Annotated in this window: 66 protein-coding genes and 6 tRNA genes (2 of these 72 cut by a window edge); 8 read left to right on the top strand and 64 right to left on the bottom strand. The window is 42.3% G+C overall.

The window, feature by feature from the left end:
* Both QK890_RS19350 and QK890_RS19345 read right to left on the bottom strand, forming a co-directional pair.
* Positions 1-1,265, bottom strand: partial view of a urocanate hydratase gene (locus QK890_RS19350; protein WP_367627510.1) — the 5' portion only. 718 nt of this gene lie to the left of the window's left edge; only the first 1,265 of its 1,983 coding nucleotides appear in the window; it begins with the start codon at positions 1,263-1,265; the stop codon falls past the left edge of the window.
* Positions 1,266-1,413: 148 nt separating this feature from the next.
* Positions 1,414-2,046: a DUF6563 family protein gene (locus QK890_RS19345; RefSeq protein WP_005811333.1), complete on the bottom strand. Its 633-nt coding sequence runs from the start codon at positions 2,044-2,046 to the stop codon at positions 1,414-1,416.
* Positions 2,047-2,215: 169 nt separating this feature from the next.
* On the opposite strand from QK890_RS19345, the gene QK890_RS19340 reads away from it, so the two are divergent.
* On the top strand, positions 2,216-2,437 hold the full coding sequence (locus QK890_RS19340) for a hypothetical protein (protein WP_234222207.1): 222 nt from the start codon (positions 2,216-2,218) through the stop codon (positions 2,435-2,437).
* 168 nt (positions 2,438-2,605) lie between these two features.
* On the top strand, positions 2,606-4,420 hold the full coding sequence (locus QK890_RS19335; RefSeq protein WP_367627509.1) for a hypothetical protein: 1,815 nt from the start codon (positions 2,606-2,608) through the stop codon (positions 4,418-4,420).
* Positions 4,421-4,453: 33 nt separating this feature from the next.
* Here QK890_RS19335 and QK890_RS19330 read toward each other — a convergent pair whose 3' ends face one another.
* The 38 genes from QK890_RS19330 to QK890_RS19145 all read right to left on the bottom strand — a co-directional run bounded on the left by QK890_RS19330 (position 4,454) and on the right by QK890_RS19145 (position 25,213).
* Positions 4,454-4,993, bottom strand: coding sequence for a hypothetical protein (locus QK890_RS19330; RefSeq protein WP_005782234.1), 540 nt, complete (start codon positions 4,991-4,993; stop codon positions 4,454-4,456).
* Positions 4,994-5,099: 106 nt separating this feature from the next.
* The gene (locus QK890_RS19325; protein ID WP_032531568.1) at positions 5,100-5,507 is read right to left on the bottom strand and encodes a hypothetical protein; all 408 of its coding nucleotides are present in this window, start codon (positions 5,505-5,507) and stop codon (positions 5,100-5,102) included.
* A 137-nt stretch (positions 5,508-5,644) separates the two neighbouring features.
* Positions 5,645-6,130, bottom strand: a complete 486-nt coding sequence (rplQ, locus tag QK890_RS19320) for a 50S ribosomal protein L17 (RefSeq protein WP_005811343.1) — start codon at positions 6,128-6,130, stop codon at positions 5,645-5,647.
* A 3-nt stretch (positions 6,131-6,133) separates the two neighbouring features.
* Positions 6,134-7,126: a DNA-directed RNA polymerase subunit alpha gene (locus QK890_RS19315; RefSeq protein WP_005782229.1), complete on the bottom strand. Its 993-nt coding sequence runs from the start codon at positions 7,124-7,126 to the stop codon at positions 6,134-6,136.
* A gap of 11 nt (positions 7,127-7,137) precedes the next feature.
* Positions 7,138-7,743, bottom strand: coding sequence for a 30S ribosomal protein S4 (gene rpsD / locus QK890_RS19310; RefSeq protein ID WP_005782227.1), 606 nt, complete (start codon positions 7,741-7,743; stop codon positions 7,138-7,140).
* Between the two features lie 119 nt (positions 7,744-7,862).
* Positions 7,863-8,252, bottom strand: a complete 390-nt coding sequence (rpsK, locus tag QK890_RS19305) for a 30S ribosomal protein S11 (RefSeq protein WP_004296327.1) — start codon at positions 8,250-8,252, stop codon at positions 7,863-7,865.
* 11 nt (positions 8,253-8,263) lie between these two features.
* The gene (gene rpsM / locus QK890_RS19300; protein ID WP_002558050.1) at positions 8,264-8,644 is read right to left on the bottom strand and encodes a 30S ribosomal protein S13; all 381 of its coding nucleotides are present in this window, start codon (positions 8,642-8,644) and stop codon (positions 8,264-8,266) included.
* 33 nt (positions 8,645-8,677) lie between these two features.
* The gene (gene ykgO / locus QK890_RS19295; protein ID WP_002558051.1) at positions 8,678-8,794 is read right to left on the bottom strand and encodes a type B 50S ribosomal protein L36; all 117 of its coding nucleotides are present in this window, start codon (positions 8,792-8,794) and stop codon (positions 8,678-8,680) included.
* 8 nt (positions 8,795-8,802) lie between these two features.
* On the bottom strand, positions 8,803-9,021 hold the full coding sequence (gene infA / locus QK890_RS19290) for a translation initiation factor IF-1 (RefSeq protein ID WP_002558052.1): 219 nt from the start codon (positions 9,019-9,021) through the stop codon (positions 8,803-8,805).
* A 3-nt stretch (positions 9,022-9,024) separates the two neighbouring features.
* The gene (gene map, locus QK890_RS19285; protein ID WP_005782225.1) at positions 9,025-9,822 is read right to left on the bottom strand and encodes a type I methionyl aminopeptidase; all 798 of its coding nucleotides are present in this window, start codon (positions 9,820-9,822) and stop codon (positions 9,025-9,027) included.
* A gap of 14 nt (positions 9,823-9,836) precedes the next feature.
* Positions 9,837-11,183 (bottom strand): preprotein translocase subunit SecY, encoded by a 1,347-nt coding sequence (secY, locus tag QK890_RS19280; protein WP_005782223.1) that lies wholly within the window; start codon positions 11,181-11,183, stop codon positions 9,837-9,839.
* 4 nt (positions 11,184-11,187) lie between these two features.
* On the bottom strand, positions 11,188-11,634 hold the full coding sequence (gene rplO, locus QK890_RS19275; protein WP_005782221.1) for a 50S ribosomal protein L15: 447 nt from the start codon (positions 11,632-11,634) through the stop codon (positions 11,188-11,190).
* A gap of 30 nt (positions 11,635-11,664) precedes the next feature.
* Positions 11,665-11,841, bottom strand: a complete 177-nt coding sequence (gene rpmD / locus QK890_RS19270; protein WP_005782220.1) for a 50S ribosomal protein L30 — start codon at positions 11,839-11,841, stop codon at positions 11,665-11,667.
* Positions 11,842-11,851: 10 nt separating this feature from the next.
* The gene (gene rpsE / locus QK890_RS19265; RefSeq protein ID WP_005782218.1) at positions 11,852-12,370 is read right to left on the bottom strand and encodes a 30S ribosomal protein S5; all 519 of its coding nucleotides are present in this window, start codon (positions 12,368-12,370) and stop codon (positions 11,852-11,854) included.
* A gap of 5 nt (positions 12,371-12,375) precedes the next feature.
* Entirely contained in the window at positions 12,376-12,720 is a 345-nt protein-coding gene (gene rplR / locus QK890_RS19260) for a 50S ribosomal protein L18 (RefSeq protein ID WP_005782216.1), read from the bottom strand.
* A gap of 21 nt (positions 12,721-12,741) precedes the next feature.
* Positions 12,742-13,311 carry a 50S ribosomal protein L6 gene (gene rplF / locus QK890_RS19255; protein WP_005782214.1) on the bottom strand — a complete coding sequence of 190 codons (570 nt, stop codon included), beginning with the start codon at positions 13,309-13,311 and terminating at the stop codon, positions 12,742-12,744.
* A gap of 15 nt (positions 13,312-13,326) precedes the next feature.
* Complete coding sequence (gene rpsH / locus QK890_RS19250) at positions 13,327-13,722, bottom strand: 30S ribosomal protein S8 (protein ID WP_005782213.1); 396 nt, start codon at positions 13,720-13,722, stop codon at positions 13,327-13,329.
* Positions 13,723-13,776: 54 nt separating this feature from the next.
* On the bottom strand, positions 13,777-14,076 hold the full coding sequence (gene rpsN, locus QK890_RS19245; RefSeq protein ID WP_005782211.1) for a 30S ribosomal protein S14: 300 nt from the start codon (positions 14,074-14,076) through the stop codon (positions 13,777-13,779).
* A 6-nt stretch (positions 14,077-14,082) separates the two neighbouring features.
* Entirely contained in the window at positions 14,083-14,640 is a 558-nt protein-coding gene (gene rplE / locus QK890_RS19240) for a 50S ribosomal protein L5 (protein WP_005782210.1), read from the bottom strand.
* Positions 14,640-14,960 (bottom strand): 50S ribosomal protein L24, encoded by a 321-nt coding sequence (gene rplX / locus QK890_RS19235; protein WP_005791554.1) that lies wholly within the window; start codon positions 14,958-14,960, stop codon positions 14,640-14,642. The genes rplE and rplX overlap by 1 nt, the downstream gene beginning before the upstream one ends.
* Positions 14,961-14,980: 20 nt before the next feature.
* Complete coding sequence (rplN, locus tag QK890_RS19230) at positions 14,981-15,346, bottom strand: 50S ribosomal protein L14 (RefSeq protein WP_004296340.1); 366 nt, start codon at positions 15,344-15,346, stop codon at positions 14,981-14,983.
* Positions 15,347-15,348: 2 nt separating this feature from the next.
* Entirely contained in the window at positions 15,349-15,618 is a 270-nt protein-coding gene (rpsQ, locus tag QK890_RS19225; RefSeq protein ID WP_005782206.1) for a 30S ribosomal protein S17, read from the bottom strand.
* Positions 15,615-15,812: a 50S ribosomal protein L29 gene (rpmC, locus tag QK890_RS19220; protein WP_005782204.1), complete on the bottom strand. Its 198-nt coding sequence runs from the start codon at positions 15,810-15,812 to the stop codon at positions 15,615-15,617. Before rpmC ends, rpsQ begins: the two co-directional genes overlap by 4 nt.
* 5 nt (positions 15,813-15,817) lie before the next feature.
* Entirely contained in the window at positions 15,818-16,252 is a 435-nt protein-coding gene (gene rplP / locus QK890_RS19215; RefSeq protein WP_005791549.1) for a 50S ribosomal protein L16, read from the bottom strand.
* A gap of 23 nt (positions 16,253-16,275) precedes the next feature.
* Positions 16,276-17,010, bottom strand: coding sequence for a 30S ribosomal protein S3 (rpsC, locus tag QK890_RS19210; RefSeq protein WP_005782201.1), 735 nt, complete (start codon positions 17,008-17,010; stop codon positions 16,276-16,278).
* Between the two features lie 5 nt (positions 17,011-17,015).
* Complete coding sequence (gene rplV / locus QK890_RS19205) at positions 17,016-17,426, bottom strand: 50S ribosomal protein L22 (RefSeq protein ID WP_004291236.1); 411 nt, start codon at positions 17,424-17,426, stop codon at positions 17,016-17,018.
* A 35-nt stretch (positions 17,427-17,461) separates the two neighbouring features.
* The gene (gene rpsS, locus QK890_RS19200) at positions 17,462-17,731 is read right to left on the bottom strand and encodes a 30S ribosomal protein S19 (RefSeq protein WP_005782197.1); all 270 of its coding nucleotides are present in this window, start codon (positions 17,729-17,731) and stop codon (positions 17,462-17,464) included.
* Positions 17,732-17,751: 20 nt separating this feature from the next.
* A complete protein-coding gene (gene rplB, locus QK890_RS19195) occupies positions 17,752-18,576 on the bottom strand; it encodes a 50S ribosomal protein L2 (protein WP_005782195.1) in 825 nt (274 codons plus the stop codon).
* Between the two features lie 5 nt (positions 18,577-18,581).
* Positions 18,582-18,872 carry a 50S ribosomal protein L23 gene (gene rplW / locus QK890_RS19190; RefSeq protein ID WP_005782193.1) on the bottom strand — a complete coding sequence of 97 codons (291 nt, stop codon included), beginning with the start codon at positions 18,870-18,872 and terminating at the stop codon, positions 18,582-18,584.
* Positions 18,873-18,888: 16 nt separating this feature from the next.
* Complete coding sequence (gene rplD / locus QK890_RS19185) at positions 18,889-19,515, bottom strand: 50S ribosomal protein L4 (protein ID WP_005782191.1); 627 nt, start codon at positions 19,513-19,515, stop codon at positions 18,889-18,891.
* On the bottom strand, positions 19,515-20,132 hold the full coding sequence (gene rplC / locus QK890_RS19180) for a 50S ribosomal protein L3 (protein ID WP_005782189.1): 618 nt from the start codon (positions 20,130-20,132) through the stop codon (positions 19,515-19,517). Before rplC ends, rplD begins: the two co-directional genes overlap by 1 nt.
* 18 nt (positions 20,133-20,150) lie before the next feature.
* Positions 20,151-20,456, bottom strand: a complete 306-nt coding sequence (gene rpsJ, locus QK890_RS19175) for a 30S ribosomal protein S10 (RefSeq protein WP_005782187.1) — start codon at positions 20,454-20,456, stop codon at positions 20,151-20,153.
* An 82-nt stretch (positions 20,457-20,538) separates the two neighbouring features.
* A complete protein-coding gene (gene fusA / locus QK890_RS19170) occupies positions 20,539-22,656 on the bottom strand; it encodes an elongation factor G (protein ID WP_005782185.1) in 2,118 nt (705 codons plus the stop codon).
* Positions 22,657-22,710: 54 nt separating this feature from the next.
* Positions 22,711-23,187, bottom strand: a complete 477-nt coding sequence (gene rpsG / locus QK890_RS19165; protein ID WP_005782183.1) for a 30S ribosomal protein S7 — start codon at positions 23,185-23,187, stop codon at positions 22,711-22,713.
* Between the two features lie 160 nt (positions 23,188-23,347).
* Entirely contained in the window at positions 23,348-23,749 is a 402-nt protein-coding gene (gene rpsL, locus QK890_RS19160; protein ID WP_005675419.1) for a 30S ribosomal protein S12, read from the bottom strand.
* 251 nt (positions 23,750-24,000) lie between these two features.
* Positions 24,001-24,306, bottom strand: a complete 306-nt coding sequence (locus QK890_RS19155) for a DUF3467 domain-containing protein (protein ID WP_005811382.1) — start codon at positions 24,304-24,306, stop codon at positions 24,001-24,003.
* 338 nt (positions 24,307-24,644) lie between these two features.
* Entirely contained in the window at positions 24,645-24,905 is a 261-nt protein-coding gene (locus tag QK890_RS19150) for a YtxH domain-containing protein (RefSeq protein WP_005782178.1), read from the bottom strand.
* 62 nt (positions 24,906-24,967) lie between these two features.
* Positions 24,968-25,213 (bottom strand): GlsB/YeaQ/YmgE family stress response membrane protein, encoded by a 246-nt coding sequence (locus QK890_RS19145; protein WP_005782176.1) that lies wholly within the window; start codon positions 25,211-25,213, stop codon positions 24,968-24,970.
* Between the two features lie 191 nt (positions 25,214-25,404).
* Here QK890_RS19145 and QK890_RS19140 point away from each other — a divergent pair, with 191 nt between their 5' ends.
* Both QK890_RS19140 and QK890_RS19135 read left to right on the top strand, forming a co-directional pair.
* Positions 25,405-25,974, top strand: a complete 570-nt coding sequence (locus tag QK890_RS19140; RefSeq protein WP_367627508.1) for a Crp/Fnr family transcriptional regulator — start codon at positions 25,405-25,407, stop codon at positions 25,972-25,974.
* Positions 25,975-26,043: 69 nt separating this feature from the next.
* On the top strand, positions 26,044-27,180 hold the full coding sequence (locus QK890_RS19135; protein ID WP_032531570.1) for an acyltransferase: 1,137 nt from the start codon (positions 26,044-26,046) through the stop codon (positions 27,178-27,180).
* A gap of 70 nt (positions 27,181-27,250) precedes the next feature.
* Here the strand turns inward: QK890_RS19135 and rpoC are convergent, their stop codons facing one another.
* The 17 genes from rpoC to rpsU form a co-directional block, all read right to left on the bottom strand.
* Positions 27,251-31,534, bottom strand: coding sequence for a DNA-directed RNA polymerase subunit beta' (gene rpoC / locus QK890_RS19130; protein ID WP_005782170.1), 4,284 nt, complete (start codon positions 31,532-31,534; stop codon positions 27,251-27,253).
* Between the two features lie 146 nt (positions 31,535-31,680).
* Positions 31,681-35,493 carry a DNA-directed RNA polymerase subunit beta gene (rpoB, locus tag QK890_RS19125; RefSeq protein ID WP_044300964.1) on the bottom strand — a complete coding sequence of 1,271 codons (3,813 nt, stop codon included), beginning with the start codon at positions 35,491-35,493 and terminating at the stop codon, positions 31,681-31,683.
* 104 nt (positions 35,494-35,597) lie between these two features.
* On the bottom strand, positions 35,598-35,972 hold the full coding sequence (rplL, locus tag QK890_RS19120) for a 50S ribosomal protein L7/L12 (RefSeq protein WP_005782165.1): 375 nt from the start codon (positions 35,970-35,972) through the stop codon (positions 35,598-35,600).
* Between the two features lie 48 nt (positions 35,973-36,020).
* Positions 36,021-36,533 carry a 50S ribosomal protein L10 gene (gene rplJ / locus QK890_RS19115; RefSeq protein WP_005782163.1) on the bottom strand — a complete coding sequence of 171 codons (513 nt, stop codon included), beginning with the start codon at positions 36,531-36,533 and terminating at the stop codon, positions 36,021-36,023.
* Between the two features lie 15 nt (positions 36,534-36,548).
* Positions 36,549-37,247 carry a 50S ribosomal protein L1 gene (gene rplA / locus QK890_RS19110; protein ID WP_005782161.1) on the bottom strand — a complete coding sequence of 233 codons (699 nt, stop codon included), beginning with the start codon at positions 37,245-37,247 and terminating at the stop codon, positions 36,549-36,551.
* A 15-nt stretch (positions 37,248-37,262) separates the two neighbouring features.
* Positions 37,263-37,706 (bottom strand): 50S ribosomal protein L11, encoded by a 444-nt coding sequence (rplK, locus tag QK890_RS19105; RefSeq protein WP_004291286.1) that lies wholly within the window; start codon positions 37,704-37,706, stop codon positions 37,263-37,265.
* 60 nt (positions 37,707-37,766) lie between these two features.
* Positions 37,767-38,309 carry a transcription termination/antitermination protein NusG gene (gene nusG, locus QK890_RS19100; protein WP_005782159.1) on the bottom strand — a complete coding sequence of 181 codons (543 nt, stop codon included), beginning with the start codon at positions 38,307-38,309 and terminating at the stop codon, positions 37,767-37,769.
* A 16-nt stretch (positions 38,310-38,325) separates the two neighbouring features.
* Positions 38,326-38,517: a preprotein translocase subunit SecE gene (secE, locus tag QK890_RS19095; protein ID WP_005782157.1), complete on the bottom strand. Its 192-nt coding sequence runs from the start codon at positions 38,515-38,517 to the stop codon at positions 38,326-38,328.
* Between the two features lie 14 nt (positions 38,518-38,531).
* Positions 38,532-38,604 (bottom strand) — tRNA-Trp (locus tag QK890_RS19090).
* Positions 38,605-38,657: 53 nt separating this feature from the next.
* Entirely contained in the window at positions 38,658-39,842 is a 1,185-nt protein-coding gene (gene tuf / locus QK890_RS19085; RefSeq protein WP_005782155.1) for an elongation factor Tu, read from the bottom strand.
* 50 nt (positions 39,843-39,892) lie between these two features.
* Positions 39,893-39,964 (bottom strand) — tRNA-Thr (locus tag QK890_RS19080).
* A 13-nt stretch (positions 39,965-39,977) separates the two neighbouring features.
* A tRNA-Gly gene (locus QK890_RS19075) sits at positions 39,978-40,050 on the bottom strand.
* 32 nt (positions 40,051-40,082) lie between these two features.
* Positions 40,083-40,165 (bottom strand) — tRNA-Tyr (locus QK890_RS19070).
* Positions 40,166-40,236: 71 nt separating this feature from the next.
* A tRNA-Thr gene (locus QK890_RS19065) sits at positions 40,237-40,310 on the bottom strand.
* Between the two features lie 98 nt (positions 40,311-40,408).
* Complete coding sequence (raiA, locus tag QK890_RS19060; RefSeq protein WP_005782154.1) at positions 40,409-40,708, bottom strand: ribosome-associated translation inhibitor RaiA; 300 nt, start codon at positions 40,706-40,708, stop codon at positions 40,409-40,411.
* Positions 40,709-40,722: 14 nt separating this feature from the next.
* A complete protein-coding gene (gene xerC / locus QK890_RS19055) occupies positions 40,723-41,604 on the bottom strand; it encodes a tyrosine recombinase XerC (protein ID WP_032539200.1) in 882 nt (293 codons plus the stop codon).
* Between the two features lie 73 nt (positions 41,605-41,677).
* On the bottom strand, positions 41,678-41,869 hold the full coding sequence (rpsU, locus tag QK890_RS19050) for a 30S ribosomal protein S21 (RefSeq protein WP_005782152.1): 192 nt from the start codon (positions 41,867-41,869) through the stop codon (positions 41,678-41,680).
* A 172-nt stretch (positions 41,870-42,041) separates the two neighbouring features.
* On the opposite strand from rpsU, the gene QK890_RS19045 reads away from it, so the two are divergent.
* Together QK890_RS19045 and QK890_RS19040 are read left to right on the top strand one after the other, a co-directional pair.
* A complete protein-coding gene (locus tag QK890_RS19045) occupies positions 42,042-43,820 on the top strand; it encodes an aminopeptidase P family protein (protein WP_032539199.1) in 1,779 nt (592 codons plus the stop codon).
* Positions 43,821-43,934: 114 nt separating this feature from the next.
* A complete protein-coding gene (locus tag QK890_RS19040) occupies positions 43,935-44,447 on the top strand; it encodes a gamma carbonic anhydrase family protein (RefSeq protein WP_005782150.1) in 513 nt (170 codons plus the stop codon).
* Between the two features lie 80 nt (positions 44,448-44,527).
* Here the strand turns inward: QK890_RS19040 and QK890_RS19035 are convergent, their stop codons facing one another.
* Both QK890_RS19035 and gltX read right to left on the bottom strand, forming a co-directional pair.
* Positions 44,528-45,748, bottom strand: a complete 1,221-nt coding sequence (locus QK890_RS19035; RefSeq protein WP_005782149.1) for a 3-deoxy-D-manno-octulosonic acid transferase — start codon at positions 45,746-45,748, stop codon at positions 44,528-44,530.
* Between the two features lie 12 nt (positions 45,749-45,760).
* A complete protein-coding gene (gene gltX / locus QK890_RS19030; RefSeq protein ID WP_022012302.1) occupies positions 45,761-47,278 on the bottom strand; it encodes a glutamate--tRNA ligase in 1,518 nt (505 codons plus the stop codon).
* 94 nt (positions 47,279-47,372) lie between these two features.
* Between gltX and QK890_RS19025 the strand changes: the two genes are divergently transcribed.
* Positions 47,373-49,430, top strand: coding sequence for an HD family phosphohydrolase (locus tag QK890_RS19025; RefSeq protein WP_005822149.1), 2,058 nt, complete (start codon positions 47,373-47,375; stop codon positions 49,428-49,430).
* Here the strand turns inward: QK890_RS19025 and QK890_RS19020 are convergent.
* The 4 genes from QK890_RS19020 to QK890_RS19005 all read right to left on the bottom strand — a co-directional run bounded on the left by QK890_RS19020 (position 49,405) and on the right by QK890_RS19005 (position 54,944).
* Positions 49,405-49,878 carry a low molecular weight protein-tyrosine-phosphatase gene (locus tag QK890_RS19020; protein WP_005782146.1) on the bottom strand — a complete coding sequence of 158 codons (474 nt, stop codon included), beginning with the start codon at positions 49,876-49,878 and terminating at the stop codon, positions 49,405-49,407. The two genes, QK890_RS19025 and QK890_RS19020, sit on opposite strands and share 26 nt — an antisense overlap.
* A gap of 112 nt (positions 49,879-49,990) precedes the next feature.
* On the bottom strand, positions 49,991-51,790 hold the full coding sequence (locus tag QK890_RS19015; protein WP_032539197.1) for a DUF4091 domain-containing protein: 1,800 nt from the start codon (positions 51,788-51,790) through the stop codon (positions 49,991-49,993).
* 40 nt (positions 51,791-51,830) lie between these two features.
* Entirely contained in the window at positions 51,831-54,290 is a 2,460-nt protein-coding gene (gene priA, locus QK890_RS19010; RefSeq protein WP_032536191.1) for a primosomal protein N', read from the bottom strand.
* 75 nt (positions 54,291-54,365) lie between these two features.
* Positions 54,366-54,944, bottom strand: a complete 579-nt coding sequence (locus tag QK890_RS19005; RefSeq protein ID WP_005782143.1) for a porin family protein — start codon at positions 54,942-54,944, stop codon at positions 54,366-54,368.
* 340 nt (positions 54,945-55,284) lie between these two features.
* Here QK890_RS19005 and QK890_RS19000 point away from each other — a divergent pair.
* Positions 55,285-55,372, top strand: a tRNA-Ser gene (locus QK890_RS19000).
* A gap of 97 nt (positions 55,373-55,469) precedes the next feature.
* Here the strand turns inward: QK890_RS19000 and QK890_RS18995 are convergent.
* Positions 55,470-56,111 carry the 3' portion of a 6-bladed beta-propeller gene (locus QK890_RS18995; protein ID WP_032539196.1) on the bottom strand. It continues 519 nt past the right edge of the window, so 642 of the gene's 1,161 nt are visible here — the last part of the coding sequence; its start codon lies beyond the right edge, outside the window; its stop codon occupies positions 55,470-55,472.

Below are 56,111 nucleotides of genomic sequence, written 5' to 3'. Positions count from 1 at the left end.
ATGAAGCCGTCTTTTTCATCCACTCCATTCCGTGAAATCTCTTTGACCCCGGCATCATAGATGGCTTTCATAAAAGAGTTACCGTAATCGAAAAAGTAAGTACCACGGGAAACAAGTTTCTTTATCACCGCAAAATGACGGTGCAGGGATTCGTTGACCAATCGGCGGAACGTTTCAGGAGATTCGTGCAACAACCGGGTACGATCTTCAAATGTGACTCCGGCGGGGCAATACCCTCCTTCGTAGACGGCATGACAAGAAGTCTGATCGGACAAAAGATCGATCGGAATATCTTCCTGGGCGGCATATTCAAGCAGGTCAACTACATTACCATGATAGGCCACAGAACAAGGTTCGTGCCGTTCGGCAGCACTCAATGCCATCCGGAAAGCTGCATGAAGATCAGTAGTGATATACCCCACCCATCCTTGATTGTAGCGGGTCTCGATGCGGGAACGATCCACTTCGGCTATAATTGAAACAGCACCGGCTATTTCGGCTGCCTTGGGTTGTGCACCGCTCATACCTCCCAAACCGGAAGAGACAAACAAATGTCCGCTCAGATCCTTATCTTGAGGAATACCCAACTTGAGCCGACCGGCATTCAGCAATGTATTGAATGTACCATGCACGATGCCCTGCGGACCGATATACATCCATCCACCGGCCGTCATCTGCCCATAATTGGCAACTCCCATCTGAGCTGCTTCGTGCCAATCATGCTGATTGTCGAACATGCCTACCATCATCGAGTTGGTAATGATAATACGGGGTGCATCCGGACGGGAATGGAAAAGCCCCAACGGATGTCCGGACTCAATGACAAGGGTCTGTTCACGGGTCATCACTTCAAGGTATTGCTTTATCAACCGATATTGCATCCAGTTCTGACACACCTGCCCGGTCTCACCATAAGTAACAAGTTCGTAGGGATAAAGAGCAATATCAAAACAGAGATTATTGTCAATCATCACCTGAAAAGCTTTGCCCTCAATACAGTTCCCCCGGTATTCATCAATGGGTTTAGCCTTGAGATCACCGACCGGACGAAAACGGTATCCATAAATACGTCCGCGTGTTCGTAACTCCTCCAGAAACTCAGGAGCCAGTTTTTCGTGCAAGTCTACAGGGATATAACGTAATGCATTCTTCAAGGCCGTGGCGGTCTGCGCCGGAGAAAGGGTATATCCACGGTCGGGTGCCCGGCGAATGCCTTCTACGAATGCCGGATATTCGGGCAACTGATTGCTGAGAGTCATTTTCATAATAAATGGAATTAAGGATTGCAAACTGTCAGCGTTACAATTTGATAACTCTTCGCAATATAGAAAAAAGGAAAGAATCTACAAAGATTTCGGTAGGTTTATTAACAAAAGGTTAGAAGAATAAAAGAAACCGGATAGCTAACGGCCGCTATTTCTCTTCTGCCTTCAACAGACGCAGATATTTATCGGTGACTTTGGCCGATTCGCTATTTTCATTCAGATAGGCAGTCTTCCAGTCCGGATGGCCTTCGAGCAACTCCTCCATCCTCTCTTTCCCGACAAATCCCACTTTATTGGTTTCAGGATCTATCTCATAATATACCCGTTTGGATATTAAAGCGGAAGCGGCAATGGCATCACCAAATTTACCGCCGAGCATTACATCCATTGTAGCATCGCTACCTGCGGCCACAGAACCAAGGGGAATGGCACTAAAATAGATATGATCTCCTATACGCAGGGCGGGAGCATACCAACCTCCGAAACGAAACTTTTTATAACGCAACCGTTTACAATTGATGTAAAGGGAGGTATCTGCCTGTACAGCATAACAACGGGACTTCAGATATTTGCACATGGAGTCGTCTGACCCGACACTGATCTTATAATCAGCGCCACCGGTCATCAGAATATGATTCTTTGTACGTCTTTCCACTTTCAGCGAAGTAACCGTATCTCCTTCACAAGCGAGCAGCCCTTTCAGATTTGAATATACGACATTCTGCGCAGTAACTTCCATCACCAGCCAACTCATCAACAGCAGGAAACACAATTTCTTCATAAACGCACCTTATTAAAGATTTTCACGGCGGAAAGGTACACCTTTTAACGAACCGGAGCAAGTTTTCAGAAGAAAAGTTTAAGAAAAAGGAGAGAAACACTTGACTTTTGCTTAGCAATGTCGTATCTTTACTGACAGAATCATAAAGTACGTTCAATTTATATTAGGGATGAAAAAGGGAGGCCGTTGCTTCCCTTTTTTTATGATTCGCCTTGTAAAACCCGACTTGAAAAACTTATATGAAACATGGACAGAGGCTCTATCTATCTTGAAGCAAGGCTCTTCAGAAGTGAAACACCGGCTCTGTTCCATTCAAAGCAAGGCTCTCCGCCCTCTCTTCCCGGTAGCAACGGACCGCAATGCCGATAGCATCCGGAGAGAACGTGGGTAGATAAGTGAACTTCTCCGGGAGGAACAGGAAAAACACTGAAGATTAGACCGGAAACCGACTCTTACGTTAATAATCAGTAAATCTGCTCTTGACAAAAACAAGCTCCGGGCAAGAGAATGGCGTACTCACACTAAATATATTATTTTTGCATTCAAACAACAGGAGAACATGGAACAATTGAATCTCATCATAGACACTTATCAACGAATCATCCTTGAATCGGAATCACAACTGGCAAAAGTTAAACGACGCATCTATCGTATCGGTACACTACGGTTGATACTTTTTGCAGCCGGAGTTGCGGGTATTATCTACTTCTGGAGTGAAGGCAGACTGGTGATCAGCGGCATCGCGGCAATCACCTTTATCCCTTTCCTGCTGCTGGTGAAACTGCATAACCGTTTGTTCCGCCAGAAAGATTATCTTGAAAAGAAGATAGAAATCAACCGCCAAGAACTGCAGGCCATTGCATACGATACGTCTGCTTTCGACAACGGAAAGGAGTTTATCGATCCGGCACATCTTTATACCTATGACCTGGATATTTTTGGTGAGCATTCACTCTTTCAGTATATAAACCGTACCGCTACGCAACCGGGCAAAAAGAGACTGGCCGAATGGATGAACACACACTTGAAAAATAAAGCAGAAATAGAGAAACGACAAGAGGCTGTAAAGGAACTGGCTCCGGAATTGGAAATGCGTCAGCACTTCCGTATACTCGGGTTGCTGCATAAAGGCAAAACGGCCGATGAAGAAGAGATCAGGAACTGGGCAACAAGCCCGGAATATTACCGAAAAAAATGGTATTTCCGGACCTTAGCCATCCTTGTTCCGTTGGCCAATGCCGTCTGCCTCGGACTGGCTATAGCCGGTGTCATCTCGTTCACCACATGGGGAATTGTCTTCGCAGGTATAGGTCTCCTCAGCTCCTCTTTCTCAAAAGGTGTCAGCCAGATGCAGTCCGTATACGGCAAAAAGATGCAGATACTGACAACTTATGCACACCTGATTCATATAATCGAGGAAAAAGAGATGGAAAGCAGCGCACTGAAGCGGGTGAAAGGACTGGTGGGAGGTGAAAAGCAAACAGCTTCGCAAGCAGTGAAACGCCTCACTGCCTTGATGAACGCCCTGGACCAACGGAATAATATGCTAATGCAATTTGTCCTGAACGGACTCTTCTTCTGGGAATTGCGTCAGGTAATGAAGATAGAAACCTGGAAAGAAAGTTTCGCAGCCAACCTCCCGCATTGGCTTGAAGCAATCGGAGAAATGGACGCCTATTGCTCATTGGCCACTTTCGCCTACAATCACCCCGGATATGTATTTCCAGAAATCGCGTCCAAACCATTCTGTATGGAGGCCGAAGCACTGGGACATCCGTTGATGGATCGAGATAAATGTGTACGCAATGATATTCAGATTGCAAAACGACCTTTCTTTGTTATTATCACAGGAGCAAATATGGCAGGAAAAAGCACCTATCTGAGAACCATAGGGGTAAGCTATCTGCTGGCGTGTATAGGGGCCCCTGTCTGGGCGGAAAAGATGAAGCTATATCCGGCACAGCTTATCACAAGTCTACGCACAACCGACTCTTTGACAGAAAATGAATCATACTTCTTTGCAGAGTTGAAACGACTGAAACTTATTATCGATAAACTAAACTCGGGAGAAGAACTTTTCATTATACTCGACGAGATTCTAAAGGGAACGAATTCCATGGACAAACAAAAAGGGTCTTTCGCATTGATCAAACAGTTTATGGCTCTGCAAGCAAATGGGATCATAGCCACTCACGACCTCTTGCTCGGTTCACTTATCGATTTATTTCCTGAAGACATCCACAACTATTGTTTTGAAGCGGACATCACTAACAACGAACTTACTTTCTCATACAAACTCAGAGACGGCGTAGCACAGAATATGAATGCTTGTTTCCTGATGAAGAAAATGGGGATAGCCGTCATCAACGACTGATCCCCATGATATATTGAAACTTGAATTAAAGGATCAATGCCCTTTGATCTTAGTCAAAAAAGCTGCGATGGAAGCTGCTTCACCATTAGTGAAATAACGCACGGAAGTTATCGGGTTATAAGTATAGGGCACAAACTGGAACAGTTGTACGGCAGCAAACTTCTTATCTTCAGAAAGCATTACGTCTAAACGCAAATTTCCACTGGTACCTCCTTTAGCTGTGGACTGCAAAGAGAAATCACCCGACTTCACCATATCTGTCAATTCATCCAGATGCTTCAGATCAAAAAAGATGCTCTGCTCTTTGGCGACACTACCTGTCGGTAAATAAACAATCTCTTTGGATTTCCAGAACAGCCGGAAGACTCCAACCAGGAATAAGGCAGTGCCGAGCACCATAAGCCCCATACTGACAGTAGACGAACGGTCTTCCATTTCGAAGGTAGACACAAACGCGATCACTCCCGCCAATAACATGACGCAAGAGAAGATAAGTCCTGAAATACTGGTACGTTTTGCAATATCTGGGTGTGAAGATGCAAAAATAGTTGCATCAATAGCTTGGGTTGTCATAATATCTAAGTTTAAATTATTAGTGGATAATAGCTGAAAATAGTACCATACCTATTTTTAGCAGGTACAGTAAATCAAAAAATAATAGAACTAATAAATTAAACTCCTATACGATAATGCGCCTTAGAGCGAAAACATAGTATTCGCTTACTGGATGACAACAATAAGAAGTAGTGGTATCATAGAGTTTTCCCCAATGCTGAGACAAGGCAGCATCCCGGTCTGCCAACCTTTGGGCAAGACCTTTTAAAGAGAAAACATATTCGGCTGCTTGAATGCGCTGTATACGTGACATCGCAATTTGATGAACCTGAATACCTGCTCCGGCCAATTCGGCATCAGGAAAGTAGGGAGCCTGGGGACTGCTAACAGTTTCGTGCGTATCTCCTTTAAGCACTGACATAGCCATATAGGTATCTTGTTCCGCCTGTTCTCCTGCGAAATAGTTGTTGGCTACACAATGAAGCGCTACAGCGAACAACATGAACAATATAATTTTAATGAACTTTGCCATATCTACCTGCAAATATAACAGATTATTCAGTCAAACTGTTCATCTCCAAATCATTTTAAAGTATCTTTAGTAAAATCAACAAAAAAGGCCACTCTTTCGGAGCAGCCTTTTTTATATCTATAAGAATAATTGTTGAATTATTCTGCTGATTCAGCTTTCGGTTCTTCAGTAGCAGGAGCTTCAGCAGCAGGAGCAGCTTCAGTAGCTTTCTTTGAACGACGAGTACGAGTAGCTTTCTTAGCAACTTTCTCTTTAGCCATGTTTTCGTTGTAGTCAACGAGTTCGATGAAGCACATTTCAGCATTGTCACCCAAACGGTTTCCTGTCTTGATGATGCGAGTGTAACCACCCGGACGGTCAGCAATCTTCACAGAGATTTCTTTGAACAATTCTGTTACAGCAAATTTATCCTGCAAGTTGCTAAATACAACACGACGAGAGTTTGTTGTGTCTTCTTTAGACTTTGTGATCAAAGGCTCAACGAATTTCTTCAAAGCTTTTGCCTTTGCTACAGTCGTAGTGATTCTTTTGTGCTTGATCAAAGAACAAGCCATGTTAGATAACATAGCACTTCTGTGAGAAGCAGTACGACCTAAATGATTGAATTTTTTATTATGTCTCATTTTTTATTCTTTATCTAATTTATATTTAGAAATATCAGTTCCAAACGACAGATTCAGACTTTCCAGCAAATCATCAAGCTCGGTAAGCGATTTCTTTCCGAAATTTCTGAATTTCAGCAAGTCAGTTTTGTTGAACTGTACCAAGTCGCCCAATGTTTCAACATCAGCTGCCTTCAAACAATTGAGGGCACGTACTGACAGATCCATATCGACAAGCTTAGTCTTCAACAGCTGACGCATATGCAATACTTCTTCATCGAACTCTTCGTTACCATCAACGTCATTACTTTCAAGAGTAATCTTTTCGTCAGAGAATAACATGAAGTGATAAATCAGAATTTTAGCAGCTTCTTTCAGAGCTTCTTTCGGGTGAATGGAACCGTCGGTAGTAATTTCAAGTACCAACTTCTCGTAGTCAGTCTTCTGCTCAACGCGGAAGTTTTCTACAGCGTACTTAACGTTACGTATCGGCGTATAGATTGAATCGATTGGAATTACATTAACATCGGTACAATATTCGCGGTTTTCATCAGCGGGGACGTAACCACGACCTTTGTTAATCGTAATGTCAATCTGCATAGTTGCTTTAGAATCTAAATGACAAATAACTAATTCCGGATTTAACACTTCAAATCCAGTCAAATACTTACCTATGTCACCTGCTTTAAATTCACTAGAATTCTCGATAGTGATGCTCACTTTTTCGCTCTCGAATTCTTCAACTACTTGCTTGAATCTCACTTGTTTCAGATTCAAGATAATGTTGGTAACATCCTCTTTTACTCCAGGAACACTAGAAAATTCGTGCTCAACACCTTCTATGCGGATAGTGGTGATAGCAAAACCTTCTAATGAAGAAAGGAGGATACGGCGCAAAGCATTACCAACGGTAATACCAAAACCGGGTTCCAAGGGACGAAATTCGAATTTACCGAATTTGGCATCCGCTTCCAACATTAATACTTTATCAGGTTTTTGAAATGCTAATATCGCCATGAAATTAATTATTATTTAGAATACAATTCAACAATCAAATGCTCTTTAATGTTTTCAGGAATGTCTGCTCTTTCAGGAATGTGCAACAATTTGCCTACCTTTGAAGCTTCATCCCATTCCAACCAAGCATATTTGCTGTGATTGAAACCAGCGAGAGAATTAGCAATTACTTCCAAAGATTTAGATCTTTCACGAACGCCAATCAACTGACCCGGTTTAACTGCGTATGAAGGAATGTTCACTACCTGTCCGTCAACCGTAATGTGTCTGTGGCTTACCAACTGACGAGCAGCTGCACGTGTAGGAGCAATACCCAAACGGAACACAAGGTTGTCAAGACGACCTTCAAGCATCTGGAGAAGTACCTCACCGGTAATACCTTTAGCTGTAGCTGCCTTTTCGAACAAATTGCGGAATTGTTTTTCTAATACTCCATAAGTATATTTAGCTTTCTGTTTCTCACGAAGCTGAATACCATATTCGGAAGTTTTTCTTTTTCTTGAATTTCCGTGCTGTCCGGGAGGATAGTTTTTCTTCGACAAAACTTTATCAGCTCCAAAGATACCTTCACCGAATTTACGGGCTATTCTTGATTTTGGTCCAGTATATCTAGCCATTTCTTTTTAAATATTTAATTGTTTATTCATGAACTCAATTTGTTGCAGCCGCGATTACAGAGAAGAAATTAATGCAATCCAAAAACAAAATCAAGTATCATTTTTATTAAAGGTAAATCTTAAACTCTACGTCTTTTCGGAGGACGACAGCCGTTATGCGGAAGCGGAGTTACGTCAATAATTTCTGTAACCTCAATACCTGCACCATGAATCGTTCTGATAGCAGACTCGCGTCCGTTACCCGGACCTTTAACATATGCTTTTACCTTTCTCAGGCCAAGATCAAATGCAATTTTAGCACAATCCTGGGCAGCCATCTGAGCTGCATAAGGAGTATTCTTTTTAGAACCTCTAAATCCCATCTTTCCTGCAGACGACCAAGAGATAATCTGCCCTTCACTATTTGCAAGAGAAACAATAATATTGTTGAAAGATGAATGAACATGCAATTGTCCATTAGCATCTACCTTAACATTTCTCTTCTTAGCTGCGACTGTTTTTTTTGCCATATCAACAATTATTATTTAGTAGCTTTTTTCTTATTTGCAACGGTTTTCTTTCTACCCTTACGAGTACGTGCATTGTTTTTAGTGCTCTGACCTCTTACAGGCAGACCAATACGGTGACGTACACCACGGTAGCAACCAATATCCATTAATCGCTTAATGTTCAATTGTACTTCAGAACGAAGATCGCCTTCAACTTTATACTCTGCACCGATGATCTCACGAATCTTTGCAGCCTGATCATCTGTCCAGTCTTTCACCTTCAGATCTTTGTCCACACCAGCTTTATCTAAAATTTTTGCTGAACTACTACGACCTATTCCATATACATAGGTCAACGCAATCTCACCTCTCTTATTTTGAGGTAAATCTACACCAACTATTCTTATAGCCATATACTAAATTATTTTTTTTGCAAAAATAATAAATTATCCTTGACGTTGTTTATACTTAGGATTTTTCTTGTTAATAACATACAAACGGCCATTACGTCTAACGATCTTACATTCTGGCGTACGTTTCTTTAATGATGCTCTTACTTTCATATCTTATTTTATTTATATCTAAATACAATTCTTCCTTTCGATAAGTCGTAAGGAGACATTTCGACTCTTACTTTATCACCCGGCAAGATCTTAATGTAATGCATTCTCATCTTACCGGAAATATGAGCAGTAATCTCATGTCCGTTTTCTAATTCAACACGAAACATTGCATTAGACAATGCTTCAACTATAACTCCATCTTGTTCTATTGCAGATTGCTTTGCCATATATTATATCGCTTTATCTCCTAAAACTTCTTCTATGAATTTAAATGATGACAGAATATCAGCCTCGCCTGCACCTACCGCAATGGTATGCTCAAAGTGTGCGGCACATTTCCGATCTCTTGTTCTCACTGTCCATCCATCACGTTCCATAATCACTTGTCGGTCACCTTGCGTAATCATCGGCTCAATTGCAATACAAAGACCTTTTTTCAAAAGTGTTCCGTATCCTCTTTTACCATAATTCGGAACTTGAGGATCTTCGTGCATGTCTTTACCAATCCCGTGACCAACAAACTCACGCACTACACCATAAGAATGGGATTCACAATAGTGCTGGATAGCATATCCTATATCACCGATTCTCTTCCCTTGTACAGCATTCTGAATACCAATATACAACGCCTCTTTAGTCACCTTCAACAATTGACGAACTTCTTCGTCCACCTCACCAACACAAAAGGTATAAGCCGAATCACCACAGAAACCATTCATGTATGTCCCACAATCCACCGAAACAATATCACCGTCTTTCAACACGATATCTCCCGGAATTCCATGCACGACCTCTTCATTAACCGATGTGCATAATGAAGCTGGAAACGGATCTCCATATTGATTAGGAAAGCCTTTAAAAGTAGGGACAGCACCATGATCTCTGATAAACTCTTCCGCTACCTTATCCAGTTCTTTTGTGGTAACTCCCGGTTTCACTAATTTGGCAACTTCAGCCAACGTTCTCCCAACAAGCAAATTACTCTGACGGAGCAGCTCTATTTCATCTTCTGTTTTAAGAAATATCATTTCTACTCAAAGAATTAATATGCAGCTACACTACTACCAGTGCGTCCTTTGATACGACCTGACTTCAACAAGCCATCATAATGTCTCATCAACAAATGACTTTCAACCTGTTGCAGCGTATCTAAAACAACACCTACAAGAATTAACAGAGACGTACCACCGAAGAATTGAGCAAACTCAGCCTTCACACCAAAGATGCCGGCAAATGCGGGCATAATAGCAATGAAAGCCAAAAAGAAAGAACCCGGCAAAGTAATACGTGACATGATGTCATCGATATACTCAGCAGTTTTCTTACCTGGCTTAATTCCCGGAATGAAACCATTATTTCTCTTCATATCCTCGGCCATTTGAGTCGGGTTAATGGTTATCGCAGTATAGAAATACGTAAATAAGATAATCATTACTGCAAAAACAAAATTATACCAGAAACTCGTATGGTCAGTAAATGCATGTACGAAACCACTTACATTGTTCGTGTTAGAAAAGCCAATGAAAGTGATCGGAATAAACATGATTGCCTGAGCAAAAATGATAGGCATCACACCAGCAGCATTCACTTTTAAAGGAATGTACTGTCTTGCACCGCCGTACTGTTTATTACCGACAATTCTTTTTGCATACTGTACAGGAATTTTTCTTGTGCCTTGTACCAAAAGAATTGCTCCTGCAATTACTATCAGCAGGAATACTATTTCAAATAAGAACATGATTAAACCACCAGTCTTATCAGTCATACGGGAAATCAACTCCTGGAACAATGACTGCGGAAGACGAGCAATAATACCAATCAAAATGATAAATGAAATACCATTACCAATACCTTTATCCGTGATTCTTTCACCAAGCCACAGGATAAACATACTTCCAGCTGCCAAAATAATGGTAGAAGTAACCATGAAAAGAGTCCAATCTAATGAAGCATTTAAGGAAGGTCCAGCCTGCATTTTAAGATTGAGCAAATAAGAAGGGGCCTGAACCAATAAAATAGCAATCGTCAAATAACGAGTATATTGATTCATCTTTCTTCTGCCGCTTTCTCCTTCTCGCTGAAGTTTCTGGAAATACGGCACAGCGATTCCCAACAACTGAATAACGATTGATGCAGAGATATAAGGCATAATTCCTAATGCAAAAATAGACGCATTAGAAAATGCTCCTCCTGAGAACATGTTTAATAAGGCTAAAAGGCCCTCGCTTGTTTGTTGGTGCAATTGTGTCAGCATACCCGGGTTGATTCCAGGCAGCACAACGTACGAACCGAAACGGTAAATCGCCACAAACAATATGGTAATGAGGATCCGTTGTCTCAGATCCTCAATTTTCCATATATTCTTTAATGTTTCAATAGCTTTTCTCATTGAATCAGAGTTTTACTACATTTCCACCAGCAGCCTCAATAGCAGCAACAGCACTCTTAGAGAATGCATGAGCTTCTACACTCAGCTTAGCAGTCAAAGTTCCGTTACCCAATACTTTTACCAACTGGCTTGAAGAAATGAATCCAGCTTCAATAAAGTCATTAACTCCTATTTTTTCCAACTTCTTAGCTTCAGCCAATTTCTGGATTGTTTCTAAGTTAATAGCTTTATATTCCACTCTATTAATGTTCTTAAAACCAAATTTAGGTACTCGACGTTGAAGAGGCATCTGACCACCTTCAAAACCGATTTTTTTAGAGTATCCAGATCTTGATTTAGCACCTTTATGACCTCTTGTAGAAGTACCTCCTAAGCCAGAACCCGGACCACGTCCGATTCTTTTTCTTGTTTTAGTAGAGCCTTCTGCAGGTTTTAAATTACTTAAGTTCATATTGTAATTCGTTTTATATTCAACAAATAATTACTTAACAATGGCAACCAAGTGTTTAACCTTATCTACCATTCCAAGAATTGAAGGAGTGCTTTCGTGTTCAACCACACGGTTCAATTTGCGAAGTCCCAGTGCATCAAGAGTTCTTTTCTGATCAGCCGGAGCACCAATTCTACTTTTAACTTGTTTGATCTTTATAATTGACATATCTCCCTCCTTATCCTCTAAATACTTTTTCAACACTAATTCCTCTGTTTTGAGCAATCATTCTTGCATCACGCATTTCGCCCAAAGCCATGATAGTAGCCTTCACGAGGTTATGCGGATTTGAAGAACCTTTTGATTTAGCCAAAACGTCAGTTACACCAACACTTTCCAATACGGCACGCATAGCACCACCGGCTACAACGCCAGTACCATGAGAAGCAGGTTTGATGAATACCTCAGCACCACCAAACTTAGCTGTCTGTTCGTGAGGAACAGTACCTTTCAGTACAGGTACTCTTGTCAGGTTTTTCTTAGCCGACTCAACACCTTTAGCGATAGCTGCTGTTACTTCACCAGCTTTACCAAGTCCCCAACCGATAATACCTTCTTCGTTACCTACAACTACAATTGCAGAGAAACTAAAAGTTCTACCACCTTTGGTTACTTTAGTAACACGATTAATAGCAACTAATCTGTCTTTCAGTTCTATATCGTTAGTAATCTTAACTCTATTATTAACTCCTGCCATAATGATTAAAATTTAAGTCCACCGTTACGAGCAGCATCAGCTACTTCTTTTACTCTCCCATGATACAAGTAACCATTACGGTCGAAAACAACAGTCGTAATACCTGCTTCCTGAGCCTTTTTTGCAATCATCTCACCTACTTTAGCAGCAACTTCTTTCTTAGGCAACTTCTCAGTCATACCCAGTGAAGAGGCAGCAGCCAATGTCTTACCTGACAAATCGTCGATAATCTGGACATAGATTTGCTTGTTACTTCTAAATACACTCATACGCGGACGTGCAGCAGTACCTGACACTTTATTGCGTACTCTATATTTGATCTTAATTCGTCTTTCTATTTTTGTTGTCATAATAATACAAATTTACGTAAATTACTTAGCACCGGCTGATTTACCAGACTTTCTGCGAATTACCTCGCCAACAAACTTAATACCTTTACCTTTATACGGTTCGGGCTTACGGAAAGAACGTATCTTAGAGCAAACTTGACCAAGCAATTGTTTGTCACAAGACTCTAAAAGAATAAGAGGATTCTTATTTCTTTCTGACTTTGTCTCTACTTTGACTTCAGGAGGCAACTGTATAAAGATATTGTGTGTATATCCTAATGCTAATTCAATGATATTTCCTTGATTAGAAGCACGGTAACCAACACCAACAAGCTCCAATTCTTTCTTATATCCTTCAGAGACACCAACAACCATGTTGTGTACTAATGAACGATACAAACCGTGAAATGCATGTTTCTGCTTGGGATTATCCAGCATTGCATTTTCGTTTTCAGTTAAAGTGATGTGTCCATCTTCAATAGCAATATTGATAGCCGGGTTCACATACTGGCTAAGTTCACCTTTGGGTCCTTTAACAGTAACCACTTCACCGTTCAGAGTAACTGTTACTCCAGCGGGAATACTAATGGGTAATTTTCCTATTCTTGACATTGCTTTTTCCTCCTATTAATATACATAACACAATACTTCACCACCGATCTTGAGTTCAGCAGCTTCTTTGTTTGTCATTACACCTTTGGAAGTAGATATTATAGCAATACCCAAACCATTAATAACACGCGGCATATCTTTGTAACCAGTATACTGACGCATACCCGGAGAAGATATTCTTTCAAGTTTTTTGATTGCGTTAACTTTGTTAACTGAATCATACTTCAAGGCAACTTTAATTGTTCCTTGAGGACCGTCTTCTACAAACTTATAATTAAGAATGTAGCCTTTTTCAAAAAGAATCTTAGTGATTTCTTTTTTCAAATTTGAAGCAGGAACTTCTACAACTCTGTGCTTTGCATTAATTGCGTTCCTTAACCTCGTCAAATAATCTGCTATTGGATCAGTCATATAAAAAATAATTAAATTAATCAGGACTACCCTGACAATATTTAAACAATATATTTACCAGCTTGCTTTCTTTACACCTGGGATCAGCCCATTAGATGCCATTTCACGGAACTGGATTCTTGAAACACCGAACTGACGGATATATCCTTTAGGACGACCAGTCAATTTACAGCGATTGTGCATACGAATCGGATTAGAATTCTTAGGAAGCTCCTGTAATTTCTGTGCAGCTTCGAAAGCTTCAGCAGGATCTCCGGTTCTCACAATCTGCTTCAAGGCAGCTCTCTTTTCGGCATATTTGGCTACTAATTTAGCACGCTTTACTTCGCGTGCTTTCATTGATTCCTTTGCCATAATTTATCAGTCTTTTTTAGCGTTTTTAAACGGTAAACCGAATTCTTTCAATAAGGCATAACCTTCTTCATCTGTTTGCGCAGAGGTTACAAAGGTAATATTCATTCCGAGAATTCTGGTAATACTATCGATATTAATTTCAGGGAAAATGATTTGTTCCTGAATACCAAGGGTATAGTTACCCTTACCATCGAACTTAGTTTCAATACCTTTGAAGTCACGGATACGCGGCAGAGCCACGCGAACCAATTTTTCCAGGAATTCGTACATTCTTTCACGACGCAGAGTTACCATAACTCCGATCGGCATTTTCTTACGCAACTTAAAGTTAGCGATATCTTTACGCGAAATAGTAGCTACGGCCTTCTGACCGGTGATAGCTGTCATTTCGTTGATTGCCACTTCGATAATCTTCTTGTCAGCAACAGCCATACCCAAACCCTGATTGATAACAATCTTCTTAAGTACGGGTACCTGCATTGTAGAAGAATACTGGAATTGTGACTTTAATGCAGGAGCAATGCGCTCTGCATATTCTTTCTTAAGGCTTGCAGTATTACTCATTACTTAATCTCCTCTCCTGATTTTTTAGAATAACGCACTAAAGTTCCTTCAGAACTTACTTTTCTACCAACACGCGTTGCTTTACCAGTTTTTGGATCAACCGGATTCAAGTTTGAAATGTGGATAGGAGCTTCCTGCTTAACTATACCACCCTGCGGGTTCTTTGCATTCGGTTTTGTGCTTTTAGATACCATGTTGATACCTTCAACTATTGCACGTCCTTCTTTAACAAGAACCTTCAATACACGACCAGTTTTACCTTTGTCTTCACCAGCATTTACGTAAACTGTATCGCCTTTTTTAATATGTAATTTACTCATTACTTAAATCTTTTACAAAATTAAAGTACCTCAGGCGCAAGTGACACAACTTTCATGTTTGTAGCACGAAGTTCTCTTGCTACAGGACCGAAAATACGACTACCTCTAATTTCACCTGCATTATTCAACAACACGCAAGCATTATCATCAAAACGTATATAAGAACCATCGGGACGACGGATTTCTTTCTTAGTACGTACGATCAAAGCTTTTGACACTGCACCCTTTTTAACATCACTTGAAGGGATGACGCTCTTTACAGAAACGACAATAACATCCCCCACTGAAGCGTAGCGACGACCTGTTCCGCCCAATACACGGATACACAGGGCTTCTTTAGCTCCACTGTTGTCACATACTGTAAGTCTGGATTCTACTTGTATCATAATTACTTAGCTCTTTCAATTATTTCTACTAATCTCCATCTTTTAGTCTTGCTCAAAGGACGAGTTTCCATGATGCGTACAGTATCACCTACATTGCATTCATTCTTTTCATCGTGAGCATGGTACTTCTTCGTTTTGCTAACGAACTTACCATATATAGGGTGTTTTTCCTTGAACTTAGCAGCAACTGTAACGGTTTTATCCATTTTATTGCTCAGCACAACCCCTGTTCTTTCTTTTCTTAAATTTCTTGCTTCCATCAAGCTGATCATTTATTGTTAAGTTCTCTTTGGCGTAACTCTGTTCTCATACGCGCAATCGTCCTGCGTAATTGTTTGATCTGCGCAGGATTTTCCAAAGGAGAAATAGAATGATTGATAACCATTTGGTTGTAATTAACCACTTCTGCTTCTACTCTTTCTACCAAATCATTGGTAGACATTTCTTTAATTTCTGCAATTTTCATAAACCTTACGCATTTTGATTTTGAATATCATAATCACGTCTCACGACAAACTTCGTAGTAATCGGAAGTTTCTGAGCTGCCAAACGCAATGCTTCTTTCGCGATCTCGTAAGATACTCCTTCAGCTTCAATAATAATTCTACCTGGTGTAACCGGAGCCACGAATCCTTCGGGGCTACCCTTACCTTTACCCATACGTACATCAGCAGGTTTTCTAGTAATCGGTTTATCCGGGAAAATACGAATCCAAATCTGTCCCTGACGTTGCATATATCTTGTCACTGCAATACGAGCAGCTTCAATCTGTCGGCCTGTGATCCATTTAGTTTCTAAAGCCTTAATACCAAAAGAACCAAAAGCGAGCTGGTTGCCTCTTTGTGCATTACCTTTAGCGCGACCTTTTTGTTGTCTTCTGAATTTTGTCTTTTTCGGTTGTAACATAGTTTCCTAAAATTCAAATTCGTTTAGCGATTATTTTTCTTTCTTTTGAAGTTCTTTCCGCCGCCGTTGTTTCCACCATTGTTTCCACGACCACTTTCTTTGCTTTGTGTAAAGTTCGGAGCCAATTCTCTCTTACCAAAAACTTCACCTCTACAAATCCAAACTTTAATACCGAGAAGACCTACTTTTGTCAATGCTTCAGCATGGCAATAGTCGATATCTGCTCTGAAAGTGTGTAACGGAGTTCTTCCTTCCTTATACATTTCAGAACGGGCCATTTCAGCTCCATTCAAACGTCCTGAAATCTGAATTTTGATACCTTCAGCACCCATACGCATAGTATTTGCGATAGCCATCTTAATGGCGCGGCGATAGGCAATTTTACCTTCTACCTGACGAGCGATGTTATTAGCAACAATCACAGCATCCAGTTCCGGTCTTTTCACTTCAAAGATATTGATTTGAATATCTTTGTCGGTAACCTTCTTCAACTCTTCTTTTAACTTATCAACTTCCTGGCCACCTTTACCGATAATAATACCCGGACGAGCAGTGCAAACAGTAATAGTAACGAGCTTCAGCGTACGTTCAATTACGATTCTTGATACACTTGCTTTCGCAAGTCTTGCATTAAGATATTTACGGATCTTGCTATCTTCCAGCAAAGAGTCACCGTAATCATTTCCACCATACCAGTTAGAATCCCATCCTCTGATAATTCCTAAACGGTTGCTTATTGGATTAACTTTTTGTCCCATCTACCTTAATTTTGATCTTCGTTATTACTTTTAGAACCAACGAACAATGTTACGTGATTTGAACGTTTGCGAATTCTGTATCCTCTTCCCTGTGGAGCCGGTCTCATTCTTTTGAGTGTAGCACCACCATCAACAAAAATCTTCGTTACGAATAATTCGCCACTTTCAGCTTTACGTTCGTTTTTCTGCTCCCAGTTAGCAATTGCAGAGCGCAATAATTTTTCCACTCTTGCAGCTGCTTCTTTTGAAGAAAACTTCAAAACGCCAAGTGCTCTGTTCACTTCCATCCCACGAATCATGTCAGCCACGAGACGCATTTTGCGAGGAGAAGTAGGAACATTTTGCAATTTAGCAAAATACATGGTTTTAAGGGCTTCTTTTCTCTTTTCAGCCGATATTTTTTTTCTTGCTCCCATTATATTTATTACTTTATTATTTCAGATAAATCCTGTTATTTTTTCTTGTTACCAGCGTGTCCTCTGAATGTACGAGTTGGAGCGAATTCACCCAACTTGTGACCTACCATATTTTCGGTAACATATACAGGAATAAATTTATTTCCGTTGTGAACTGCAACTGTATGGCCTACAAAATCAGGCGAAATCATTGAAGCTCTGGACCAAGTCTTAACGACAACTTTCTTGCCTGATTCATTCATAGCAAGCACTTTCTTTTCGAGTTTTACGTTAATATATGGACCTTTTTTTAATGAACGACTCATAGTTTACTCAATTAATCAGATTACTTTTTTCTTCTCTCAATAATGTACTTAGACGATTGTTTCTTCGGAGCTCTAGTCTTAAGTCCCTTAGCATACAATCCCTTACGAGATCTTGGGTGACCTCCGGAAGCACGTCCTTCACCACCACCCATCGGGTGATCAACCGGGTTCATAACAACACCACGGTTACGAGGACGACGGCCTTGCCAACGAGAGCGTCCAGCCTTACCTGAGCTTTCCAATCCATGATCTGAGTTACCAACGCTACCGATAGTAGCTTTACAAGTGCTAAGTATTTGTCTTACTTCACCTGAAGGCAATTTAATTACACAGTATTTGCCTTCTCTTGAAGTCAGCTGAGCGAAGTTTCCTGCTGATCTAACCAGAGCAGCACCCTGACCCGGACGCAATTCAATATTGTGAATTACTGTACCGACCGGGATATTCTGAAGCGGAAGTGCATTACCAATCTCAGGCGCCGCATTCTCTCCGGACATCAAAGTCGCACCAACTTGCAATCCATTGGGAGCAATAATATATCTTTTTTCACCATCAGCATAAAACAACAAAGCGATACGAGCCGAACGGTTCGGATCGTATTCGATCGTTTTTACAACTGCCGGAACACCGTCTTTATTTCTTTTGAAATCGACAATTCTGATCACTTTTCTATGGCCACCACCCATGTAGCGCATTGTCATCTTACCTTCGCTGTTACGACCGCCAGATGATTTTTTACCATATACAAGCGACTTTTCTGGTACTGATGCAGTAATTTCCTCGAAAGTACCAATAATCTTATGTCTTTGCCCCGGTGTAGTGGGCTTAAATTTACGTACTGCCATTTTTATTAAATATTGCTATAAAAATCAATAGTATCTCCTTCTTTCAATGTCACGATTGCTTTTTTGTAAGCATTCGTACGACCATTGATGATACCTGCTTTTGTATAACGGCTCTTATTTTTGCCAGCATACTTCACAGTATTTACATCAACTACCGTAACATTATAAAGGGCTTCAACTTCACTCTTAATTTCCAATTTATTAGCTTCAGGACGCACGATAAAGCCGAAACGATTCAGCTTATCAGTTATCGCAGTCATTTTCTCTGTCACCAACGGTTTAATAATAATTCCCATTATTTAAGCCTCCTTTTTAGATTAAGATATTGTCAATAGCCTTCAAAGAGCTTTCGGTAAGCACAACAACCCCAGCATTCAATACTCTGTAAGTATTTAATCCTGAGATAGTCTGAACGTTAGCACCTTCGATGTTACGAGCTGACAAATATACATTTTTATTTGCTTCTGGTAAAACTACAAGCAGTTTTTTGTCAGAAACTTTAAGATTTTTTGTCATTTCAACGAAAACCTTAGTCTTTGGAGCCTCAAAGTTGAAGTCTTCCACCACTACGATTGCGTTGTCTTGAGCTTTATACGACAAAGCTGACTTACGAGCTAATGTCTTAACTTTTTTATTCAGTTTGAAGTAGTAGTCTCTCGGTTTCGGACCAAATACACGTCCACCACCTACGAGCACCGGTGAATTCATGTCACCACGACGAGCACCGCCACCACCTTTCTGACGACCGATTTTACGAGTAGATCCGCTGATTTCGCTTCTCTCTTTTGACTTGTGAGTACCCTGACGCTGGTTAGCCATAAATTGCTTTACGTCCAGATAGATAGCGTGGTCATTGGGCTCAATTCCGAAGATAGATTCGTTTAACGTAACCTTTCTTCCAGTGTCTTCACCTTTAATGTTATATACGTTAACTTCCATTATTTTTCAATTAATACGATTGAACCTTTGCAACCCGGTACAGAACCCTTGATCAAAAGAAGATTGTGTTCCGCGATTACTTTTAATACCTGTAAGTTTTGAACAGTAACTCTGTCGCCACCCATTTGTCCGCCCATGCGCATTCCTTTGAATACTTTTGCAGGATACGAACATGCACCGATAGAACCCGGTTTACGGGCACGGTTGTGCTGACCGTGAGTAGATTGACCTACACCACCAAAGCCATGTCTTTTAACTACACCCTGGAAGCCTTTACCTTTAGAAGTACCAACAACGTCTACATAGTCTGCGCCGTCGAACAGTTCTACTGTAACAGTATCACCCAGATTTAACTCGTTTTCAAATTCCTTGAACTCGGCCAAGTGTCTCTTCGGTGTTACTCCAGCCTTTTTAAAGTGACCCATCAACGGTTTAGTTGTATGTTTTTCCTTTTTGTCCTGGAAACCCAACTGAACGGCTGCATAGCCATCTTTTTCTACGGTCTTTACCTGAGTAACAACACAAGGACCTGCTTCGATAACAGTGCATGGTACATTCTTACCATCGGCACTGAAAACGGATGTCATTCCGATTTTTTTTCCTAATAATCCTGGCATTTCACTAATTTTTAAATACTACACTTTAATTTCTACTTCTACACCACTCGGTAACTCCAACTTCATCAGAGCATCTACAGTCTTAGCTGTTGAGCTATAGATATCAATCAGTCTCTTGAATGAAGAAAGTTCAAACTGCTCTCTTGATTTTTTGTTAACGAAAGTAGAGCGGTTCACTGTAAAGATACGCTTGTGCGTCGGAAGGGGAATCGGTCCGCTAACAATAGCACCGGTAGCCTTCACTGTTCTAACGATCTTCTCAGCTGATTTGTCAACCAAGTTGTGGTCGTAAGATTTCAGTTTAATTCTAATTTTCTGACTCATTAGTTCTTTTAATTAATAAATTTATAAATAAGATAAAGCGGCAGGCTAAGAGTCATTCGCTAGCCTGCTGCTTAAGATATTTTTAGAGTAAATCAGCACGTCCTTTTACTTCTTCCAATACTGCCTTAGCAATAGAGTTAGAAACCTGAGCGTGGTGAGAGTAAACCATTGATGAAGTTGCACGACCAGAAGTGATGGTACGCAACGCAGTTACATAACCGAACATTTCAGCCAACGGAACCATTGCTTTCACGATACGGGCTCCAGAACGGCTTGATTCCATACCTTCAACTTGGCCACGGCGTTTGTTCAAGTCACCGATAACGTCACCCATGTTTTCTTCCGGAGTAACGACTTCCAGTTTCATGATAGGTTCCATCAATACAGGACCTGCCTTAGCACAAGCATTCTTATATGCCTGGATAGCACAGATTTCGAAAGACAACTGGTCAGAGTCAACCGGGTGGAATGAACCATCGACCAAAGTCACTTTCAATGAATCCAGCGGATAGCCGGCCAATACACCATTCTTCATCGCAGTCTGGAAACCTTTCTGAACTGAAGGAATGAATTCCTTAGGAATGTTACCACCCTTCACTTCATCAACGAATTGCAGGCCACCTTGAGTAAAGTCTTCATCAACCGGGCCGATGTTCACAATAATATCAGCGAACTTACCACGACCACCAGACTGTTTCTTATAGACCTCACGCAAATTAACTGTCTTCGTGATAGCTTCTTTGTAGTTAACCTGAGGTTTACCCTGGTTACATTCCACTTTAAACTCACGTTTCAGACGGTCGATGATGATATCCAAGTGAAGCTCACCCATACCGGAAATAACTGTCTGACCTGTTTGTTCGTCAGTTTTCACTGTAAATGTCGGGTCTTCTTCAGCCAATTTAGCCAAACCGTTAGACAGCTTATCCATATCTTTCTGAGTCTTAGGCTCAACTGCGATACCGATTACCGGTTCCGGGAAGTCCATTGATTCAAGAACGATCGGAGCTGTTTCATCGCACAGTGTATCACCAGTGTGAATATCTTTGAAACCTACACCGGCACCAATATCACCTGCACCGATAACTTCTACCGGGTTCTGCTTGTTTGAATGCATCTGGAACAGACGAGAAACACGTTCCTTCTTACCTGAACGAGAGTTGTAGATATAAGAACCTGCTTCAATCTTACCAGAGTATACACGGAAGAAAGTCAGACGTCCTACATACGGGTCAGTAGCGATCTTAAATGCCAAAGCTGAAGTTTTATCGTCTTCGCTCGGTTTACGATCTTCCTCAGCACCGGTATCAGGGTTTGTACCAACTACATTTTCAGTATCCAACGGAGAAGGCAAGAAAGCACAAACATAGTCAAGCAAAGTCTGTACACCTTTATTCTTGAATGAAGAACCGCACAACATCGGAACTACTGCCATCTGAACAGTTGCATTGCGAAGGGCTCTCAACACTTCTTCTTCTGTGATAGTAGAAGGATCGTCGAAATATTTCTCCATCAAAGCATCGTCAAATTCAGCAACTTTTTCAAGCATCTTATCTCTCCATTCGTTAGCTTCGTCAACGAGGTTAGCCGGGATCTCTTCCACAGTGTAGTCAGCACCCATTGTTTCATCATGCCAATAGATAGCTTTCATCTTGATCAGGTCAACCAATCCTTTGAAGCTTTCTTCTGCACCGATAGGAATAACAACCGGACACGGATTTGCACCCAAAACAGCCTTCATCTGGCGAACTACTTCAAAGAAGTCGGCACCCGAACGGTCCATTTTGTTAACGTAAGCGATACGCGGTACGTTATATTTGTCAGCCTGACGCCACACAGTCTCTGACTGAGGTTCTACACCACCTACTGCACAGTAAGCAGCGACAGCACCATCAAGAATACGAAGTGAACGTTCTACTTCAGCAGTGAAGTCAACGTGTCCCGGAGTGTCAATCAAGTTGATTTTATAAGTATCACCAGCATACTTCCAACGAGTAGTTGTAGCAGCAGAAGTGATAGTGATACCACGTTCCTGCTCCTGCTCCATCCAGTCCATTGTTGCGGCACCGTCGTGTACCTCACCGATTTTGTGAGTTAAACCGGTGTAGAACAGGATACGTTCAGAAGTTGTTGTCTTTCCGGCATCAATGTGAGCCATGATACCGATATTACGAGTCAAATGTAAATCATTCTTTGCCATTTTCTTTTTCCTTTACTTTAAGTTTTTTAATCAAATAGGTATTTCTTATAGTAATTAGAATCTGAAATGAGCAAATGCACGGTTAGCTTCAGCCATTCTGTGCATATCTTCTTTACGTTTGAAAGCACCGCCTTGTTCATTGAATGCATCCATGATTTCAGCAGCCAATTTATCAGCCATAGATTTACCACCTCTCTTACGAGCGAACAGGATCAAGTTCTTCATTGAGATTGATTCTTTACGATCCGGACGGATTTCAGTAGGAACCTGGAAAGTTGCACCACCCACACGGCGTGATTTTACTTCTACTTGAGGAGTTACGTTATCCAACGCTTTTTTCCAGATTTCAAGAGCTGATTTTTCTTCGTTAGGAAGTTTTGTTTTTACTGTTTCCAGTGCGGCGTAAAAGATTTCATAAGAAGTATTCTTCTTTCCGTCATACATCAGATGGTTTACAAATTTAGAAACCTTCTGGTCATTGAACACGGGATCCGGAAGGATTACGCGTTTTTTTGGTTTTGCTTTTCTCATTTGTTTGAAAAATAATGTTTTTGTTTTTGGTTGTCTATTTCTTGACGTCTTCAACTCCCCCTCCGGGGAATTTACTCAACCTTTTTATAGCTTATTCCAACAAACTAAAACGAAAGTTATTACTTTTAATTTAAAAAATCAAATTCGGAATCACTCCGGATTATTTCTTCTTAGCCGGTGCTGCTTGTCCCGGTTTCGGACGTTTAGCTCCATATTTAGAACGTCTCTGAGTACGTCCAGCTACACCTGCTGTATCGAGTGTACCGCGAACGATGTGGTAACGTACACCCGGAAGGTCTTTTACACGACCACCGCGAACCAGTACGATTGAGTGTTCCTGCAAGTTGTGTCCTTCTCCCGGAATGTAAGAGTTCACCTCTTTCTGGTTAGTCAAACGTACACGAGCTACTTTACGCATTGCAGAGTTCGGCTTCTTCGGAGTAGTTGTATATACTCTCACGCAAACGCCACGTCTTTGAGGACAAGAATCCAAGGCTGGAGATTTACTTTTCTCCACCAGCACTTCGCGTCCTTTTCTTACTAATTGCTGAATTGTAGGCATTTTAAATTGTTTTTTTAATTTATATTATTGTTATATTAATTTCGTAACTATACATTTTGGGCTGCAAAAATACGAATAATATTTGAATAATCAATGCACTACATCTTTTTTTTATTTTTTAAGAGCTTATTTCCCGGAAATCATTTCAATGGAAAGAAATTTGGGTGTAGCCATCCGCTCACCAAGGCTACACCTTTTCCACCGGATAGCTACACCCATTGCCTCGGATGGCTACACCCTTTCTGCTTTCTTCAGGCTTCTCCCTTTATATCCAATATAGGTGGAGTATCTTCTTCCTGCAACCGGATCGGACCGAACGCACGCTCGTATTTGGCTATATTTTCTTCAAGTGCCCGTTGTAAACGTTTGGCATGTTCGGGAGCAAGAATAATACGCGACTGCACTCCCGCTTTGGGCAATCCGGGTAATACCCGTACAAAATCGAGCACAAATTCTGAACTTGAATGAGTGATAATGGCTAAATTAGCATATGTGCCCTGTGCCACTTCTTCTTTCAATTCTATTTGCAACTGATTATCGGGATTCTGATTTTCCATACTTTAATTATTATTGATTATTCTAAATTCTTCTGGCACAAATATACAGATAATGTTTTATAGTAAAGACAAATGCCTTACACTCTTTTCAACAGAATGCAAGGCATGCAATAACAGACCATTATTAACAACTCCCCCTCTTTCTTTATCCAATACCTGAAGCCAGATCAGGAACATCCGGATTGTTAAGAAAGGAAGAACAGACTTATATAGTTCTCAAACGATATCTGAATAATTTCTGGAACAGTTATAAATCATAAACGGCGAACAATAACCTCCGTACACTTTGATAGTGCTATCTTATTCATTGTTCACCGTTCATAAACCACCACCCATTATTAAGAGTTAGATGTCAACTTATCTTTCACCTCAGTCGCTTTATCAGCCACCTTTTCGGCCACTTTAGCACCTGTCTTCACGGCCTTCTCTTTTGCTTCAACGACTGCCAATTCGGCATCTGCCTCTATTTCATGAAGAGCATTGAACACATCATTTTTCAATTTCTTAGCTTTCGCTGTGCGCGAAAAATGATAAACCAGCGCACCGATGGCAGAACCGATTCCAAGTCCCACCAGGAATTTTGCATTTCCACTTCCCATAAACTATTAATTTTTATATAACCACAATAAACAATATCGTTCTATAATAAAGCTCGTTTTCCCTATCGGGAACGACTGAAAAAAGAGGCTATCCAAAGAAATAAAATGGCACCGACAACGGAAGTAATCAAACTACCGATGATTCCGGTTGCTGACAGCCCGAGAAGGGCAAATACCCAGCCACCCAACACACCACCTATAATCCCTAACAGGAGATTGACTAAGAGGCCGAAACCTCCTCCGCGCATTATCTTACCGGCAAAATAACCGGCAAGGATACCTATCAAAATGTACCAGATAAAATTCATAATGCTTGATTTATATTGTTTTGTTATAGGAACGCTATAGGCACTGAAATGTTCGGGAGTCAAAGAAGGAATTAACGACTATTGAGAAACCTGCCTAAGCAAGCAGTACAGACAGATCGGATTTTCGGGTAACAAATTGTGGCGCTTACTAAAAAGAGGTTATCTTTGCCGAAAAGATAATCTTAGGGTCTATGAAAAATATAATTTACAACATAAAAAAGCAGTCCGAGATGTCTGATGAAACAATAGATTTACTGACGAAACAGCTGACTCCGTGCCGATTCCCAAAAAGGTATCTGCTGATACGGGAGGGAGTCTATCACAAATACGCTTATTTCATAGAAAAAGGAATCACACGGTCGTACTGGCTGGTAGACGGAAAAGAGGTTACGACTTCTTTTTCGTGTGAAGGAGATATCGTGTTCAGCATGGATGAGTTATATTACGGTAAACCTAGTGAAGAGTTTGTGGAAACACTGGAAAATGTACTGCTCTATGCCATCCCCATCAAGACACTGACTGAACTGTACGAAACAAATATAGAATTGGCTAATTGGGGAAGAGTCATTCATCAGAATGGATACCGGGAACTCCATCGCAAACATAAAGAACGGCTGACATTGTCGGCCCGAGAGAGGTATGCAAAACTTAAAGAAAGGCTTCCCGATGTCTGCAGCCGGGTCAATCTGGGTTATATTGCCGCCTATCTGGGCATTACTCTGCCTACCCTGAGTAAAATAAGGGCGGAAGAGTGGTTTTAATGTAGGGCAAATGCTGACAGCAAAATAGATTGTACATTTGCCGCTTAACACATTTAAATCAATTATATCATGGAATTAAAGAAAAGAGAGAATATAGGTTGGATTGACCTGCTGAGGGTGCTCGCCTGCTTCTTCGTTGTTTTTTCGCACTGCTGCGATGCGTTCATCGGGCAATTTGACGCCAATCGGGAGTCGTTTCTGACAGGAACATTTTTAGGTAGCTTGATGCGCCCATGTGTACCCATTTTTGTTATGATGACCGGTGTATTGCTATTTCCCGTACGAACCGACATGGGGACATTTTACAAGAAGAGGATCGGGAGACTGATTCCTCCGATAATCTTTTGGTCACTGGTCTTACCTGTACTGTATTTCGTATATCTGAACTACATCAACCCTGATACTCAAAATCCATTGATTTCCATGCCGGATCATAGTTTGGGGGCTTTGTGGATCAAACTGTATACATTTATCTTTAACTTCAATTTCGATACAGTTCCATTATGGTATCTCTATATGCTGATTGGCCTGTATTTGGTGATGCCTATTGTCAGTGGTTGGTTGGAAAAAGCGTCGAAAAAGGAACTGAAGCTGTTCCTAAGCATCTGGGGCGTGAGTCTAATAGCGCCTTACGTTAAAATGTTCGCTCCAATGCTGGGCTATCAAGGCAACTATGGCAATATGGGTTTATGGGGAATATGTGATTGGAATGATTACGGAACTTTCTATTATTTCTCAGGATTTATCGGCTATCTTTTACTGGCCTATTATCTTACGAGGTATCCACTAAAGTGGAGTTGGAAGAAACTCTTGGGCGTCACCATTCCGATGTTTCTGGTAGGCTACCTGATTACCTCATACGGATATGTCATCACACAGAACCACTTCCCGGGCAATTATGCCTATCTGGAAATTGTATGGTACTTTGCGGGCATCAACGTGTTTATGATGACCTTCCCGGTATTTGTAATCGTGCAGAAAATAAAGGTTCCTTCAAACCGATGGTTATCCCATATGGCATCACTCACATTCGGCATTTACCTAAGCCACTACGTATTTGTATTTGTCGCCTACGACTTGTTGGATAAGGAACAGTTACCATATATCGTACGTATCATCAGTATGGCCTGTCTCGTATTCCTGACATGCTACGCTATCGTCTGGTTAATGTCGAAAAGTAAACTAACCGATCGTTTCATACGATAACATCCTATAAAAAAAGAGCAATCACCTTTACGGCAATTGCTCTTTTTCAGTTATAGTCAATTGAATTGTATTATTCTACTTCATTATAGTCAAGCACTGTCTTTTTGTTAGCCAAAATACGATCGTACTCTTCTTTAGAACCTACAATGATCTTATCAAATTCGCGAAGTCCTGTACCTGCCGGAATGAGGTGACCGCAAATTACGTTCTCTTTCATACCTTCCAATTTATCTATCTTACCGTTGATGGCAGCTTCGTTCAAGACTTTAGTTGTTTCCTGGAAGGAAGCAGCTGACATAAAGCTTGAAGTCTGCAATGCAGCACGAGTGATACCCTGAAGAATCTGAGTAGAAGTAGCGGCAACAGCATCACGCACTTCAACCGGTTTAAGGTCACGGCGTTTCAACATACTGTTTTCATCACGCAACTTACGGGCAGTAACAATCTGACCTGCCTTCAAGTTTTCAGAATCACCAGCATCTACAACTACCTTCTTACCCCAGATACGATCATTTTCTTCCATGAATTCCAGTTTATCAACAACCTGTTGTTCAAGGAAACGAGTATCGCCCGGCTCGTCGATAGTTACTTTACGCATCATCTGACGAACGATAATTTCAAAATGCTTATCGTTAATCTTCACACCCTGCAAACGGTATACATCCTGAACTTCATTCACGATATATTCCTGTACAGCCGTAGGACCTTTGATCGCCAAAATATCAGCCGGAGTGGTAGCACCATCAGACAGCGGAGTACCGGCACGAACGTAATCGTTCTCCTGTACAAGAATCTGTTTAGACAACGGAACAAGATATTTCTTCACTTCACCGGTCTTAGAAGTAACGATGATCTCACGATTACCACGTTTCACCTTACCCATAGTTACCTCACCATCTATTTCAGATACAACAGCAGGATTCGACGGGTTACGTGCTTCAAACAACTCTGTAACACGAGGAAGACCACCGGTAATATCACCAGCCTTACCTACGGCACGCGGAATCTTAACGATTACCTCACCAGCTTTCACCTTCTGACCATTTTCGATCACGACGTGTCCACCTACAGGTAAGTTGTATGTACGAATCAAGTCACCATCTTCCGTCAGAATATGGGCAGAAGGAACTTTAGTTTTATCCTTAGATTCGATAATGATAATTTCACGAAGTCCGGTTGCTTCATCCGACTCAATCTTATAAGTAACGTTTTCAATAACGCCCTCGAATTCGATCTTACCAGTAGCCTCCGTTATGATAACAGCGTTGAACGGGTCCCACTTCGCAATCAGCTTACCTTTTTCTACTATTTCACCATCGGCTACATAAAGTGTAGAACCGTAAGGAACATTGTGTGTAGAAAGTACAATACCCGTATTGACGTCGATGAAACGAACTTCAGCCAAACGGCCTACTACCACTTTGGCAGCTTCGCCTGTCTCGTCAACAACGTCTACCGTACGGAGTTCTTCGAATTCCAAACGAGCATTGTTCTTGGCTACGATACTTGCATTAGCTGCGATATTGGCAGCCGTACCACCGGCATGGAATGTACGCAGTGTCAACTGTGTACCCGGTTCACCAATAGACTGGGCAGCAATTACACCGACAGCCTCACCTTTCTGAACCATATGGTTCGTAGCCAAGTTACGGCCGTAACATTTCGCACAAACTCCCTTCTTCGATTCGCAAGTCAATACCGAACGGATTTCAACACTTTCGATCGGAGACTCCTGTATCTTCTTAGCGATATCTTCTGTAATTTCTTCACCACCAGCAACCAACAGTTCTCCGGTCTGGGGATGTATGATATCATGTACGGATACACGACCAAGAATACGTTCATACAGGGTAGCGATAACTTCATCGTTGTTCTTAAGGTCTGTACAAACTAATCCGCGGAGCGTACCGCAATCCTCTTCATTAATAATAACATCATGCGAAACGTCTACCAGACGACGAGTCAGATATCCGGCATCGGCAGTCTTCAATGCGGTATCGGCCAAACCTTTACGGGCACCGTGGGTAGAGATAAAGTACTCCAATACAGAAAGTCCTTCTTTAAAGTTCGACAGAATCGGGTTTTCGATGATCTGACCACCTTCGGCACCTGCTTTCTGCGGCTTAGCCATCAAACCACGCATACCGGAAAGCTGACGAATCTGCTCTTTAGAACCACGGGCACCGGAATCAAGCATCATGTACACAGAATTGAAACCCTGATCATCAGAAGAAATAGTCTTCATCAAAATGTTAGACAACTCAGAGTTAACATGTGTCCAGATATCAATCACCTGATTGTAACGTTCGTTATTGGTAATGAAACCCATGTTATAGTTATTGATCACTTGCTCAACTTCGTCGTAACCTCTCTGAACAAGTGTCTCTTTCTCTTCTGGAATGATAATATCACCCAAGTTGAATGATAGACCGCCTTGGAAGGCCATCTTGTAACCCAGGTTCTTGATTCCGTCAAGGAAATCAGCAGTTTTAGCAACACCGCAAGCCTTGATTACGGCACTAATAATGTCACGCAGCGACTTCTTAGAGATAATAGTATTGATATATCCTACTTCAGGCGGAACGATCTCGTTCACGATTACACGACCTACTGAAGTTTCACGCATTACATCAACAATGTTTCCATTTTCGTCAAGGTCTTTCACAATAACCTTCACCGGAGCATGGATATCTACCTTGCCTTCATTATAAGCGATCAATGCTTCTTCCGGACCATAGAATGTAAGCCCTTCACCTTTCGCGCCTTTACGGAGCTTAGTAATATAATACAGACCAAGCACCATATCCTGTGAAGGAACAGTAATAGGAGCACCATTAGCAGGGTTCAGAATATTGTGAGAAGCCAACATCAACATTTGGGCTTCAAGCACTGCTTCGTTACTCAAAGGCAAGTGAACCGCCATTTGGTCACCGTCAAAGTCGGCATTAAACGCTGTACATGCCAATGGGTGCAACTGGATAGCTTTACCCTCGATCATCTTGGGTTGGAAAGCTTGGATACCCAAACGGTGAAGTGTCGGAGCACGGTTCAGCAATACCGGATGACCTTTCATTACGTGTTCAAGGATATCCCAAATCACCGGTTCCTTACGGTCTACAATTTTCTTAGCAGACTTCACAGTCTTTACAATACCGCGCTCAATCAGTTTACGAATAATGAACGGTTTGTACAACTCGGCAGCCATCAGCTTAGGAATACCACACTCGTGCATTCTCAATTCCGGACCAACAACAATTACCGAACGAGCTGAATAGTCAACACGTTTACCCAGCAAGTTCTGACGGAAACGTCCTTGCTTACCTTTCAAACTGTCTGACAATGATTTCAACGGACGGTTGGCATCAGTCTTAACTGCACTTGACTTACGTGAGTTATCAAACAATGAATCAACAGATTCCTGGAGCATACGTTTCTCGTTGCGGAGAATCACTTCAGGAGCCTTAATTTCAATCAAACGTTTCAAACGGTTGTTACGGATAATCACACGACGATAAAGGTCATTCAAATCGGATGTAGCAAAACGACCACCATCCAACGGAACCAATGGACGAAGTTCAGGCGGGATCACCGGTACAATTCGTACGATCATCCATTCCGGCTTGTTGCGTCCGCGTGATGCACGGAACGACTCCACCACCTGAAGACGTTTCAGAGCCTCGTTCTTACGTTGCTGCGAAGCATCATTGCCGGCACGGTGGCGCAGTTCGTATGACAACGCATCAAGATCAAGACGTGCAAGCAAATCATAGATCGCTTCGGCACCCATCTTAGCGATGAACTTGTTAGGATCCGTATCTTCCAGATACTGGTTGTCTTTGGGAAGAGTATCAAGAATATCGAGATATTCTTCTTCCGATAGCAAATCGAATTCGGCAATGCCGTCTTCAGCTTTCACACCTGGCTGAATGACAACATAACGTTCGTAGTAAATGATAGAATCAAGTTTCTTAGTGGGAAGACCCAGTAAGTAACCGATCTTATTGGGCAGCGAACGGAAATACCAGATGTGAGCCACAGGCACAACAAGCTGAATATGTCCCATACGTTCGCGACGTACTTTCTTTTCAGTAACTTCTACACCACAACGGTCGCAGACAATACCTTTATAACGGATACGTTTGTATTTACCGCAATGGCATTCGTAGTCTTTGATCGGGCCGAAGATACGTTCGCAGAACAAACCGTCACGCTCGGGTTTGTATGTACGATAGTTGATGGTTTCAGGCTTTAATACTTCACCACTCGAATTCTCAAGGATTTCTTCCGGAGAAGCCAAACCGATAGAGATTTTCGAGAAATTGCTCTTGATCTTATTTTCTTTTCTAAAAGCCATACTTTTATAATTATATAATATGCTAATTAACTAAATAATGTGCCGATTGGCTAATGCCAATGTGCCAATAAGAAAACATACTAATTATGAAATGCCACAGCCAATGTACCTTGATCGGTACATTGGCATATTGGCACATTAGTTCATTATTCCAAATTGATGCTCAGCCCCAATCCTCTTAACTCGTGCAACAACACGTTCAAAGATTCAGGGATACCCGGCTGCGGCATAGGTTCGCCCTTCACAATCGCTTCATAAGCTTTAGAACGTCCTACAACATCATCCGACTTAATTGTCAAGATTTCCTGGAGAATATGTGATGCACCGAAGCCTTCGAGTGCCCAAACCTCCATCTCTCCGAAACGCTGACCACCAAATTGAGCTTTACCACCAAGAGGTTGCTGAGTAATCAATGAGTATGGACCGATAGAACGTGCGTGCATCTTGTCTTCAACCATGTGACCGAGTTTCAACATATAAGTAACACCTACAGTTGCTGGTTGGTCAAAGCGTTCTCCTGTACCACCGTCGCAAAGATAAGTCTTGCAATAGCGAGGCAAGCCAGCTTTATCTGTCCATTCGTTCAAGTCGTCAAGAGTTGCACCATCAAAAATCGGTGTAGCGAACTTCACACCCAAATTCTTTCCGGCACGTCCGAGGACAGCCTCAAAAATCTGACCAATGTTCATACGTGAAGGTACACCCAACGGGTTCAATACAATATCCACCGGAGTACCATCTTCCAGGAATGGCATGTCTTCCTGGCGAACAACACGTGACACGATACCTTTATTACCGTGACGACCTGCCATCTTATCACCTACACCAATCTTACGTTTCTTAGCAATATATACTTTCGCCATCTGGATGATTCCTGCAGGCAGTTCATCACCAATTGTGATAGCAAACTTCTTACGTTTCAGTTCTGCATCGAGCTCTTTGTACTTCTTGATGAAGTTCAGGATCAAATCACGAATCATACCGTTCGCATGATCATCATTAGTCCAGTCGCTCAACTGTATTGCGGTGAAATCAAGTGAATCGAAATCTGATGCACTGAACTTAGAACCTTTGGCAATAACTTCGGCACCCAGATAGTCTTTCACGCCTTGAGATACTTTACCTTCGGTCAATGCCATCAGTTTCTTCACCAGAATGCGTTTCAAGTCTGCTACCTTAGATTCAAATTCATCATCAATCTTTGGAAGCAATGCCTTATCGGCCAACTTAGAACTACGGTTTTTAATGACACGAGAGAATAACTTCTTGTCAATGATCACACCCTTCAATGAAGGGGATGCTTTCAAAGAAGCGTCTTTCACATCACCCGCTTTATCTCCAAAAATGGCACGAAGCAATTTCTCTTCCGGAGAAGGATCAGATTCACCTTTCGGAGTGATCTTGCCAATCAGGATATCACCCGGCTGAATGCGTGCACCAACACGTACAATACCGTTCTCATCAAGATCCTTAGTGGCTTCTTCACTAACATTAGGGATATCGGAAGTCAACTCTTCCATACCACGCTTGGTTTCACGAACTTCGAGTGAATACTCTTCTACGTGAACTGAAGTCAGCAAGTCCTCGCGAACTACACGTTCGTTCAACACGATAGCATCCTCATAGTTATAACCTTTCCAAGGCATGTAGGCTACAAGCAGGTTCTTCCCCAAAGCAAGCTCACCATTCTCGGTAGAATAACCTTCTGTCAAAATCTGACCTTTTGTCACACGATCACCTTTATTGCAGATCGGACGAAGGTCAATAGTCATATTTTGGTTCGTTTTGCGGAACTTCGGAATCCTGTATTCTTTCAATGCAGGTTCGAAGCTTACAAACTCTTCATCTTCAGTACGATCGTACAGAATACGAATAGTAGTAGCATCAACAAAATCAATTACACCATCACCCTCAGCAGCAATCTGAGTACGTGAATCACGCACCAACTGGCGCTCGATACCTGTACCTACGATCGGGGCTTCGCTTCTCAACAACGGAACTGCCTGGCGCATCATGTTCGATCCCATCAAAGCACGGTTAGCGTCATCATGTTCAAGGAATGGGATCAAAGATGCAGCAATAGAAGCAATCTGCTGAGGAGCAACGTCCATCAACTCTACTTCTGAAGGTTCTACAACCGGATAATCGGCATCCTGACGAGACTTAACCTTATTGCGAATAAATGTTCCATCATCATTCAGCGGAGCATTACCCTGTGCAATGATCTTGGCTTCTTCTTCTTCAGCTGTCAGGTAGACAAGTCCGTTTTCAGAAAGGTCTACTTTACCATTATCTACTTTACGGTAAGGAGTTTCAATGAAACCAAGGTCATTGATCTTAGCAAACACGCAAAGTGATGAAATCAAACCGATGTTCGGACCTTCCGGTGTCTCAATCGGACAAAGACGTCCATAGTGCGTATAGTGAACGTCACGAACCTCAAATCCGGCACGTTCACGAGACAGACCACCAGGACCAAGGGCAGACATACGGCGCTTGTGAGTAATCTCAGCCAACGGGTTTGTCTGGTCCATAAACTGAGACAATGCATTAGTTCCGAAGAACGAATTGATCACTGAAGAAATAGTCTTTGCGTTGATCAAATCAATCGGAGTAAACACCTCGTTATCACGAACGTTCATACGTTCACGAATAGTACGCGACATACGTGCCAAACCGACAGCAAACTGGTTAGACAGCTGCTCGCCTACAGTACGTACACGACGGTTACTTAAGTGGTCAATATCATCCACATCTGCTTTAGAGTTAATCAACTCAATCAGATATTTAATGATCTCAATAATATCTTCTTTGGTGAGGACACGCACCTCCATGTCTGTCGTCAAATTCAACTTTTTGTTGATTCTGTAACGACCTACATCACCAAGATCATACCGCTTTTCAGAAAAGAACAGGTTATTGATAACCTCACGGGCACTGGCATCATCAGCCGGATCTGCATTACGCAATTGGCGATAGATATACAGCACAGCTTCCTTTTCCGAGTTACTCGGATCTTTCTGAAGGGTATTATATATAATAGAGTAGTCGGACTGATTCGGCTCTTCCTTATGAATAAGGATGTTTTGAACGCCCGAGTCAATTATTTCATCTATATGTTCCGGTTCGATCACTGTTTCACGGTCGATAATGACTTCATTACGCTCGATAGAAACAACTTCACCGGTATCTTCATCAACGAAATCTTCAATCCAGGTTTTCAAGACACGTGCAGCCAATTTACGACCTACTACCTTCTTGAGATTTGTTTTGTTAACCTTTACATCTTCAGCCAAGTTAAAAATCTCAAGAATGTCTTTATCATTCTCAAAGCCAATAGCTCTTAACAGCGTAGTAACAGGTAACTTCTTCTTACGATCGATATAAGCATACATCACATTGTTGATGTCGGTAGCAAACTCAATCCATGATCCCTTGAACGGGATGATACGGGCCGAGTACAATTTTGTACCATTGGCATGTACACTCTGACCGAAGAATACGCCCGGAGAACGGTGAAGCTGCGACACAACTACACGCTCAGCACCATTGATGACGAAAGTTGCCTTATCAGTCATGTAAGGGATAGGACCAAGGAACACATCCTGAATCACTGTATCGAAATCCTCATGATCGGGGTCTGTACAGTAAAGCTTGAGTTTCGCTTTCAATGGGACACTATATGTAAGCCCACGCTCTATACAATCATCAATGGTATAGCGCGGCGGATCAATATAATAGTCCAGAAACTCAAGAACAAAATTGTTTCTTGTGTCGGCAATTGGGAAGTTTTCAGCAAATACTTTATACAATCCCTCTTTTTTACGCTTCTCAGGTGGGGTATCTAGTTGTAGAAAGTCTTGGAATGACTTCAATTGTACTTCCAGGAAATCCGGATATTCAAGCGGATTCTTAGTCGAAGCAAAATTAACTCTTTGATTTACAGTATTTGAAGACATCTGTCAATGAATTTGGAGAACTTAATTTTAAATATATACACAAAAAGGTTAAGAATCCTCTTGTGAAGGATTCTTAACCGAATTACCTGATTACCAGGCTAATGTTATTTAAGTTCAACTTCAGCTCCAGCTTCTTCCAATGTTTTCTTCAATGATTCTGCTTCGTCTTTAGCCAAACCTTCTTTTACTACACTAGGAGCACCGTCTACCATGTCCTTAGCTTCTTTCAAGCCAAGACCACAAGCTTCTTTAACGGCTTTAACAACCTGAAGTTTAGCTGCACCAGCGCTCTTCAATACTACGTCGAAAGAAGACTTTTCTTCTGCGGCAGCAGCACCAGCTGCAGGACCAGCAGCAACAGCTACAGCTGCAGCAGCAGGTTCAATACCATATTCTTCTTTAAGGATAGTTGCAAGTTCATTAACTTCTTTTACTGTCAAGTTAACTAATTGTTCTGCAAAAGCTTTCAAATCTGCCATTTTTTGTATGATTTTAATGTTTAATTTACTAAATAAAATGTGTTATAATTATCTTTCACCAAGAGTTTTGAGAACTCCGTGAAGGGTGTTGCCACCTGATTGAAGAGCAGAAATAACATTCTTGGCCGGTGATTGCAACAGGGCAACGATATCGGCAATAACTTCATTTTTACTCTTAATAGCTACGAGAGCATCCAACTGGTCAGCACCAACATAGAAGCTTTCTTCTGCATATGCAGCTTTCAGTCCCGGAATGCCATCTTTAGATTTGTCTTTGATCAGTTTTGCAGGTGCGTTTGCAACATTGCAGAACATCACAGCTGTCGTACCTTTCAAAGAACCATAAAGAGGAGAGAAATCACCTTCAATGCTTTCAAGCGCTTTGTGGAGGAGTGTGTTCTTAACTACCATCAATTTGATGTCAGCCTTGAAACAAGCTCTTCTCAATTCACTTGTTGCAGCAGCGTTCATAGCTGTTGTATCTACCAAATAGAAGTGACCATATTCCTGTACTGTAGCAGCAATCTGCTCAATAATCGTATTTTTATCTTCCTTTCTCATTGTTACTCTGTTTTATTAGATTTCCTCTACTGATTTCGGGTCAATTTTGATACCCGCACTCATTGTACTAGAAAGATAAATACTCTTAATATATGTACCCTTGGCTGCAGTCGGTTTCAACTTGTTCAATGTAGAGATAAATTCTTTTGCATTATCGCGAATCTGCTCTGCAGTGAATGAAACCTTACCAATTGAAGTATGAACAATACCGCTCTTATCAACTTTGAAGTCGATCTTACCTTGTTTTACTTCTCTTACAGCTTTAGCAACATCCATAGTTACGGTACCACTCTTCGGGTTAGGCATCAATCCACGAGGACCAAGCACACGACCGAGTGCACCAATTTTACCCATGATAGATGGCATAGTGATAATCACATCAATATCAGTCCATCCACCTTTGATCTTTTCAATATATTCGTCAAGACCAACATAGTCAGCACCAGCTTCTTTTGCAGCAGCTTCAGCATCCGGTGTACAAAGTACCAACACACGTACTTGCTTTCCAGTTCCATGAGGAAGTGAAACAACACCTCTCACCATTTGGTTTGCTTTACGTGGATCAACACCTAAACGTACATCAATATCTAATGAAGCATCAAACTTAGTAAAAGTGATTTCCTTTACCAAAGATGCAGCTTCTTTCAGTGAGTATGCTTTCCCTGCTTCAATTTTTCCTGCAGCTAACTTTTGATTTTTTGTCAGTTTACCCATTACAATTGAAGTTTATTAATTATTAACCGGGAACTCCCCTTTTACAGCGATACCCATACTTCTAGCTGTACCTGCAACCATTTTCATGGCAGCTTCCACAGTAAAACAGTTCAAGTCAACCATTTTGTCCTGAGCAATCGTACGAACCTGTTCCCAAGTGATCTCGGCAACTTTCTTACGGTTAGGCTCAGCAGAACCACTCTTTACCTTAGCCACTTCAAGCAACTGAATGGCAACGGGAGGAGTCTTGATTACAAAATCGAAAGACTTATCTGCGTAGTAAGTAATGATAACAGGCAAAATCTTACCTGCCTTGTCTTGGGTTCTGGCGTTGAATTGCTTGCAAAACTCCATGATGTTGATTCCCTTAGAACCTAATGCAGGTCCAACGGGAGGTGATGGGTTTGCCGCGCCTCCTTTAATCTGTAATTTGATTAGTCCAGCAACTTCTTTAGCCATTTTTTTATTGATTTATATATAACATTAAACGAAGGACAACTACAGCGTAACAATTCTGCGTTATTCCTTTTCCACTTGCATAAAGCCTAATTCAAGCGGTGTTTTACGCCCGAATATCTTTACCATGACCTTTAGTTTCTTCTTTTCACTATTCACTTCTTCAATGATACCACTGAATCCGCTAAAAGGACCAAAAGTAACCTTTACAGTTTCACCTACAATATACGGAACATTTAAGTCTTCACCCGTTTCTTGCAATTCGTCCACTGTACCAAGTATACGATTCACTTCCGACTGTCTGAGGGGAACCGGTTTATCGGAACCTCCCAAGAAACCTATCACATTAGGAGTATTTCTCAGATGGTGAGAAACCTCACCAACCAAAGCAGCCTCCACCAAAACGTAACCAGGAAGATAACTTCTTTCTTTCACAATTTTTTTACCATTGCGAACCTGGTATACCTTTTCGGTAGGAATCAATACCTGAGACACATATTCGCCAAGGTCGCTGTTTTTAATATCAGCTTCAAGATACTCTTTTACCTTAGCTTCTTTTCCGCTAATAGCACGCAAAACGTACCATTTCTTTTCAATCTCAGACATCGTAATTCCTCTTTTTTTAATGTGGATAAATTATTTTTTCCATAAAATTCTGGAAACAGAAGTCCATCGCGAACACTACCAATGCAATAAGCAGGGAAGCATATAAAACAACTACCGCACTGTTAGTTAGTTCTGAATACGTAGGCCACGACACTTTATGAACAAGTTCGTCGTAAGATTCTTTAATATAAGCTACTACTTTTTTCATTTCATAAATATTAGCACGGGAGGAGAGGCTCGAACTCCCGACACCCGGTTTTGGAGACCGGTGCTCTACCAACTGAGCTACTCCCGTTTGTACATAATCAGTTCCCGATAATACTACCGGGAACTGATTAATATTTAATTTTAGTCGATAATTTCAGTAATCTGACCAGCACCTACTGTACGACCACCTTCGCGGATAGCGAAACGAAGACCGATGTTCAATGCAACCGGGTAGATCAACTCTACAGTGATAGTTACATTATCACCCGGCATCACCATTTCAGTTCCTTCCGGAAGAGTGATTTCACCTGTACAGTCCATAGTACGCAGATAGAACTGAGGACGGTATTTGTTGTGGAATGGAGTGTGACGACCACCTTCTTCTTTCTTCAGGATATAAACCTCAGCTTTAAACTTAGAGTGAGGTTTGATCTGACCTGGTTTACAAAGAACCATACCACGTTTGATTTCGTTCTTGTCAACACCACGAAGCAACAGACCTACGTTGTCACCAGCCTCACCCTGATCCAGAAGTTTGCGGAACATTTCAACACCTGTTACAACTGATTTCTTATCTTCACCCAAACCAAGGATTTCGATTTCATCACCTACGTGGATAACACCAGTTTCGATACGACCTGTAGCTACAGTACCACGACCTGTGATAGAGAACACGTCTTCTACCGGCATCAAGAAAGGTTTATCAACATCGCGCGGAGGCAACGGAATCCAAGTATCAACAGCTTCCATCAACTCCATTACTTTGTCTTCCCATTTTTCTACACCGTTCAATGCACCAAGAGCAGAACCCTGAATGATCGGAGTATTGTCACCGTCGAAATCATAGAAAGAAAGAAGTTCTCTCATTTCCATTTCAACCAGTTCCAACATTTCAGCATCTTCAACCATATCGCACTTGTTCATGAATACAACCAGCTTCGGAACGTTTACCTGACGAGCCAAAAGGATGTGCTCACGAGTCTGAGGCATCGGACCATCAGTAGCAGCAACTACGATGATAGCACCGTCCATCTGAGCAGCACCAGTAACCATGTTCTTTACGTAGTCAGCGTGACCCGGACAGTCAACGTGTGCGTAGTGACGGTTAGCTGTTTCGTACTCAACGTGTGAAGTATTGATAGTAATACCTCTTTCCTTTTCTTCAGGAGCGTTGTCGATAGAATCGAAAGAGCGGAGTTCAGAAAGACCTTTTTTTGCCAACACTGTAGTGATAGCAGCAGTCAAAGTGGTTTTACCGTGGTCAACGTGACCGATTGTACCAATGTTTACGTGCGGTTTGGTACGTTCAAATTTCTCTTTAGCCATAGCTTTACTTGTTATTTATTTGATTAATAATCAGCATTTACATCTTACAGAGCTGTTACCGGGATTTGAACCCGGGACCTCTTCCTTACCAAGGAAGTGCTCTACCACTGAGCTATAACAGCGAAATAGAGAGAGAGCGGAAGACGGGGCTCAAACCCGCGACCCTCAGCTTGGAAGGCTAATGCTCTATCAACTGAGCTACTTCCGCAATTTGCCAAAGTTTTCACTCTGTCTTCTCCGTGGGCAAAGATGGATTCGAACCACCGAAGGCGTAAGCCAGCAGATTTACAGTCTGCCCCATTTGGCCACTCTGGTATTTGCCCTTCATTACAGAAATCGAATTTCGAAGTAAGCGTAAGAACGCCCAAACTTTTTCTATTCTGATTTATTCTTGAGCCTCTTGTCGGATTCGAACCAACGACCCCGAGATTACAAATCACGTGCTCTGGCCAACTGAGCTAAAGAGGCGTTTTTACTTAAAAAATGCAACCGTCACGTCCTAACGCGAGCGAAACGGCTGCAAATTTAGTTATTTATTTCTTTCCCGCAAAATATTTGCGGTATTTTTATTTATTTCGTTGTTTTTCCTTGTACTTAACCAGCTGCTTCTCCAATGCTTCCACACACAAATCAACCGCTTCTTCAAACGTATCACAGATTTTGCTTGCATGAAAATCATTGTTTGGAACCAACACCGTAATTCCGGCCTCCTTATTCTCCGCAGTTTCTGGTTTAACCACCTTTAATGACACCTCTACTTTCTTTATATCTTCGTAATATTTTTCCAACTTAGACACTTTCTTCTGAATGAAAGCCTGCAATTGTTCTGTTGCATCAAAGTGAATCGATTGAATTCTAATTTCCATACTTACCTCCTTTTTTAGGCTCGTGGATGAGCTTGTTTATACACTTTTTTAAGTTCTTCAAAAGTGGTATGCGTATAAATCTCCGTAGTCGCCAGACTACTATGACCTAAAAGCTCTTTCACCGCACCCAACTCCGCATCATTATTCAGCATTGTCGTGGCAAAGGTATGCCTCAACACGTGAGGACTGCGCTTCTTAAGCGTTACCACCTTCGAAAGGTTCCGTTTCACCAAATTATAGACCAGATTCTTATAAAGTCGTTCGCCATTCTCTCTAACAAAAAAAGCATCAGACTTCACTGAAATCACTTTGTTCCTTACATCAACATACTCAAACATCGCTTCTTTCAATTCATCCCCAAAAGGGATCAAGCGCTGCTTATTTCTCTTTCCCGTTACTTTCAGAAGAGAGGCTGAGAAATCTACATCCTTATCATCCAAACCTATCAATTCAGAGAGACGCATGCCTGTGGCATAAAACACCTCAATAATCAAACGATCCCGACACCCCTTAAACCCTTCACCAAAATCCGTGTCATCCAGCAATTTATTCATTTCACTCTCTTTCAAGAAAGAAGGAAGTGGCTTTTTATTTTTTGGCCCCGTTATTTTACGTAACGGATCAATACTCACCTCTCCTTGTCTGAGGAGATATTTATAAAACGACCGGAGCGAACTCAGCTTACGATTCACAGAAGTTGAAGTATACCCCCGATCCATCAGTGAAACAATCCACTCACGAATCAGTTCGGGCTTCACTTCCAACGGATTAAACTCCCCAATCTCCTCTTGAGCAAACTCCTGCAACTGCGAAATATCCTCGCCGTAAGCCAGTACGGTCTTCTCAGAATAATTCCGTTCGTACCGGAGGTAATCAAGAAAAGAATCTGCTAACATAATATCGCTACATCTATAATTCTGCAACGAATGTATGAAAAGAATTCAATAATTCAAAGGAAATTACGAATTATTAATCTTCTACTTGCTGAAGTTTTTGTACGTAAACTGCACGTTCTTTCTTAAGTCTTTTAGTTACAGACGGTTTGTCGAACTGTTGTCTGCTTCTCAACTCTTTAACGATGCCAGTTTTTTCAAATTTTCTCTTAAACTTCTTCAGCGCTTTTTCAATGTTTTCGCCTTCTTTTACAGGTACTACAATCATTTTGTTACTATTAAATATGTTATGGTTTAAAATTTCCGCAGTCAAATTGCGCCGCAAAATTACACATACTTTCTTTATTCACAAAACTTTCGGCAATTATTTCTCAAAATCAATGCAAAAGGAACAGAAAGTAGTTATCTTTGGAGAGTATAACATATAATATATATAATGTATGAAACAGTCTATCAGTGAACGAATACATGCATTACGCATGTGGTTTAAACCAAACATTCAAGCATTCATCATCCCCAGCACAGACCCTCATCTCAGTGAATACGTTGCACCACACTGGAAATCACGAGAATGGATTTCCGGATTTACCGGATCAGCCGGTACGGTAGTGATTACAGAAAAGAAAGCAGGACTCTGGACCGACTCAAGATATTTTTTACAAGCAGCAGAACAGTTACAAGGAAGTGGCATAGACTTATATAAAGAGATGCTGCCGGACACTCCAAGTATCACAGAATTCTTGTCTACCCAATTAAAACCGGGAGAGGCAGTAGGTATCGATGGAAAAATGTTCTCAGTGGAACAAGTGGAGTATATGCAAGCCGAACTTTCATCAAGTAATCTTCAAATCATATTCTGCCCTGATCCTATGCAGGAGATATGGACAAATCGACCGCCTATGCCAGAATCACCTGCCTTTGTATACGACATTGAATATGCGGGAAAAAGTTGCACAGAAAAAATCGCATCCATTCGTACGGAGCTAAAGAAAAAGGGTGCAGAAAGTGTTATGTTATCAGCTTTAGATGAAATAGCCTGGACCCTAAACCTACGCGGAAACGATGTACATTGCAACCCCGTAGTAATAAGCTATTTACTTATTACAGAAGACAGCACGATATTATTCATTGCTCCGGAGAAAGTAACTGAAGAAGTACGGAACTACTTAAAAGAGCAGCAAGTAGAGATACGGAACTACGCAGAAACAGAAATTTACTTATCAGATCTCAAGAGCACCAGCATCCTGATGAATCCGGCAAAAACCAATTATGCTATTTTTTCCTCCGTAAACCCCAAATGCCGGATCATACGAGGAGAAGCACCGGTAGCCTTACTGAAAGCTGTCCGTAACAATCAAGAAATAGCAGGAGTCCATGCAGCCATGCAGCGTGACGGTGTCGCCTTAGTCAAATTCCTTAAATGGCTGGAGTCTGCCGTCCCTTCCGGAATAGAAACAGAATTAAGCATCGATCACAAACTGCACGAGTTTCGTGCTGCACAGAATTTGTACGTAGGCGAAAGTTTTGATACCATTGCGGGTTACAAAGAACACGGGGCTATTGTACATTATTCAGCAACCGAAGAAAGCAACGCGACATTGCAACCCAAAGGCTTTCTTTTACTCGACTCAGGAGCTCAATACATGGATGGCACCACTGACATCACACGTACCATTGCATTAGGTGAGCTAACAGAGGAAGAAAAGACAGACTATACACTGGTCCTCAAAGGACACATCGCATTAGCGATGGCCGTTTTTCCGGCAGGAACCAGAGGAGCACAACTGGATGTACTGGCACGTATGCCATTATGGAGCCACAAAATGAATTTCCTGCATGGCACCGGTCATGGCGTAGGCCATTTCCTCAGCGTGCACGAAGGTCCACAAAGCATTCGTATGAACGAGAATCCGGTTGTATTACAACCCGGCATGGTCACCTCAAACGAACCCGGAGTATATAAAGGTGGCAGCCACGGCATACGAATCGAGAATCTGACACTGGTATGCAAGGCTGGTGAAGGCTTGTTTGGCGAATACCTGAGGTTCGAAACCATCACGCTTTGTCCTATCTGTAAAAAGGGTATAATCAAGGAGTTGCTAACCGCAGAAGAAACAGACTGGCTGAATGATTATCACCGGCAAGTATATGAAAAGTTATCCCCCGGTCTGAATGAAGAAGAAAAAATATGGTTGAAAGAGGCAACAGCCGCAATCTGACAAACCAAAGGAAGGACCGCCTTTATAGGTCACCAAAATCATTATTAGTGTGAATCAGCATCTTATAGGATGCTGATTCCATCTATTTCTCAAACATGTTTTAATCAATAACCTATGGCTTTAATAAAATCAGTAAGAGGTTTTACTCCTGAATTCGGAGAAAACTGTTTTTTGGCCGACAATGCCACCATCATCGGCGATGTAAAGATGGGGCGCGATTGTAGTATTTGGTTCAGCACCGTGCTGAGAGGGGATGTAAACTCCATCCGCATTGGCGACGGAGTGAATATACAAGACGGGAGTGTATTACACACTCTCTATCAAAAATCGACGATTGAAATAGGTAATCATGTATCGGTAGGACATAATGTAACCATTCATGGTGCGACAATTAAAGATTACGCATTGATCGGTATGGGATCGACCCTACTCGATCATGCTGTTATCGGTGAGGGAGCGATTGTAGCAGCAGGCTCACTTGTACTCAGCAATACCATCATCGAACCGGGAAGTATTTGGGGAGGAGTACCGGCAAAATTTATAAAAAAGGTTGATCCGGAACAAGCCAAAGAGTTAAACCAAAAAATAGCTCATAATTACCTGATGTACTCTGATTGGTATAAATAAGACCCGACCTGATAAACAAAAATATCCTCCGGAGGGACTGGGTTCCCCGAAGGATATTTTTGTTTATCAGGTTCAAAGCCTTAAAAATTTATCATGTGTAGTACCTTGTCCGTCGCTCCGGAGTTGCCAATCACATAATTACCGGCGTTAGTTCCCGTTTCTTTCAGGAACTTTTCATCGGACAGAAGCCTGTCAAGCAACGTCTTCAGCTCCTCGTAATCCTTAATCGAATAAGCCCCTTTGGCTTCAATCAATTGTACCGCCTCCATAAACTTCTGATATTTGGGTCCGAAAATTACCGGAATACCATAAACTGCCGCTTCAAGAGTATTATGAATTCCTACTCCGAAACCACCTCCGATATAAGCAATCTCTCCGTAACGATAAATAGAAGACAGTAAACCGAAACAATCGATTATCAGGCAGTCCGCCTTGCGGACATTCTTTTCATCGGCACGGGTATAACGCACAGAAGGACGTTTCAACTTACCAATAATCTCTACCAAATGATTCTCATCGATTACATGTGGTGCTATAATCAACTTCATCTCAGGATGATTATTAAAATACTCAATGAAAAGATCCTCATCCGGTCCCCATGAACTTCCGGCCACAAAAGTAAATGCGCCATCCTTGAACTGTTCCACCAGCGGCAACTCCTTGGCCTGCTCACGAATCTGCAAAACACGGTCAAAACGCGTATCTCCCACTACCGTAACCCTTGTAATTCCAATCTTGGCAAGGAAACGCTTCGATGCTTCGTTCTGCACAAACAAGTGATCAAAATCCTTCAGCACATTTCTGTAAGTACCTCCATACCACTTAAAGAATATCTGATCTTTACGGAAAATGGACGAAACACTATACACGGGGATACGACGCTTGTGTAATTCATCCAGATAGTTCTTCCAAAATTCGTATTTGATGAAGAAAGCCATACAAGGATTCACAATATCCAGAAACTTCTTCACATTACGAGGTTTATCAAACGGCAAATAGCAGACAATGTCGGCTCCACGGTAGTTCTTCCGGACCTCATATCCCGAAGGAGAAAAAAACGTTTGCAGTATTTTATAATCCGGATACCTCTCCCGTATTTTCTCAATCAAGGGACGCCCCTGCTCAAACTCTCCCAAAGAAGCAGCATGAAACCAGATATAGCGCGCGTCCTTCTCTACCTGTTGACGAAGAAGGTCGTACACTACCCAATGCCCCTTCATCATCTTTCGGGGCTTACGGCTGAATGGTGCAGCCAGATGCACCAGAAGGTCGTAAATTCCTATTGCCAGATCGTAAAACATACCTCCGGATTCTTATTTCAAAACCTCTACGGCACGTTTCATACGAGCCAGTGTTTCTTCTTTTCCCAATACCCAGGAAATGTCAAACATATGGGGACCTTTGCCCTCGCCTACCAGCGTCAAGCGGAAAGCATTCATAATATTACCTGTATGATAACCTTTCTCAGCAATCCAATCCATTACAATTTTCTCTTGACCTTCAATACTGAAATCTTCTATTCCGGCCAATACTTCAGCCAGTTCGGCCATACATTTAGCCGAATCTTCTTTCCAGCGTTTTTTAACCGTCTTTTCATCATATTCTGCCGGGGCTACAAAGAAGAAACTGCATACATCCCACAGTTCTTTGACAAAGCTGACACGGTCCTTCATCATCCCAACCACTGTTACTACTTTTTCGAAAGGAGCTTCCACACCATGTTCTTTCAGAACAGGCACAAACAGTTCGGCTATTTCTTCGTCAGACTTCTGTTGAATGTAAATATGATTAAACCAAATCCCTTTCTTATAGTCAAATTTAGCACCCGATTTACTGCAACGGTGCAAGTCGAACAGACGAATCAACTCATCCATGGACATTACCTCCTGATCGTTACCCGGATTCCATCCCAACAAGGCGAGGAAGTTAATGACAGCCTCAGGCAGATAACCCGATTCACGATAACCTGAAGAAACTTCTCCACTCTTCGGATCATGCCATTCAAGCGGAAATACAGGAAATCCCAGACGGTCACCATCACGTTTACTCAGCTTACCATTGCCCTCGGGTTTCAACAACAGAGGTAAATGAGCAAAAGCAGGCATTGTGTCTTCCCAACCAAATGCGCGATACAACAATACGTGCAACGGAGCGGAAGGCAACCACTCCTCACCACGGATCACGTGTGATACCTCCATCAGATGGTCATCAACAATATTAGCCAAGTGGTAAGTAGGCAGTTCATCGGCCGATTTATATAGAACCTTGTCGTCAAGGATAGATGAGTTAATAATCACTTCTCCACGAATCAGGTCATTCACATGAATGTCTTCGTTCGGCTCAATTTTAAAACGTACCACATATTGCTTTCCGTCAGCAATCAACGCCTTCACCTCTTCCTGTGAAAGGGTCAGCGAATTGCGCATTCCCACACGGGTAGATGCGTCATATTGGAAGTTGGCTATTTCAGCACGTTTGGCATCCAGCTCCTCCGGAGTATCGAAAGCAATATAGGCTTTTCCGTTGTCAAGCAACACTTGTACATACTTCTTGTATATTTCGCGACGTTCTGACTGGCGGTACGGTCCATATTCACCTCCAAAGCTGACACCCTCGTCAAACTGAATCCCTAACCACTTAAATGATTCCAGGATATATTCTTCCGCACCCGGGACAAAACGGTTTGAGTCAGTATCCTCGATACGGAAAATCAAATCTCCCCCATGCTGGCGGGCAAACAGATAATTATACAAAGCGGTACGCACACCACCTATATGCAATGCTCCTGTTGGGCTCGGAGCAAAACGAACTCTTACTTTTCTTTCTGCCATAATTTGCGTTAGTATAGGTAAATCGTGGCAAAATTAAACCTTTTTTTCCACACTATTGTTTTTTTTTGTACTTTTCGCAAAAAATTCAAGGGTTATGGAACACTGGAAGAAGAAAAATAGTTTCTCATACAAAGATTTGTTATATAAAGCACTGATTTTCGTCGGTACTGTGGCCTTCATTGTTTATTTCCTACCACGGGATGGGAAGTTTAACTATCAGTTTGACATAAACAAGCCGTGGAAGTACGGTCAGTTAATGGCTACTTTCGACTTCCCGATTTACAAAGACGAAGCAGTGGTAAAAAGGGAGCAAGACAGTCTTCTGGCCTCTTTTCAACCCTACTTTGAATTGAATAAAGAGGTGGAAAAGAACGCGCTCGCCAAGCTTAAGGAGAACTACCATACACATCTGAAAGGGATACTCCCCTCAACAGATTACATCCGTTATATTGAGAAAGGGCTGAAGACCATTTATCAATCGGGAGTCGTATCGACAGAGGAGATGCGAACCCTCCTCCATGACAGTCTCTCTTCTATCATGGTGATTGACGACAAATTAGCCAACCAGCGAATGACTGACGGAATATATACCGTAAAGAGAGCCTACGAGTATCTTATATCGAGTGACACCGCCCATTATAACAAAGACATCCTGCGTCAATGCGCACTCAACGAGTATATAACTCCCAATCTGATTTATGACTCCGTACGTACAGAGACTGCCCGGAAAGAGCTGCTCGACAACTATTCCTGGGCAAATGGAGTCGTACAAAGCGGACAAAAGATCATCGACCGTGGAGAGATTGTCAGCAAACAGACATACAACATTCTGGAATCTTTACGTAAAGAGTCTATTAAGCGGAGTGAATCTCTTGGACAAAAGCGGCTGATACTCGCCGGACAAATCTTATTTGTCGGTATTCTGGTACTTTGCTTTATGCTATATCTGGAACTCTTCCGCAAAGACTATTATGAGCGTAAAGGCAGTCTGTCGCTACTTTTCGCCTTAATTGTATTCTATTGCGTCATCACGGCATTGATGGTGACAAACAATATATTTAATGTGTACATCCTGCCTTATGCCATGCTTCCGATTATCATCCGGGTTTTTCTCGATTCACGCACGGCATTCCTGACACATGTCATCACCATACTGATCTGTTCCATCACCCTGCGATACCCCCACGAGTTCATCCTGACACAATTAGCAGCCGGGCTCGTGGCTATCTTCAGCCTGAGAGAATTGTCGCAACGCTCACAACTGTTCCGCACCGCCCTCCTGGTGATACTGACGTATGCAGCCATATATTTCGCTTTTGAACTGATCAGCGAAAACGATCTTTCAAAGCTGAATGTCAGTATGTACATATACTTCATCATCAATGGAGTGCTATTACTGTTTGCTTATCCTTTATTATTCCTGCTCGAAAAGACTTTTGGTTTTACATCGAATGTAACGCTTGTAGAGTTGTCGAACATCAACAACGATCTGCTGCGAAGAATGTCCGAAACCGTTCCTGGTACTTTCCAGCACTCGATGCAGGTGGCTAATCTGGCCGCCGAAGCTGCAATACGTATCGGTGCCAAAAGCCAGTTGGTACGTACCGGAGCACTGTATCATGATATCGGAAAAATGGAGAATCCGGCTTTCTTTACCGAAAACCAGTCGGGGGTGAACCCCCATAAGAACCTGAGTTATGAACAGAGTGCCCAGGTAGTTATCAGTCACGTAACAGACGGATTAAAACTGGCCGACAAGCATAACTTACCCAAAGTGATCAAGGATTTCATCAGCACCCACCACGGGCGCGGAAAGACCAAATTCTTCTACATATCCTGGAAGAACGAACATCCGGGTGAGGAACCGGATGAAGAAGTATTCACATATCCGGGACCTAACCCGTTCTCAAAAGAAACAGCCATACTGATGATGGCAGACTCCGTAGAAGCCGCTTCACGCAGTTTACCTGAGTATACCGAAGAGAGCATCAGCAATCTGGTAGATAAAATTATCGACTCACAAGTGCAGGAAGGATATTTCAAAGAATGTCCGATTACCTTCAAAGACATTGCGACGATCAAAGCGGTATTTAAAGAAAAGCTGAAAACGATTTACCACACGCGTATCAGCTATCCTGAGTTAAAGAAGTAAGGAGTCCGGCACAAGCATCCTCGAGTATATCGAGCACGTATTCAAAGCCTTCCGCACCTCCATAATAGGGGTCGGGCACGTGATCGGCGGGGATGCGGGTGCAGTATTCCGTCATCCGGTGAATCTTTTCCCATTCTGCCGGAGAGGGAGCTTTCTCCCTCAGGTCATCGATATTCCGATCGTCCATGCCGATTATAAGGTCAAAGTCATAAAAGTCCTCTGTACGGACCGGACGCGAACGATGAACCAGTTCATATCCTCTGCGAGCTGCATGAGCACGCATGCGGCTGTCGGGCAGCTCTCCCTGATGATAGGCCAAGATACCGGCCGAATCAATCATGAACTGATCTTCCAATCCGGCCTCTCTGATCAGATGAAGCATCACGCCTTCTGCCGTAGAAGAGCGGCAAATGTTACCTAAGCAAACAAAAAGTATTTTCTTTTTCATTCTTTCTTATTTTAATTAATAAGGTATAAAAATCCGCATGCAGGAACACGCTACATGGATCTCCCCTGCTACACGTTTCTGCATGCGGTATAAAAAGGTATTGTCGATAACTCTACAACGAATTCAATATTTTGTTCGCCTTATTCACCGTTTCAGCAGCCGGCACTTCCGGGAAGTCCTTCAGTTTAAAGGTGGATAGCATTTTTTCCAGCTTCTTAAATCCGTTCTTGTTTTTCTTATCCGTAAACTCTTTACGTAAGATTGTTATCTTCTCATGAGCCTGAACGCCCTCGATAAGTTTCTCGAAACGGATGGAAGAACGTGCTCCCGGATAAACCAGATAAGTATCACCACCGGCCCAAGCCTCAAAACGTGAGTCGAGCAACGGCTCTTTCGGCCAACTGTTATATGCCCAACGCAGGTAACCGTCGAGGTGATCTTTAGCAGAATAATAGCTCATCCAGGCAGCCTCGGCAGGATCGGAGAAAGTAAAGGTATTCGGGAAAGCTTCTGTACAACAGGTGTAATAAGTTGTAGGCAACTGCTTTTGTGCACGGCGTGCCAATACCTCTTTCGGATAAGAAGCGCCGATAGGAATACAGTAATCGTAAATATCAGCCTCCAATTCTTTATGGAAATTTCCGGCCAGCGAAACTTTAAATTCCGGATCAGCTTTACGGATCACCTGCAATGTTTTCTGCATTACCTCCATCGGGCGTTCGTCCATGGCGATGGCACAAATGTCGAACCAGCCTTTTTCACGCAAATGTTTAGAGAATGACTTCAGCATAGCCACCCACATCTCTTCGTAAGCTTTCTCGCCCGGAGCAGTCTTGGCGTATTGCATACTGTTTGTAGCCTGATCGAAGTACTGGAATGACAATTTCCACGGAACCATTGAATAGCAGTTGATTTGCTTGTCAATGCCTACGCTCATCATCATCTCCACCCACTTGTCGAACACACCATAGTCGAAAGCCCATGTGCCATCAACCTTTTTCGTCCAGGTAACCATCGATTCAAAATAGTCATAAGTCTGTCCGTTCCAAGGTTTGTGCATGATGGTAGCCGTAATAATCTTCTGTCCGGCATCCGCCAGCATCTTCATCAACGGACGCATGGCATCCATATGTTCCTGACTCCAAAGCGGAACCTGATAATAGCGTGCCACGGCAAACGGGCTCTGCCACAAATCCAGATGATAAGCCCATTCGGACGGAGCGGGCAATACGCGGGAAGAGACTTTAATGTCCATCTTGAGGGTAGACAGCCTCTGGTCTCCGTCTTTCACCTCAACGGTGCCGCGATAAACTCCCGGAGACACGGTCTGGGGTATCTGGCAATTGATCCAGATAGCTTGGGTACTCTTAGCCTCCATAGGCATGGAAGTCAGCAAGTGGTCAATCGGATCGGCCACCAACAGAGAGTCATAAATAGAATGATCCGGACGATAGCCACAGGCACCGCGTCCATCCTTATTCAGTTCATCCGTCATCACATAGCGGACAAAACCTCCGCTGAAGGCACTTGCCGGAAGCACGTCGCCCTTGGAGTTTTTAAATTCGGAAAGAGAATAATTCAACCCTTCCAGATCGGTACCTGTCCAGACAACAGCCTGAGCATGGAGTTTCTCGCCACGCCAGCCTTCCAGTGTGACGCTTTTCTGTGATTGAATCATGGGGACAACATGTTTTGCATACCGGGTATCGGTATTTCCCCATTGCACCTGAGGAGTTTTGACTGCCGCCCACTCCTTCCCGGAAGGAGTAACCGGATCGGGTAACTCTTTGTAAGATTGAAGTGGGAACGGAGCCTGTCCGGTCGGTGTTCCACATTGTGTCACTCCTTGCTGTGCAAGAAGCGGGCCTGTACTAACCAGGCAAGAAAGCAAAAGTGTCGTGATTCGCTTCATGGTTTCATTTTTTAAAGGTATATATTAAGATTGGTTTTCATTACATAGGATCTACATCATAATAGACAATCAACGATTTAAACCGTTCGTCTTCTATCATTTCCCGTTGTACACGCAAAAGTAATTCACGGGCGCGACTCATTGGCGCATTTTGTTCTATTTTAACAACTATTTTCCGTATAAACAAAGTCTGGATACGGGCAACGGGAGGCTTATCCGGCCCCAGTATACGGTTTCCGAACAATGCGCGCAGCTTTTCGGCCATGGTATGTGCCATCACATCCAGCAATGTCTCGTTCCGGTTCTTCAGATAAACATACACCATCCGGTAGTAGGGAGGATAATGGAACATCTGTCGTTCGGCCAATTGTCCCGCTACCATATCCTCGTAATCGTTCGTCATCACCTGACGGATGATGGGGTGATCTATACTTTTGGTTTGCAGCACAACCCTGCCCCGTTTATTTTTTCGCCCGGCACGTCCGGCAACCTGTGCCATCAACTGGAAGGCACGTTCGTACGAACGGAAATCGGGATAATTCAACATCGTATCCGCATTGAGGATGCCCACTACACTGACATGATCGAAGTCGAGTCCTTTTGATACCATCTGGGTACCGATCAGTATATCAGTCTTCCCTTGCTCAAAATCTGCAATAATCTTTTCATAGGCCGACCGGGTACGGGTAGTATCCAAGTCCATACGTGCCACAGAAGCTTCCGGAAAAATCAGTTTTACGTCATCTTCTATCTTCTCCGTACCAAAGCCCCTGTGCATAAGTTCGACTCCCTCGCAAGCCGGACACGAACGGGGCAACTGGTAGGTATACCCGCAATAATGGCAAGTCAGCTGATTGATGCCTTTATGATAAGTTAGGCTGACATCACAGTTTTTGCATTTAGGCACCCATCCGCAAGTGCGGCACTCTATCATCGGGGCAAAACCGCGCCGGTTCTGAAATAGAATCACCTGCTGTTTATTATCAAGCGCCTCACGGACGTATTGCAATAACAAGGGGGAGAATTGCCCCGTCATCCGCTTTTTGCGGTGTAATTCCTTGATATCTACCGGAATAATTTCCGGAAGTTGAATTTCTTTATATCGTTCTTTCAACTCCACCCATCCGAATTTACCGGTAGTGGCATTCTGCCAGGTCTCCACCGAAGGAGTGGCAGTGCCTAACAACGTCTTTGCCCCATACATCGAAGCCAGTACGATAGCGGCATTGCGGGCATGATAGCGTGGCGCGGGGTCCTGCTGTTTATAAGTGTTCTCGTGCTCTTCGTCCACAATGACCAGTCCGAGATTCCGGAACGGGAGGAATACCGAAGAGCGCACCCCCAGAATAATGTCATATCCTTCTTCCGTCAATTGCTTCTGCCAGATCTCAACTCGTTCGGCATCGGGAAACTTGGAGTGATAGATCCCCAACCGGGAGCCGAACACCCGTTTCAGACGTTCGGTAATCTGAGTGGTCAACGCAATTTCGGGTAACAGGTAAAGCACCTGTTTCCGCTGACGTAAAGCATCTTCTATCAGATGGATATACACTTCAGTCTTTCCGCTGGAAGTCACACCGTGGAGCAAGCAGACATTCTTCTCTTGAAAGCTCCGCACAATTTCATCATAAGCCCGCTGCTGATGTTCGTTCAGAACGTTCAGTTCCACCGTTTGTCCCGAGATACGGTTCAACCGGCCGATTTCCCGTTGATAGACTTCAAAGACCCGCTTTTCTACCAATCCGTTAAAAACGGCAGGAGAAGCGGAAGCACGCTGCAACAATTCCTTTTTCGATACTTCCTTCAACGTGCCGTCTCCCAATACCCCGGAAAGCTCGACGTACTTCATCAACAGTGCCAGTTGCTTCGGGACGCGTTCTAATTTATCAAAATGTCGCCGGAGATTCTCCTCGCCCGAAGCGTCGGCCGTCAGCCGGACCCGGACTTCTGTTTTGGGTTTATAGGTACGGCGAAGTTCCTCTTTTACAAAAAGGGCTTCCTTATCGAGCAAGGATTTAATAACAGTAAGTATGTTTTTCAGACCACTCTCCTTTTCAAGTTTGGTGACGCACTGCTCAGGATCTTTTGCAAGCAAGTCAAGTATCCGTTGTTCCCGTTCGGGAAGGGGAGCATCGGCTTCAAAGTCAGGGTTGTATTCAACAATTGTCTCGCTTTCCAGTTTTAAACCGGAAGGTAACGCCGCTTTGTAGACATCGCCCTGTGTACAGAGATAATAATCGGATAACCATTCCCAAAACCGGAATTGTACAGGGAGCAGTATCGGAGAGGTATCAAGTACGGCGGAAATCTCTTTGACTTCATATTCAGTCGGCGCATAATAGTGAACATTGCAAACAATGGCTGTATAATACTTTTTCCGCCCGAAAGATACGACTACCCGGCAACCGATTTGTACCTCTTCTGCTCCTTCGTCCGGAAGGGAATAAGTGAAGTAACGGGGAAGAGGCAAAGGTAATATGACATCTACATACTTTTTCATCGTGAGGACAAAGATACAAAAAAATCCCCGACGCAAACGCCGGGGATTTGTATATCATCAGATGATTCTGATTTCTTAGAAAATATAAGCAGCAGATATCTGCCACATTTTAGTCTTATAAGAAAAATCAGCCTCTTTCCATTCCGCTGTTTTATTCAACGGGATATTATAATTGGCTCCTATCTGCAAATGCCTCAGTAATTTCACACCGGCACCTACATTAATACCTATCTGTGCGTTCTTTTTATTCAACCGACCAAGGTCCTCGTAATTCTTATCGCCTGAGAAGTTAAAATAAAAATCCGGACCGGCTGCCACGTAGATACCCAATGCACTACCCAAGCCAATAGTATACTTCAAGTTAATTGGAATATCGAGACCATTCTGTCTGATAGACTCATCACCTACTTTGACACCTCTCTGAGAGAACAAAAGAGCACCGTCAACCCCCAAACCTACCAGTGGGATAGTAACCTCAGCCATCGGGCCGATAAAGAAACCGGTAAAGTTGTCTGTTTTTAAATCAGACTTATTAAAATCAGCTTTTGCCAGGTTTACACCACCTTTCACACCAAACTTGATAAGTTGTGCCTGAGCAGGCATAGCCATACCGATACATACAGCTATCATTAAAGCACTAATAATCTTTTTCATAACTAAGTTGTGTTTAAAATTCGGGACAAAGATATAGTTTTAAATTAAAAAAACATTAAATTCGTTTGCATATTTTCAGCAAAGCGCTCTATTCTATAACATTACTCAACAGCATTTTGTTGTTTCAATCCCCAATATAAAGGACTTGCCGTTTTCTCAATAAAAAGATCCATCTTTATCATCTAAGGGAACTATATACGGGATGTACAACTGGTATATCGGATCTTTTAATAATAGACCCGCAACCTCATAAAGTAGCAGCAAAATCCCGGCAAGAAGAAAAAAACACCCTTACCGGAACAACAAATCATAAAACGATTTACCTTTGTAGTACATTTAAGGAAAGATGCCAGAGTGATCGAATGGGCCGGACTCGAAATCCGGTGAACGGCTTGTCTGTTCCGTGGGTTTGAATCCCACTCTTTCCGCACAGGCTTGCAGGTTCCGATTAAGAAAAAGAGCCTTGCAAAAGCCCGTTTCACCACAGACTGTGACACCTCCCCCTTCTCTATAAAGACCGTTTCCCTATCCCTTAAACTGTATCAGCATCAGGACAGGATTATCATCTACTTTCATTCCCGAAACAATCTTTTTCAGTTCACCACTCAACTCACCGGCTTCGTAAGCCTCCACCAAATCTTCCGACTTCAGAATGACTAAAGCGCAATCTTCGGGATAACGATAAAACATGATGCCTGAGACCGGTTTCGAAGTATCTTCACGATTCTTGAAAATATAGCGGAAAACCTCCTGGGTACGGCGATCATAAAGCCATTCTTCATTTTGCAAATCCAGATGATCAATGCTGTTCATAGGTATCTCCATCGGTTGCTTGGTTAAAAAAAGATAGGGTCCCGCCACTCCTTTCAAAAACAAACCATACTGGTTCCCTTCTTCATTATGTGAAGGGGTCCGGACCAGCAAAGGTTTTAAAGCAAAATCCGGCTCCATCGTAAACAAAGTATCCGAGTCCGCATTGCCTATGTAGAACCGGGAACCATTGCAAATAATCGATGGCTCATGCATATAGCCATACAGATGCGCTTGCTCGTTGATGATTAATTTAACTTGCACACATTTTTTCTGCACATAGCTCAAAGAATCCAGCTGTCCGCTCTCGGTAGAGACAAGGAGGTAGGGATGGAACCCGGCATCCGAACCTGCGGA

The organism is Bacteroides sp. NGMCC 1.200775 (assembly GCF_040798045.1).
Classification (GTDB): domain Bacteria; phylum Bacteroidota; class Bacteroidia; order Bacteroidales; family Bacteroidaceae; genus Bacteroides; species Bacteroides hominis.
This window is presented reverse-complemented; position numbering and strand designations above follow the sequence as displayed.

Excerpts from the sequence above, each read along its gene's own strand:
- tuf (WP_005782155.1), bottom strand. The coding sequence starts at position 39,842 with ATGGCTAAAGAGAAATTTGAACGTACCAAACCGCACGTAAACATTGGT.
- QK890_RS19315 (WP_005782229.1), bottom strand. The coding sequence starts at position 7,126 with ATGGCGATATTAGCATTTCAAAAACCTGATAAAGTATTAATGTTGGAA.
- priA (WP_032536191.1), bottom strand. The coding sequence starts at position 54,290 with ATGAAAAAGTATGTAGATGTCATATTACCTTTGCCTCTTCCCCGTTAC.
- rplV (WP_004291236.1), bottom strand. The coding sequence starts at position 17,426 with ATGGGAGCAAGAAAAAAAATATCGGCTGAAAAGAGAAAAGAAGCCCTT.
- ykgO (WP_002558051.1), bottom strand. The coding sequence starts at position 8,794 with ATGAAAGTAAGAGCATCATTAAAGAAACGTACGCCAGAATGTAAGATC.
- rplO (WP_005782221.1), bottom strand. The coding sequence starts at position 11,634 with ATGAACTTAAGTAATTTAAAACCTGCAGAAGGCTCTACTAAAACAAGA.
- rplE (WP_005782210.1), bottom strand. The coding sequence starts at position 14,640 with ATGAGTAATACTGCAAGCCTTAAGAAAGAATATGCAGAGCGCATTGCT.
- secE (WP_005782157.1), bottom strand. The coding sequence starts at position 38,517 with ATGAAAAAAGTAGTAGCTTATATTAAAGAATCTTACGACGAACTTGTT.
- QK890_RS19155 (WP_005811382.1), bottom strand. The coding sequence starts at position 24,306 with ATGGAAAATCAGAATCCCGATAATCAGTTGCAAATAGAATTGAAAGAA.
- rpsN (WP_005782211.1), bottom strand. The coding sequence starts at position 14,076 with ATGGCAAAGGAATCAATGAAAGCACGCGAAGTAAAGCGTGCTAAATTA.
- rplX (WP_005791554.1), bottom strand. The coding sequence starts at position 14,960 with ATGAGTAAATTACATATTAAAAAAGGCGATACAGTTTACGTAAATGCT.
- rplF (WP_005782214.1), bottom strand. The coding sequence starts at position 13,311 with ATGTCAAGAATAGGAAAATTACCCATTAGTATTCCCGCTGGAGTAACA.
- rplL (WP_005782165.1), bottom strand. The coding sequence starts at position 35,972 with ATGGCAGATTTGAAAGCTTTTGCAGAACAATTAGTTAACTTGACAGTA.
- rplQ (WP_005811343.1), bottom strand. The coding sequence starts at position 6,130 with ATGAGACATAATAAAAAATTCAATCATTTAGGTCGTACTGCTTCTCAC.
- QK890_RS19150 (WP_005782178.1), bottom strand. The coding sequence starts at position 24,905 with ATGGGAAGTGGAAATGCAAAATTCCTGGTGGGACTTGGAATCGGTTCT.
- raiA (WP_005782154.1), bottom strand. The coding sequence starts at position 40,708 with ATGGAAATTAGAATTCAATCGATTCACTTTGATGCAACAGAACAATTG.
- QK890_RS19140 (WP_367627508.1), top strand. The coding sequence starts at position 25,405 with ATGAAAAATATAATTTACAACATAAAAAAGCAGTCCGAGATGTCTGAT.
- QK890_RS19035 (WP_005782149.1), bottom strand. The coding sequence starts at position 45,748 with ATGTTTTACGATCTGGCAATAGGAATTTACGACCTTCTGGTGCATCTG.
- QK890_RS19135 (WP_032531570.1), top strand. The coding sequence starts at position 26,044 with ATGGAATTAAAGAAAAGAGAGAATATAGGTTGGATTGACCTGCTGAGG.
- rpsJ (WP_005782187.1), bottom strand. The coding sequence starts at position 20,456 with ATGAGTCAGAAAATTAGAATTAAACTGAAATCTTACGACCACAACTTG.
- QK890_RS19040 (WP_005782150.1), top strand. The coding sequence starts at position 43,935 with ATGGCTTTAATAAAATCAGTAAGAGGTTTTACTCCTGAATTCGGAGAA.
- rpsQ (WP_005782206.1), bottom strand. The coding sequence starts at position 15,618 with ATGATCAGCTTGATGGAAGCAAGAAATTTAAGAAAAGAAAGAACAGGG.
- rpmD (WP_005782220.1), bottom strand. The coding sequence starts at position 11,841 with ATGTCAATTATAAAGATCAAACAAGTTAAAAGTAGAATTGGTGCTCCG.
- rpsE (WP_005782218.1), bottom strand. The coding sequence starts at position 12,370 with ATGGCAGGAGTTAATAATAGAGTTAAGATTACTAACGATATAGAACTG.
- QK890_RS19335 (WP_367627509.1), top strand. The coding sequence starts at position 2,606 with ATGGAACAATTGAATCTCATCATAGACACTTATCAACGAATCATCCTT.
- QK890_RS19145 (WP_005782176.1), bottom strand. The coding sequence starts at position 25,213 with ATGAATTTTATCTGGTACATTTTGATAGGTATCCTTGCCGGTTATTTT.
- rpoB (WP_044300964.1), bottom strand. The coding sequence starts at position 35,493 with ATGTCTTCAAATACTGTAAATCAAAGAGTTAATTTTGCTTCGACTAAG.
- rpsS (WP_005782197.1), bottom strand. The coding sequence starts at position 17,731 with ATGAGTCGTTCATTAAAAAAAGGTCCATATATTAACGTAAAACTCGAA.
- QK890_RS19340 (WP_234222207.1), top strand. The coding sequence starts at position 2,216 with ATGAAAAAGGGAGGCCGTTGCTTCCCTTTTTTTATGATTCGCCTTGTA.
- QK890_RS19020 (WP_005782146.1), bottom strand. The coding sequence starts at position 49,878 with ATGAAAAAGAAAATACTTTTTGTTTGCTTAGGTAACATTTGCCGCTCT.
- rplB (WP_005782195.1), bottom strand. The coding sequence starts at position 18,576 with ATGGCAGTACGTAAATTTAAGCCCACTACACCGGGGCAAAGACATAAG.
- fusA (WP_005782185.1), bottom strand. The coding sequence starts at position 22,656 with ATGGCAAAGAATGATTTACATTTGACTCGTAATATCGGTATCATGGCT.
- rplJ (WP_005782163.1), bottom strand. The coding sequence starts at position 36,533 with ATGAGAAAGGAAGATAAAAATACGATTATTGAGCAGATTGCTGCTACA.
- rplA (WP_005782161.1), bottom strand. The coding sequence starts at position 37,247 with ATGGGTAAACTGACAAAAAATCAAAAGTTAGCTGCAGGAAAAATTGAA.
- rpsH (WP_005782213.1), bottom strand. The coding sequence starts at position 13,722 with ATGACTGATCCAATAGCAGATTATTTGACGAGGTTAAGGAACGCAATT.
- rpsL (WP_005675419.1), bottom strand. The coding sequence starts at position 23,749 with ATGCCTACAATTCAGCAATTAGTAAGAAAAGGACGCGAAGTGCTGGTG.
- rpsU (WP_005782152.1), bottom strand. The coding sequence starts at position 41,869 with ATGATTGTAGTACCTGTAAAAGAAGGCGAAAACATTGAAAAAGCGCTG.
- rpmC (WP_005782204.1), bottom strand. The coding sequence starts at position 15,812 with ATGAAAATTGCAGAAATTAAAGAAATGTCTACCAATGATTTGGTAGAA.
- rpsK (WP_004296327.1), bottom strand. The coding sequence starts at position 8,252 with ATGGCAAAAAAAACAGTCGCAGCTAAGAAGAGAAATGTTAAGGTAGAT.
- rpoC (WP_005782170.1), bottom strand. The coding sequence starts at position 31,534 with ATGGCTTTTAGAAAAGAAAATAAGATCAAGAGCAATTTCTCGAAAATC.
- rplR (WP_005782216.1), bottom strand. The coding sequence starts at position 12,720 with ATGACAACAAAAATAGAAAGACGAATTAAGATCAAATATAGAGTACGC.
- rpsD (WP_005782227.1), bottom strand. The coding sequence starts at position 7,743 with ATGGCTAGATATACTGGACCAAAATCAAGAATAGCCCGTAAATTCGGT.
- rplK (WP_004291286.1), bottom strand. The coding sequence starts at position 37,706 with ATGGCTAAAGAAGTTGCTGGACTAATCAAATTACAGATTAAAGGAGGC.
- rpsC (WP_005782201.1), bottom strand. The coding sequence starts at position 17,010 with ATGGGACAAAAAGTTAATCCAATAAGCAACCGTTTAGGAATTATCAGA.
- nusG (WP_005782159.1), bottom strand. The coding sequence starts at position 38,309 with ATGTCTGAGATTGAAAAGAAATGGTACGTTTTGCGTGCTATTAGCGGA.
- QK890_RS19345 (WP_005811333.1), bottom strand. The coding sequence starts at position 2,046 with ATGAAGAAATTGTGTTTCCTGCTGTTGATGAGTTGGCTGGTGATGGAA.
- rplP (WP_005791549.1), bottom strand. The coding sequence starts at position 16,252 with ATGTTACAACCGAAAAAGACAAAATTCAGAAGACAACAAAAAGGTCGC.
- QK890_RS19325 (WP_032531568.1), bottom strand. The coding sequence starts at position 5,507 with ATGGCAAAGTTCATTAAAATTATATTGTTCATGTTGTTCGCTGTAGCG.
- rpsM (WP_002558050.1), bottom strand. The coding sequence starts at position 8,644 with ATGGCTATAAGAATAGTTGGTGTAGATTTACCTCAAAATAAGAGAGGT.
- rplN (WP_004296340.1), bottom strand. The coding sequence starts at position 15,346 with ATGATACAAGTAGAATCCAGACTTACAGTATGTGACAACAGTGGAGCT.
- xerC (WP_032539200.1), bottom strand. The coding sequence starts at position 41,604 with ATGTTAGCAGATTCTTTTCTTGATTACCTCCGGTACGAACGGAATTAT.
- gltX (WP_022012302.1), bottom strand. The coding sequence starts at position 47,278 with ATGGCAGAAAGAAAAGTAAGAGTTCGTTTTGCTCCGAGCCCAACAGGA.
- QK890_RS19005 (WP_005782143.1), bottom strand. The coding sequence starts at position 54,944 with ATGAAAAAGATTATTAGTGCTTTAATGATAGCTGTATGTATCGGTATG.
- QK890_RS19045 (WP_032539199.1), top strand. The coding sequence starts at position 42,042 with ATGAAACAGTCTATCAGTGAACGAATACATGCATTACGCATGTGGTTT.
- rplW (WP_005782193.1), bottom strand. The coding sequence starts at position 18,872 with ATGGGAATTATTATTAAACCGTTGGTGACAGAGAAAATGACTGCGATA.
- infA (WP_002558052.1), bottom strand. The coding sequence starts at position 9,021 with ATGGCAAAGCAATCTGCAATAGAACAAGATGGAGTTATAGTTGAAGCA.
- QK890_RS19025 (WP_005822149.1), top strand. The coding sequence starts at position 47,373 with ATGGAACACTGGAAGAAGAAAAATAGTTTCTCATACAAAGATTTGTTA.
- QK890_RS19015 (WP_032539197.1), bottom strand. The coding sequence starts at position 51,790 with ATGAAGCGAATCACGACACTTTTGCTTTCTTGCCTGGTTAGTACAGGC.
- rplC (WP_005782189.1), bottom strand. The coding sequence starts at position 20,132 with ATGCCAGGATTATTAGGAAAAAAAATCGGAATGACATCCGTTTTCAGT.
- secY (WP_005782223.1), bottom strand. The coding sequence starts at position 11,183 with ATGAGAAAAGCTATTGAAACATTAAAGAATATATGGAAAATTGAGGAT.
- rplD (WP_005782191.1), bottom strand. The coding sequence starts at position 19,515 with ATGGAAGTTAACGTATATAACATTAAAGGTGAAGACACTGGAAGAAAG.
- rpsG (WP_005782183.1), bottom strand. The coding sequence starts at position 23,187 with ATGAGAAAAGCAAAACCAAAAAAACGCGTAATCCTTCCGGATCCCGTG.
- map (WP_005782225.1), bottom strand. The coding sequence starts at position 9,822 with ATGATATTTCTTAAAACAGAAGATGAAATAGAGCTGCTCCGTCAGAGT.
- QK890_RS19330 (WP_005782234.1), bottom strand. The coding sequence starts at position 4,993 with ATGACAACCCAAGCTATTGATGCAACTATTTTTGCATCTTCACACCCA.